59 protein-coding genes (2 of these 59 cut by a window edge) are annotated in these 57,271 nt (G+C 47.8%); 44 read left to right on the top strand and 15 right to left on the bottom strand.

Features of this window, described 5'->3' with window-relative positions; translation table 11 throughout:
* The 5 genes in view from DHU66_RS00585 to DHU66_RS00565 are tightly spaced (at most 27 nt apart) and all read left to right on the top strand, a layout consistent with a single transcriptional unit that may run on beyond the window.
* A protein-coding gene (locus DHU66_RS00585; RefSeq protein ID WP_108773966.1) for a fumarate hydratase crosses the window boundary here: on the top strand, positions 1-63 show its 3' portion. The gene continues 777 nt to the left of window position 1, outside the view; 63 of the gene's 840 nt are visible here — the last part of the coding sequence; its start codon lies beyond the left edge, outside the window; the stop codon is at positions 61-63.
* Positions 63-602, top strand: a complete 540-nt coding sequence (locus tag DHU66_RS00580; RefSeq protein ID WP_209451705.1) for a Fe-S-containing hydro-lyase — start codon at positions 63-65, stop codon at positions 600-602. The genes DHU66_RS00585 and DHU66_RS00580 overlap by 1 nt, the downstream gene beginning before the upstream one ends.
* Positions 599-1,780, top strand: coding sequence for an NAD(P)-dependent malic enzyme (locus DHU66_RS00575; RefSeq protein ID WP_108773964.1), 1,182 nt, complete (start codon positions 599-601; stop codon positions 1,778-1,780). The genes DHU66_RS00580 and DHU66_RS00575 overlap by 4 nt, the downstream gene beginning before the upstream one ends.
* Before the next feature lie 27 nt (positions 1,781-1,807).
* Positions 1,808-2,215 carry a hypothetical protein gene (locus DHU66_RS00570; RefSeq protein ID WP_108773963.1) on the top strand — a complete coding sequence of 136 codons (408 nt, stop codon included), beginning with the start codon at positions 1,808-1,810 and terminating at the stop codon, positions 2,213-2,215.
* Positions 2,199-2,720, top strand: a complete 522-nt coding sequence (locus DHU66_RS00565; RefSeq protein WP_135358277.1) for a hypothetical protein — start codon at positions 2,199-2,201, stop codon at positions 2,718-2,720. The genes DHU66_RS00570 and DHU66_RS00565 overlap by 17 nt, the downstream gene beginning before the upstream one ends.
* A 4-nt stretch (positions 2,721-2,724) precedes the next feature.
* Here DHU66_RS00565 and DHU66_RS00560 read toward each other — a convergent pair whose 3' ends face one another.
* Positions 2,725-3,513, bottom strand: a complete 789-nt coding sequence (locus DHU66_RS00560; RefSeq protein ID WP_108773961.1) for a putative RNA methyltransferase — start codon at positions 3,511-3,513, stop codon at positions 2,725-2,727.
* Between the two features lie 90 nt (positions 3,514-3,603).
* Here DHU66_RS00560 and DHU66_RS00555 point away from each other — a divergent pair, with 90 nt between their 5' ends.
* Entirely contained in the window at positions 3,604-4,182 is a 579-nt protein-coding gene (locus tag DHU66_RS00555) for a TetR/AcrR family transcriptional regulator (RefSeq protein ID WP_167836191.1), read from the top strand.
* Entirely contained in the window at positions 4,175-4,489 is a 315-nt protein-coding gene (locus tag DHU66_RS00550) for a hypothetical protein (RefSeq protein ID WP_108773959.1), read from the top strand. Before DHU66_RS00555 ends, DHU66_RS00550 begins: the two co-directional genes overlap by 8 nt.
* A gap of 27 nt (positions 4,490-4,516) precedes the next feature.
* On the opposite strand, the gene DHU66_RS00545 is transcribed toward DHU66_RS00550, so the two are convergent.
* The 3 genes from DHU66_RS00545 to tgt are packed head-to-tail and all read right to left on the bottom strand — an operon-like array spanning position 4,517 to position 7,375.
* Complete coding sequence (locus tag DHU66_RS00545; RefSeq protein WP_108773958.1) at positions 4,517-5,203, bottom strand: epoxyqueuosine reductase QueH; 687 nt, start codon at positions 5,201-5,203, stop codon at positions 4,517-4,519.
* A complete protein-coding gene (queA, locus tag DHU66_RS00540) occupies positions 5,196-6,227 on the bottom strand; it encodes a tRNA preQ1(34) S-adenosylmethionine ribosyltransferase-isomerase QueA (protein WP_108774468.1) in 1,032 nt (343 codons plus the stop codon). The genes DHU66_RS00545 and queA overlap by 8 nt, the downstream gene beginning before the upstream one ends.
* A 17-nt stretch (positions 6,228-6,244) precedes the next feature.
* Complete coding sequence (gene tgt, locus DHU66_RS00535; protein WP_108773957.1) at positions 6,245-7,375, bottom strand: tRNA guanosine(34) transglycosylase Tgt; 1,131 nt, start codon at positions 7,373-7,375, stop codon at positions 6,245-6,247.
* An 89-nt stretch (positions 7,376-7,464) separates the two neighbouring features.
* Between tgt and DHU66_RS00530 the strand changes: the two genes are divergently transcribed.
* The 5 genes from DHU66_RS00530 to DHU66_RS00510 are packed head-to-tail and all read left to right on the top strand — an operon-like array spanning position 7,465 to position 10,349.
* Complete coding sequence (locus tag DHU66_RS00530) at positions 7,465-7,926, top strand: hypothetical protein (protein WP_135358276.1); 462 nt, start codon at positions 7,465-7,467, stop codon at positions 7,924-7,926.
* A complete protein-coding gene (locus DHU66_RS00525; protein WP_245309300.1) occupies positions 7,923-8,264 on the top strand; it encodes an ArsR/SmtB family transcription factor in 342 nt (113 codons plus the stop codon). The genes DHU66_RS00530 and DHU66_RS00525 overlap by 4 nt, the downstream gene beginning before the upstream one ends.
* Positions 8,261-8,818, top strand: a complete 558-nt coding sequence (locus tag DHU66_RS00520; RefSeq protein WP_108773955.1) for a 3'-5' exonuclease — start codon at positions 8,261-8,263, stop codon at positions 8,816-8,818. Before DHU66_RS00525 ends, DHU66_RS00520 begins: the two co-directional genes overlap by 4 nt.
* Entirely contained in the window at positions 8,808-9,896 is a 1,089-nt protein-coding gene (pdxR, locus tag DHU66_RS00515) for a MocR-like pyridoxine biosynthesis transcription factor PdxR (RefSeq protein WP_108773954.1), read from the top strand. Before DHU66_RS00520 ends, pdxR begins: the two co-directional genes overlap by 11 nt.
* 60 nt (positions 9,897-9,956) lie before the next feature.
* Positions 9,957-10,349: an Inorganic pyrophosphatase gene (locus tag DHU66_RS00510; RefSeq protein ID WP_108773953.1), complete on the top strand. Its 393-nt coding sequence runs from the start codon at positions 9,957-9,959 to the stop codon at positions 10,347-10,349.
* Here DHU66_RS00510 and DHU66_RS00505 read toward each other — a convergent pair.
* Entirely contained in the window at positions 10,346-10,549 is a 204-nt protein-coding gene (locus tag DHU66_RS00505; RefSeq protein WP_108773952.1) for a hypothetical protein, read from the bottom strand. The genes DHU66_RS00510 and DHU66_RS00505 overlap by 4 nt on opposite strands.
* Positions 10,550-10,779: 230 nt before the next feature.
* On the opposite strand from DHU66_RS00505, the gene DHU66_RS00500 reads away from it, so the two are divergent.
* Complete coding sequence (locus DHU66_RS00500; RefSeq protein WP_108773951.1) at positions 10,780-11,085, top strand: hypothetical protein; 306 nt, start codon at positions 10,780-10,782, stop codon at positions 11,083-11,085.
* Positions 11,085-11,261: a hypothetical protein gene (locus DHU66_RS12085; protein WP_167836190.1), complete on the top strand. Its 177-nt coding sequence runs from the start codon at positions 11,085-11,087 to the stop codon at positions 11,259-11,261. The genes DHU66_RS00500 and DHU66_RS12085 overlap by 1 nt, the downstream gene beginning before the upstream one ends.
* Positions 11,262-11,356: 95 nt before the next feature.
* Here DHU66_RS12085 and DHU66_RS00495 read toward each other — a convergent pair whose 3' ends face one another.
* The 4 genes from DHU66_RS00495 to DHU66_RS00480 are packed head-to-tail and all read right to left on the bottom strand — an operon-like array spanning position 11,357 to position 14,765.
* Positions 11,357-12,220, bottom strand: coding sequence for a zinc dependent phospholipase C family protein (locus DHU66_RS00495; protein WP_108773950.1), 864 nt, complete (start codon positions 12,218-12,220; stop codon positions 11,357-11,359).
* 19 nt (positions 12,221-12,239) lie between these two features.
* Positions 12,240-13,475, bottom strand: a complete 1,236-nt coding sequence (locus DHU66_RS00490) for a pyridoxal phosphate-dependent aminotransferase (protein ID WP_108773949.1) — start codon at positions 13,473-13,475, stop codon at positions 12,240-12,242.
* 2 nt (positions 13,476-13,477) lie between these two features.
* On the bottom strand, positions 13,478-14,125 hold the full coding sequence (locus tag DHU66_RS00485) for a YggS family pyridoxal phosphate-dependent enzyme (RefSeq protein ID WP_108773948.1): 648 nt from the start codon (positions 14,123-14,125) through the stop codon (positions 13,478-13,480).
* A 55-nt stretch (positions 14,126-14,180) separates the two neighbouring features.
* Positions 14,181-14,765 (bottom strand): energy coupling factor transporter S component ThiW, encoded by a 585-nt coding sequence (locus DHU66_RS00480; RefSeq protein ID WP_108773947.1) that lies wholly within the window; start codon positions 14,763-14,765, stop codon positions 14,181-14,183.
* Positions 14,766-14,977: 212 nt separating this feature from the next.
* On the opposite strand from DHU66_RS00480, the gene DHU66_RS00475 reads away from it, so the two are divergent.
* The 5 genes from DHU66_RS00475 to DHU66_RS00455 all read left to right on the top strand — a co-directional run bounded on the left by DHU66_RS00475 (position 14,978) and on the right by DHU66_RS00455 (position 20,859).
* Positions 14,978-16,180, top strand: coding sequence for a bifunctional folylpolyglutamate synthase/dihydrofolate synthase (locus DHU66_RS00475; protein WP_108773946.1), 1,203 nt, complete (start codon positions 14,978-14,980; stop codon positions 16,178-16,180).
* Positions 16,181-16,233: 53 nt separating this feature from the next.
* A complete protein-coding gene (locus DHU66_RS00470) occupies positions 16,234-17,136 on the top strand; it encodes a U32 family peptidase (protein WP_108773945.1) in 903 nt (300 codons plus the stop codon).
* Positions 17,099-18,364: a peptidase U32 family protein gene (locus DHU66_RS00465; protein WP_245309299.1), complete on the top strand. Its 1,266-nt coding sequence runs from the start codon at positions 17,099-17,101 to the stop codon at positions 18,362-18,364. Before DHU66_RS00470 ends, DHU66_RS00465 begins: the two co-directional genes overlap by 38 nt.
* On the top strand, positions 18,348-19,070 hold the full coding sequence (locus DHU66_RS00460) for a TrmH family RNA methyltransferase (RefSeq protein ID WP_245309297.1): 723 nt from the start codon (positions 18,348-18,350) through the stop codon (positions 19,068-19,070). The genes DHU66_RS00465 and DHU66_RS00460 overlap by 17 nt, the downstream gene beginning before the upstream one ends.
* Positions 19,071-19,143: 73 nt before the next feature.
* Positions 19,144-20,859 carry a phosphoenolpyruvate carboxykinase (ATP) gene (locus DHU66_RS00455; RefSeq protein ID WP_108773944.1) on the top strand — a complete coding sequence of 572 codons (1,716 nt, stop codon included), beginning with the start codon at positions 19,144-19,146 and terminating at the stop codon, positions 20,857-20,859.
* A gap of 43 nt (positions 20,860-20,902) precedes the next feature.
* Here the strand turns inward: DHU66_RS00455 and DHU66_RS00450 are convergent, their stop codons facing one another.
* Both DHU66_RS00450 and DHU66_RS00445 read right to left on the bottom strand, forming a co-directional pair.
* Positions 20,903-22,591: a sensor histidine kinase gene (locus DHU66_RS00450; RefSeq protein ID WP_108773943.1), complete on the bottom strand. Its 1,689-nt coding sequence runs from the start codon at positions 22,589-22,591 to the stop codon at positions 20,903-20,905.
* Entirely contained in the window at positions 22,588-23,262 is a 675-nt protein-coding gene (locus DHU66_RS00445; RefSeq protein WP_209451703.1) for a winged helix-turn-helix domain-containing protein, read from the bottom strand. Before DHU66_RS00445 ends, DHU66_RS00450 begins: the two co-directional genes overlap by 4 nt.
* Positions 23,263-23,515: 253 nt before the next feature.
* Here DHU66_RS00445 and DHU66_RS00440 point away from each other — a divergent pair, with 253 nt between their 5' ends.
* Positions 23,516-24,241 (top strand): TrmH family RNA methyltransferase, encoded by a 726-nt coding sequence (locus DHU66_RS00440; protein WP_108773942.1) that lies wholly within the window; start codon positions 23,516-23,518, stop codon positions 24,239-24,241.
* Here the strand turns inward: DHU66_RS00440 and DHU66_RS00435 are convergent.
* On the bottom strand, positions 24,238-24,525 hold the full coding sequence (locus DHU66_RS00435; protein ID WP_245309296.1) for an acylphosphatase: 288 nt from the start codon (positions 24,523-24,525) through the stop codon (positions 24,238-24,240). The genes DHU66_RS00440 and DHU66_RS00435 overlap by 4 nt on opposite strands.
* Before the next feature lie 48 nt (positions 24,526-24,573).
* Here DHU66_RS00435 and DHU66_RS00430 point away from each other — a divergent pair, with 48 nt between their 5' ends.
* The 3 genes from DHU66_RS00430 (at position 24,574) to pheT (ending at position 29,036) form a co-directional block, all read left to right on the top strand.
* Entirely contained in the window at positions 24,574-25,308 is a 735-nt protein-coding gene (locus DHU66_RS00430; protein ID WP_108773941.1) for a type 1 glutamine amidotransferase family protein, read from the top strand.
* Positions 25,309-25,589: 281 nt separating this feature from the next.
* A complete protein-coding gene (pheS, locus tag DHU66_RS00425) occupies positions 25,590-26,624 on the top strand; it encodes a phenylalanine--tRNA ligase subunit alpha (protein WP_108773940.1) in 1,035 nt (344 codons plus the stop codon).
* A 15-nt stretch (positions 26,625-26,639) separates the two neighbouring features.
* Positions 26,640-29,036, top strand: a complete 2,397-nt coding sequence (pheT, locus tag DHU66_RS00420; RefSeq protein ID WP_108773939.1) for a phenylalanine--tRNA ligase subunit beta — start codon at positions 26,640-26,642, stop codon at positions 29,034-29,036.
* 116 nt (positions 29,037-29,152) lie between these two features.
* On the opposite strand, the gene DHU66_RS00415 is transcribed toward pheT, so the two are convergent.
* Together DHU66_RS00415 and DHU66_RS00410 are read right to left on the bottom strand one after the other, a co-directional pair.
* Positions 29,153-30,853, bottom strand: coding sequence for a glycosyltransferase family protein (locus DHU66_RS00415; RefSeq protein ID WP_108773938.1), 1,701 nt, complete (start codon positions 30,851-30,853; stop codon positions 29,153-29,155).
* Positions 30,838-32,817 (bottom strand): phospholipid carrier-dependent glycosyltransferase, encoded by a 1,980-nt coding sequence (locus tag DHU66_RS00410; protein ID WP_108773937.1) that lies wholly within the window; start codon positions 32,815-32,817, stop codon positions 30,838-30,840. The genes DHU66_RS00415 and DHU66_RS00410 overlap by 16 nt, the downstream gene beginning before the upstream one ends.
* A 135-nt stretch (positions 32,818-32,952) precedes the next feature.
* Between DHU66_RS00410 and DHU66_RS00405 the strand changes: the two genes are divergently transcribed.
* The 13 genes from DHU66_RS00405 to DHU66_RS00345 all read left to right on the top strand — a co-directional run bounded on the left by DHU66_RS00405 (position 32,953) and on the right by DHU66_RS00345 (position 47,053).
* Complete coding sequence (locus DHU66_RS00405) at positions 32,953-33,753, top strand: helix-turn-helix domain-containing protein (protein ID WP_167836189.1); 801 nt, start codon at positions 32,953-32,955, stop codon at positions 33,751-33,753.
* Positions 33,754-33,841: 88 nt separating this feature from the next.
* Entirely contained in the window at positions 33,842-34,132 is a 291-nt protein-coding gene (locus DHU66_RS00400) for a co-chaperone GroES (RefSeq protein ID WP_108773935.1), read from the top strand.
* A gap of 28 nt (positions 34,133-34,160) precedes the next feature.
* Positions 34,161-35,774 (top strand): chaperonin GroEL, encoded by a 1,614-nt coding sequence (gene groL / locus DHU66_RS00395; RefSeq protein ID WP_108773934.1) that lies wholly within the window; start codon positions 34,161-34,163, stop codon positions 35,772-35,774.
* A gap of 137 nt (positions 35,775-35,911) precedes the next feature.
* The gene (locus DHU66_RS00390; protein ID WP_108773933.1) at positions 35,912-37,507 is read left to right on the top strand and encodes a hypothetical protein; all 1,596 of its coding nucleotides are present in this window, start codon (positions 35,912-35,914) and stop codon (positions 37,505-37,507) included.
* Positions 37,508-37,569: 62 nt separating this feature from the next.
* Positions 37,570-38,574 (top strand): glycosyltransferase family 2 protein, encoded by a 1,005-nt coding sequence (locus DHU66_RS00385; RefSeq protein ID WP_167836188.1) that lies wholly within the window; start codon positions 37,570-37,572, stop codon positions 38,572-38,574.
* A 27-nt stretch (positions 38,575-38,601) separates the two neighbouring features.
* Positions 38,602-39,981: an NAD(P)/FAD-dependent oxidoreductase gene (locus tag DHU66_RS00380; RefSeq protein WP_108773931.1), complete on the top strand. Its 1,380-nt coding sequence runs from the start codon at positions 38,602-38,604 to the stop codon at positions 39,979-39,981.
* Between the two features lie 189 nt (positions 39,982-40,170).
* The gene (locus tag DHU66_RS00375; RefSeq protein ID WP_209451701.1) at positions 40,171-40,383 is read left to right on the top strand and encodes a FeoA family protein; all 213 of its coding nucleotides are present in this window, start codon (positions 40,171-40,173) and stop codon (positions 40,381-40,383) included.
* A 10-nt stretch (positions 40,384-40,393) separates the two neighbouring features.
* Entirely contained in the window at positions 40,394-40,615 is a 222-nt protein-coding gene (locus tag DHU66_RS00370) for a FeoA family protein (protein ID WP_108773930.1), read from the top strand.
* Positions 40,616-40,636: 21 nt separating this feature from the next.
* Positions 40,637-42,799, top strand: coding sequence for a ferrous iron transport protein B (feoB, locus tag DHU66_RS00365; RefSeq protein WP_108773929.1), 2,163 nt, complete (start codon positions 40,637-40,639; stop codon positions 42,797-42,799).
* A gap of 109 nt (positions 42,800-42,908) precedes the next feature.
* Positions 42,909-43,334 (top strand): flavodoxin, encoded by a 426-nt coding sequence (locus DHU66_RS00360; protein ID WP_108773928.1) that lies wholly within the window; start codon positions 42,909-42,911, stop codon positions 43,332-43,334.
* Positions 43,334-44,080, top strand: coding sequence for a 2,3-diphosphoglycerate-dependent phosphoglycerate mutase (gene gpmA, locus DHU66_RS00355; protein ID WP_108774461.1), 747 nt, complete (start codon positions 43,334-43,336; stop codon positions 44,078-44,080). The genes DHU66_RS00360 and gpmA overlap by 1 nt, the downstream gene beginning before the upstream one ends.
* Positions 44,081-44,234: 154 nt before the next feature.
* The gene (locus DHU66_RS00350; protein ID WP_108774460.1) at positions 44,235-45,878 is read left to right on the top strand and encodes an oligosaccharide flippase family protein; all 1,644 of its coding nucleotides are present in this window, start codon (positions 44,235-44,237) and stop codon (positions 45,876-45,878) included.
* A gap of 122 nt (positions 45,879-46,000) precedes the next feature.
* Positions 46,001-47,053: an IS1595 family transposase gene (locus DHU66_RS00345; RefSeq protein ID WP_108773927.1), complete on the top strand. Its 1,053-nt coding sequence runs from the start codon at positions 46,001-46,003 to the stop codon at positions 47,051-47,053.
* Between the two features lie 303 nt (positions 47,054-47,356).
* Here the strand turns inward: DHU66_RS00345 and DHU66_RS00340 are convergent, their stop codons facing one another.
* On the bottom strand, positions 47,357-48,661 hold the full coding sequence (locus DHU66_RS00340; RefSeq protein WP_108773886.1) for an IS4 family transposase: 1,305 nt from the start codon (positions 48,659-48,661) through the stop codon (positions 47,357-47,359).
* A gap of 484 nt (positions 48,662-49,145) precedes the next feature.
* Between DHU66_RS00340 and DHU66_RS00335 the strand changes: the two genes are divergently transcribed.
* From DHU66_RS00335 to pstC, 8 genes are all read left to right on the top strand, one after another.
* Positions 49,146-50,042: an ROK family protein gene (locus DHU66_RS00335; RefSeq protein WP_108773926.1), complete on the top strand. Its 897-nt coding sequence runs from the start codon at positions 49,146-49,148 to the stop codon at positions 50,040-50,042.
* 96 nt (positions 50,043-50,138) lie between these two features.
* Positions 50,139-50,729, top strand: a complete 591-nt coding sequence (locus DHU66_RS00330; protein ID WP_108773925.1) for a TetR-like C-terminal domain-containing protein — start codon at positions 50,139-50,141, stop codon at positions 50,727-50,729.
* A 168-nt stretch (positions 50,730-50,897) separates the two neighbouring features.
* Positions 50,898-52,292: a radical SAM/SPASM domain-containing protein gene (locus DHU66_RS00325; protein WP_108773924.1), complete on the top strand. Its 1,395-nt coding sequence runs from the start codon at positions 50,898-50,900 to the stop codon at positions 52,290-52,292.
* Between the two features lie 79 nt (positions 52,293-52,371).
* A complete protein-coding gene (locus tag DHU66_RS00320) occupies positions 52,372-53,139 on the top strand; it encodes a zinc ribbon domain-containing protein (protein ID WP_108773923.1) in 768 nt (255 codons plus the stop codon).
* Between the two features lie 35 nt (positions 53,140-53,174).
* Positions 53,175-54,212: a 3-deoxy-7-phosphoheptulonate synthase gene (locus DHU66_RS00315; protein WP_108773922.1), complete on the top strand. Its 1,038-nt coding sequence runs from the start codon at positions 53,175-53,177 to the stop codon at positions 54,210-54,212.
* 132 nt (positions 54,213-54,344) lie between these two features.
* Positions 54,345-55,397, top strand: coding sequence for an IS1595 family transposase (locus DHU66_RS00310; protein WP_108773885.1), 1,053 nt, complete (start codon positions 54,345-54,347; stop codon positions 55,395-55,397).
* Positions 55,398-55,568: 171 nt separating this feature from the next.
* Positions 55,569-56,486, top strand: coding sequence for a phosphate ABC transporter substrate-binding protein (locus DHU66_RS00305; RefSeq protein WP_108773921.1), 918 nt, complete (start codon positions 55,569-55,571; stop codon positions 56,484-56,486).
* A gap of 60 nt (positions 56,487-56,546) precedes the next feature.
* Positions 56,547-57,271: the 5' portion of a phosphate ABC transporter permease subunit PstC gene (gene pstC, locus DHU66_RS00300; RefSeq protein ID WP_108773920.1), read on the top strand. It continues 187 nt past the right edge of the window; the window shows 725 of its 912 coding nt (coding positions 1-725); its start codon is at positions 56,547-56,549; its stop codon lies off the right edge, out of view.

The raw sequence follows: 57,271 nt of genomic DNA, 5'->3' as shown, positions 1-57,271 counted from the left end.
GGCCTGCCATGTGCAGTCAATATCTGCTGCCATGCCTGCCGCCATGAAAGGATCGTGCTGTGATGAAAGAAATTCATCTGCCGCTGACGGAAGAAGAAATTGCCAGCCTGCATGCCGGTGATGGCGTATTATTGTCAGGCGTCATTTATACAGCCAGAGATGCTGCCCATAAGCGGATGGCCCAGTTAATCAAAGAGGGTAAGCCGCTGCCATTTGATCTCAATGGCAGTGTCATTTACTACGTTGATCCAACACCCGGTGATGACCGCCATCTGATTGGCTCAGCCGGTCCGACAACTTCTTCCCGCATGGATGTTTACACACCCAAACTGCTGGACCTTGGCCTGAAGGCAACGATTGGCAAAGGACGCCGTTGTGAAGCTGTCAAAGAAGCCATTGTCCGCAACAAAGCCATCTATTTCATCGCGGTCGGGGGAGCAGGTGCTTTGATGTCACACTGCATCACATCGTGTGAAACCATCGCCTTTGACGATCTTCTTTCTGAAGCAGTCAGAAAGCTGACTGTGAAAGATCTGCCGTGTTTTGTCGGCATCGATGCCAGCGGAAATGATATTTATGATACGAAAGGAAGCCAGTTATGAGCGATCTTTATGAAGAATCTTTGCAAATGCATGCACGCTATCATGGCAAGCTGAAAGTGGAGCCAAAGGTTCCCTGTCAGGATGCCCATGATCTTTCTATTGCCTACACGCCAGGTGTTGCCCAGCCATGCCTGGAAATCCAGAAAAACCCTGAAAACAGCTATAAGTATACCGACCGCGGCAATACGGTAGCAGTTGTTTCAGATGGCACGGCCGTACTTGGCTTAGGTGATATCGGTGCCCAGGCCGCATTGCCGGTTATGGAAGGCAAGGCGCTCCTGATGAAGCGGTTTGCCGGCATTGACGGCTGGCCGATCTGTCTGAACACCAAGGATCCTCAGGAAATCATCAACATCGTCAAAGCACTGGAACCAAGCTTTGGTGCCATCTGCCTGGAAGATATCTCGGCACCGCGCTGTGTGACCATTGAGCGCACACTGATCGAGCAGATGCATATCCCGGTCTTCCATGATGACCAGCATGGCACTGCCATTGTGGTTCTTGCGGCATTGATCAATGCACTCAAGCTGCGCCATGAAAAACCGGAGAACATGAAGGTGGTCATCAGCGGCACCGGTGCTGCCGGATCCAGTATCATCCGGATGCTGTACCATTATGGCTTCCATCACATCTATGCCTTTGATATCAACGGCTGCCTGCGTCCTTCACACCGTGAAGAATATGACGGCCTGCGACAGGAACTGCTGCAGTATGTCAACCTCGATGGACGTGATTATCAAAGCCTTGCGGAAGGACTGAAAGATGCGGATATCTTCATTGGTGTTTCTGCACCGCGCCTTGTGACCAAAGAAATGGTCGCGTCCATGCATGAAAAGAATATTGTCTTCCCGATGGCCAATCCGGAACCGGAAATCACATATCAGGAAGCCAAGGATGCCGGGGCATGGATCGTGGGTACAGGCAGAAGCGACAATCCTAATCAGGTGAACAATCTGCTTGCTTTCCCGGGTCTGTTCCGCGGTGCCCTGGATGCCCATGCGACCAGAATCACGGAAGACATGAAGATTGCAGCATCCATGGCCATTGCCTCATTGATTGATGAGAAGGATCTCAGTACAGATCACATTATTGCATCGCCGTTTGATGAGAGGGTTGTACCGGCAGTTGCCAAGGCAGTTGCCAATGAAGCCGTTCGGTCTGGCTTTGTACGTTCATAAATACGCATAACAGGGGTGGGGAAATATATGACACAAGCACAGGACAGCAGCTATCGAAGTTGGCTGACATCAATCCGAATATCCGGACGGCTGTATCTGCATGAAAAAGCGGAAGTACAGCGCATTGAAAAAGAACATCCGGATTTTAAGAATATGCCGTTTTCACCTGATCTGATCAAGATCGGTGTCGCTGATGATACCGGCTATGGAGAGCTGGAACTGTATCAGTATCTGCTGGAAGACATTGCAAGAATCGAGAAGGTCTTTGAAGCCGTGGAGAATCTGTGCGGGACATCTGCCAGGCAGATTCTGTGGCATCACTTTATTGAACTGGATACACAGGAAGATCTCGCCAGCCGTCTGCACATTTCCAGAAGGCAGCTGCAATATGCAATGGATAAGTGGATGAAGAAGGTATATGACGATGGACAGTGAGTGCACAGATCAGTATACATTTGCGTATTTTAAAAAAGCATGTCATGGTTACTTCAATGATCTTGGCAGACTGCAGCAGCTGCAGCTGCACCGCAGGCAGCTGATTCACAATGCCGAGGGGGTACATTCTGTTGATCTTACCAAGGTCATGGGAAAGGACAATCACCAGCCATCGTCTGATCCGCGGTTGGAAATCATGCATCAGAAAGACCTGACAGAACAGGAAATTCAGCAGGTATTGGGCAGGATCCAGTACATTATTACGGTACTGGAGAATATACCTGATCCTGGCTGCCGGGCTCTTCTGTGGCGCGCGTATGTCCAGCGTAAACCAGTCAATCTGTTGGCATCCCATCTTTCTCTGTCAACGGATTATGTCCTGAAACTGCTGAAAGAAGAAGTCAGAGCGAGCCTGAAAAAGATGCAGAACCATGATGCTCTGCAGCAGCGCAATGCTGTTGTTTCCACATGCGAAAATGAAAAACCAGAAGAAAACAGCCTGTGACATTTCACAGGCTTTTTTCTGGCTGCTTCTGATAGGTACGTATGACAAACTGGCCGGTAAGAGGAAATGAGCCTGCCTGTGCCAGTTTTTCTTTTCCTTTGATCCCGGTTTTATAAGCATAGGGCGTCATGGCAAACAAGGCATGCATCAGATCTGCGGCAACACAAAATGTGTCTGTAATGACCTTTTGATCCGTCAGTACCAGGGAGGTATCCAGCAGCTTGATGACATTGCGGTAGGGCTTTTCATAGAGAATCTGCTTCATCTCAATCAGATGATCAGGCCCTGGTGTAACAAAGACAAAATGCCCGCCTGGCACAAGCAGTCTTTCGATTTCATCTTTTGCAAAAGGGGCAAAGCAGGTCAGAATCAGATTGGCACATGCATCAGGAAAGGGCAGATCAAAGATGGATGCCAGCACATACTGTGTGGATGAATCATGTCTGGCAGCGTGCTTCAAAGCATCCTTGGACAGATCAATGCCATATTTCTGATTTGCAGGAATCTTCTGTGTGTAATAGCCTTCCCCACAGGCAAGATCCAGAAATGTATCCGGATGATATGCTTCGATTTCTTTGACAAGTGCATCCCGCAGAAAGCCATAGGCCCCGCTGGCAAGGAATGCACTTCTGGCCTGAATCATTTCCTTATTGTCGCCATGGGCTTTCTTCTGCGAAAGAAACAGGTTCAGATAACCGCTGGAGGCATAGTCAAAGCAATGGCCGTTTGGACAGGCGGCCTGATGGTCCTGATGAGATAAAGGCTGATGACAGATCGGACATAATATTTGCATGGCTCTATTGTAACAAAATCAGCAGTACGCTGACAGAAAGAATATTGACTGGGAGTCAGTCATATGCTATATAACATCCAGGAGGTATCCATGAAAGACAGTAAGAACACAGAAGAGAGAAAACAGGAATTCGTGGATGCGGCGGAGAAGCTGTTCAAGGAGAACGGCATCATGGACACGACAGTGAATAACATCGTGAAGGAACTTGATGTTGCCAAGGGACTGTTCTATTACTACTTCAAGTCAAAGGATGATGTGATTGATGCCATCAGCCAGAAATACAATGATGCATTCAATCAGTCAATGATGAAGGATATGAGCAGCACCGACTGGAAGCAGCAGGTGGATCAGTTCATAGACAACTGCATTCAGTCTTTTGCGGATATGGACGCAAAGCTGAAAGGTAAGCGGGATGATGTGGATCTGTCTGCGCTGAGCAGCCGCAGTGTGCATGAGGCAAAGCAGGCCAGTTCCAGGGCGTTAAGAAAGCTGTTGGAAGAGGGAAACCGTATCAAGAAAACAGCCATCTGTGACGCAGATTATTATGCAGATCTGATTACCGGCGGGATTGCCTACATGGTATCCAAGGGTGACAGAGATGCTGAGAAGATCAAAGAGATTGTATGGGATCTGATCAACAGATCCGGAAAGGATGAAAACAATGAGTGATTTTGACAAGCAGTTTAATGATTTCGCAGATATGGTCGCAAAGTATGTCAACGTTGGCGTACAGAAAGTAAAGGATGTGGCAGACTTCCAGACAAAGAAGATGAAGCTGCAGTCTGAAATCGGTCAGAACCAGCGCGATATTACCAAGGCATATACAAAGCTTGGCCAGGCATACTATGAGGCAAAGGAAAACAATGCCCAGATGTCCGATGTGGAAGATGTCATGGAATTGATCCGCTCGAAGAAGAAGCTTGTGGATATGCTGCAGGAAAAGCTGGATGCCATGAAAGACAGCGAAGAAGAATAACAGATACAAAAAAAGACACTGGCATGATTATTCATCATGCTGGTGTCTTTCATGATAGGAGTAAATGCATCCACAGTAATCCTGGTGATACAGGTTAAACTCTGAAACAATTTCATCCCGGCGGACCTGTCCGCCTTTTTTCTTGAAATCTGATACAAAGTAGTGGATATCCGGATAGTCTTTCGCCAGTTCAAGACCAATCTGATTCAATACCTGGCTGTCTTTCTGGCGGGAGATTGTCATCACTGTCGTAAACCAGCCAAAGCCATGCGCATGGGCATACGCAAAGCCCTCTTTCATTCGTGCCCGATAGCAGCCAAAACACCGCTTCCATCCTTCCGGATCATCCGCCCGTGCACTGAGCACTTCTCTTGTATACGCGGCATTGTCATACGGCGGTACAACAACTTTGACATCATCCATACCTAATAATGGCAGCAGCCGTTCCAGCTCCTGTTCACGCCGCTGATATTCACTGGCAGGGTAGATGTTGGAATTGTTGTAGAGAATCGTGATGTCAAAATAATCATGCAGAAATTCCAGCGGCCATCCTGCACACGGCCCGCAGCAGGCATGCATCAGCAGCTTTGGCTTTGTGCCGGATGCCTTTACCTGCTTCAATTCATCCAGTGATTTCAGATACCAGTTGGTGCGCTGAGATGATTTCCGGCTGGCCAGATAGGTACGATATTCTTCCTTTTCAGACTCATTCATGGGTTAAGAACATGCAGTCTCCAAACGAGAAGAAGCGGTACTTCTCATCTACGGCATGCTTGTAAGCCTTCATGACAAGATCATAGCCAGCCAGTGCACAGATCATCATGATCAATGTGCTCTTGGGAAGATGAAAGTTTGTTAACATGCCATCGATTGTATGGTACTGATAGCCCGGATAGATAAACAGACGCGTCTCCATCGTGCACTCATGGAAACTGCCATACTTGTTCCAGACAGATTCCAGCGTACGGACAGAAGTTGTGCCAATGGCAATGATTCTTCTGCCCTCAGCCTTGGCCTGATTCAGGATGTCCGCTGCTTCTTTGGACATATAGCATACCTCGGCATGCATCTGATGTTCCTTGACATTCTCTGTATCCATTGGGCGGAATGTACCAAGACCCACATGGAGCGTCACATCTACGACTGTGACACCTTTCTCACGCAGCTTTGCAAAGATTTCCGGCGTGAAGTGCAGGCCTGCAGTCGGGGCAGCCGCACTGCCTTCCACTTTGGAATATACCGTCTGATAACGCTCCGGATCATTCAGCTTTTCATGAATATACGGCGGCAGGGGAACCTCACCAAGCTGATCCAGAATCTCATTGAAGATGCCATCATAGATCATCTTGAACTTGCGCAGGCCCTTGTCTTCCACTTCCACACACTTTGCCTTCAGTCTGCCATCATGGAAGGAAACAACCGTACCAAGCTTGATGACATGGGCATTGCCAACCAGACACTCCCACACATCATCTTCCATCTGCCTTAACAGCAGCAGTTCCACATGGGCACCCGTGCCTTCCTTAGTACCATACAGACGGGCAGGAATGACACGCGTGTTATTGCGCACCAGCACATCTCCCTTATGGAAATATGACACGATATCATAGAAATGCTTGTCTTCCAGTTCACCGCTGTTCATATGCACAACCATCATGCGGCTGCCTGTGCGATCCTTTAACGGTGTCTGGGCAATCAGCTCCTTAGGCAGATCATAATCAAAATCACTTGTTTTCAGATTGTTGATATCCATTGTTAAAACCCTCTTTCATCAAACTTCATACTGGCCAGTGTCTGCCGCTTGAAATCATCATAGCGGTCTTCTTTGATCGCCTGGCGTACCTCTTCCATCAGTTTCAGCAGGAAGCGCGTGTTATGGATCGACAGCAGGCGGGTGCCGAAGCCTTCCTTCGCCCGGGTCAGATGATGCAGATATGCACGGGAATAATTCCGGCATGTATAGCAGTCACACTGGGGGTCCAGCGGTCCAAAATCATCACGGTACTGCGGCCGGCTGATATTGATGCGGCCCTCACTTGTCATCAAAGTGCCATGGCGGGCAATACGGGTCGGCAGCACACAGTCACACATATCAATGTTCAGGGAAACAGCTTCCAGCAGATCATTGACGGCACCAACCCCCATCAGATAGCGCGGCTTGTCAAAGGGAAGCTTCTCCTGGGACCATTTCACCATCCGGTACATTGTCGGCTTATCTTCACCAACGGAAGTGCCGCCGATGGCATAGCCGTCAAAGTCCATCTCCACAAGCTTTTCGGCACAATAGTCTCGCAGATCTTCATAGTCACCGCCCTGCACAATGCCAAACAAAGCCTGCTCATCAGGACGCTGGTTGGCATCCTTGCCGCGCTTGGCCCAGCGCAGAGTCCGCTCCATTGATTTCTTTGCATAGTCATACGTGGCAGGATAGGGGATGCACTCATCAAAAGACATCATGATATCCGCTCCGATGCAGTTCTGGATATGAATAGACTTCTCTGGCGACAGAAACAGCTTGTCGCCATTGCGGGGATTGCGGAAGGAGACGCCTTCCTCCTCAATTTTGCGCAGCTTTGCAAGAGAGAATACCTGAAAGCCGCCGGAGTCTGTTAACATCGGGCCATGATAGTTCATGAACTTCTGCACACCGCCTGCTTTTACAAGGATATCCTCGCCTGGCTGCAGCCACAGATGATACGTATTGGCCAGCACAACACCGGCTCCCATATCATACAATTCTTCCGGAGAGATGAATTTTACCGTTGCCTGCGTGCCTACCGGCATGAACATCGGTGTTTCCACATCCCCATGCGGTGTATGAAGAATACCGGTGCGGGCCCCTGACTGCCGGCATATATGTGTAATCTCAAATTCAACTGGTCTCATAATTCCTCATTTCTGCCTGTCTAGTATAGCAGATACATCAGAAAAATCAGTGCATGGGAGTGCACAGCACGGTGTATAATCAGGGAAGTATGAAGTCGCAGTATATTAAAATCAGAAACGTTCCAGATGAAGTACGCCGCAATGCGGCATCAATCCGGGTCAAGCCATGGTGGCTGCTGTTTATCTGTCTTGTCATTGGCATTGCATTGCTGATATGGAAGCCATACATGTTTGGCATTGCGCTGCCGATGGTCATTCTGACCGTATTTGCACTGACCGTCATGCCGGATCGGATTCTTGTGCAATTCGGCAGTCAGTATATGCTGATGTACAACCGCAGCGACCGCAGTGAATGCACGATGATTTACTATGATGAAATCGTCTCCTGGCACTATGAGTATCACCGCTCCTGTGATCAGGTGATTGTGGAACTGGTTGATGGCAGCAGTGAGAGTGTTGAAATGTATTCCCGGATGCGGATCCGCAACATGATGAATCTGTATGCACCGGGCAAGGAGATGAAGCGGTCATCAGGAAGGAGAAAAGCATGAAGAAAGAGATGGCAGCAGTGGATCCCGAGGCAATGGAAGCCTGCCGGAAGCAGATGCTGAAAGAGAAAGAATATGATGAACTGTCCATGATCTTTGAGATGTTTTCAGACAGTACGCGTTTGAAGATCATGAGTGTCCTGTTTACAAAGGAACTGTGTGTTTCCGATCTTTCAGCACTTCTGGAAATGAGCCAGAGTGCTGTGTCCCATCAGCTTGGATCCCTCAAGAAGACAAAACTTGTTACTTCCCGCAAAGCCGGCAAGAATGTGTATTACCGCATGGCAGATGAACACATCCAGAATATTTACAAGATGGCACTGGATCATATCCGCGAATGAAGATCGCTGCAATTGACTTTGAAACAGCCAACCAGGCAAGTGCATCGGTATGTTCGGTTGGCATCTCCACCATGGAAGATGGTGCCTGCGAAGAAAGCTACTATACATTGATTCATCCGGAAAGCAATGTCTCTTACTTTTCAAAATGGAATGTCAGAATCCATGGCATTCATCCCCAGGATGTCAAAGATGCCCCGACGTTTGATGTGATTTATCCGGATCTGATGAAGCAGCTCGATGGTGCACTGGTCACTGCCCACAATGCCCGCTTCGATATGAAATGCCTCAAGGACACATGTCTCAATACCGGCAAACCCATTCCCGTGCTTTCTTATTTTGATACGGTTGAACTCAGCCGCCATGTCTTTCCACAGCTGCCGCATCATGGCCTTGGCGACATGTGTGACTATCTTCATATCGAACTCAATCACCACAATGCATTATCTGACAGCTACGGCTGCCTGATGATTGTCGCCTCAGTCATGAATATGACCGGTATCTTTGACATTGAAGAACTGCTCAGGGTCTGCCATACAAGAATCTATGAACTCTAAGAAAAAAGATGCATCGTATCTGGCAGTTTACCAGGATCTGCGAGACAAGATCATCAATGGTGCCTATCCATTGCATCGTTTTCTGCCATCCAAAAGAACCTGTGCCAGCCAGTATGGTGTCTCTTTGATTACGATCGAGCATGCCATGCGGCTGCTGGATGAAGAAGGCTATATCACAGCCAGACAAAGACGCGGCTATGAAGTGGTTTATCAATCCGGAGACCTGTTTGCCACACCCAGAACGATCACAGAACCTGTACTGGAGAGAAAGCGGGCAGACTATACAAAGCTGTTTCCGTATCCCCAGCTTGCCTCCACGATGCGCCATGTGCTCAGTGAATATCAGGAAGAAATCATGGAGCGCAGTGAAGGCTGCGGCTGCCTGGTACTGCGCCAGGCCATTGCGGCTTACCTGTCCCGCAGCCGTGATATGCATGCAGCACCTGATCAGATCATCATTGCCGCCGGCAGTGAATCTGCCTATTCGCTGATCGTTCAGATGCTTTCCAGAAACGATATCTATGGCATCGAGGATCCCAGCTATGCCAGAATCAGACGTATTTATGAAAATGAAGGCGTACAGATAGACAGACTGCAAATGGGCCCCAATGGCATCAAGTCCAGTGAACTGCAGCGCACCCATGCCCGCATCCTGCATGTCACGCCGGTTTCTTCCTATCCAACTGGTGTCAGTGCCGATGCCGGCAAACGCCAGGAATATCTGCAATGGGCTCGTCAGCGTCACGGCATTCTGATCGAAGATGATTATGCCAGTGAATTCGGCGCATCTTCTCCCATCCAGAAAACACTGTTTGCCCTGGAACCAGAAAGAAGCGTGATCTATCTCAACAGCTTTACGCGTACCATCGCACCATCTTTCAGGATTTCATATATGATTCTGCCCGCGGAAAGAAAAGAGCAGCTGCTTGCAGAGATTGCAGATCTGTCCTGCAATGTCTCTACCTTTGACCAGCTTACCGTTGCCGAACTGCTGAATAATGGCAGTTTTGAACGTCATCTGAACAGAGTAAAACGCCAGCAGAGAATGCACAAACAATTGAAAAGTTTTCAAAAATAATGAATGTGTTTACACCGTGAAAGAAATTAGTATAATTAACATATATGTGAGGTAGCAGTAATGGCAGATTATGAAAATAATGCTTTCTTCTGGCAGAAAGTAGATACACTCTTTTTGTCAGGAAAATTAGCATTGACAAAGAAAAAAGGGGAAGCACATGATACTTTCCGCAATCTTGTTTATCCAACAGACTATGGACATCTGGGGGATACGAAAAGTACAACTGAGGAAGGTGTCTCCGTCTATGCCGGCAGCGGTGACCGCAGCCAGATCACAGCGCTTGTAGTCGCTGCTGACATTCTGACCAAGGAACTGGATGTCAAGATGCTGATTGGATGCACGGAAGAGGAAGTCATGGCCGTGCTCCGCTTCCTGAACCAGACCGATTTCCAGAAGACAGTTCTGATTCGCCGGTCCAATGTGATTCCTTCCTGGGGCATCTCAGATAATTAAGCAGAGCAGATAACAGGCTGTGAAGAACAATATTCCTTCACAGCTTTTTTTGTGGCATCATAATTACCCATGCCAGAGAATCTGATGGGGATGGATGGCAGAGCGATATGGTTCTTGAACCAGAGAAACACGGCTAAGGGCACAATCATCTGAATCAGAATCATGACCGGTGTATACAGCGGCCTGCAGATCTTCCCCATTGGCTGATATGGAACTTCTAAGAAAAAAGTAACTGCATAACACAAAAGGATAATTATATAGGAAGCATTATTAATATAGAAGCCTTCTTTTTAAATATTAATAATTTACAATTTAGCCAATAGGATAGAAAGGAATCATCATCAGGAAGATTGCAATTGATCAAACAGGAATATATATGATCTGATCATTTTATTTGACCTGAAATTCTTTTTATCAGAAGGAGGAAGAAATGATTCTTAAAAAGGTAATTCCAAGTCTGCTTGCCTTAGCAATGATCTTTTCTCTATGCACCACAAAGATTGAAGCGAAAGAACTGCCACAACAGGATACTCCCATCACAGAAGTTGAAGAATCCGAAGTGGCAATGAGTGCAGTAGTTGCCACTGCACTGATCTGGGTTCTTACATACTATCCACAAATATATCATGTCGTTGTTCATTACGTTAATAGAGCTGCCTGTGTACCTGGCGTATCGCCAATAAAACTGGCGAATGCGATTTACCGATATGCCAAAACTGGTGTCTGGAGCCTCTGATGGTAGAACAGATTTTGAATTTTATCAGCTTTTTCATCATCTTTAAAGCAGACGAAAATCTTTCAGAAGGGAAAAAGAAAAAGGCCATGCTTTTGATCATATTATTCGTTGTTTTTTTTCTTGCTGTGATAGGATTATTCTGGTCGCTTGATACACTGAATCTTCAGGAATTTTAACTTAGGCTAAGGATTGAAAATGTTATCCTGCACATGTATTTTGACAGGCGAAAAGAAAATGACTGCGGCAAGATCCACAGTCATATCTCATCAACTTATTTGATTGGCGCACCGACAAAGTCCCGGCAGAAATCATCTTTTGTATGATGGATGATCCACTTCACAGCATCTCTTTCTGCCTTCTCATATAGATCCAGAAAAGATTCTGTATGACTTTCTGCAGGTGCATAGACAGGATGCCAGACTTCATGTGCTTCATTCAGTGCGGTTGGCTTCTTATCATCAGAAAGCATCATGCCGCTGACCATCTTTGGCGCCTTGATCAAAGATTCCACATAGGATGCCAGATGATACTTGAACTTTGACGGCTTGAGATAGCGGGTCATCCGGTGCACATCACGGATATCATCCATCAGCTGCTTCACAGTCAGATCAATGCCAAATACATTCTTGATCATGGCCTGATACATCAGGGCAAGTTTTTCTGTATCTTCCGCTGAAAGCTGAAGATACTTGTAAACATCATAGTCTTTCCAGCTTCTGCCTCGCTGTCCCAGAATATAGACATCAAATTCACCTTCAATGCGGAAATGTATTTCACTCTCGGTACGGCCTGTACGCACACTTTCATGATGCGCATAGGCATTGATCAAAGGATGTTCATTCTGATCCAGCGCATAATGGCAGAGATACCCATCAAAGTAGGACCGCAGGGCAGGATCCCGGTGGGCATAGTCTTCCAGGAAAGCTAGTACTTCCCGGATCTTTTCCTCATGCATGCGGCTGCCAATTGGAGCAAGCGTGCCGGGAAGGATCGAAAAGTGTGAAAAGAACAGCATATCCGGTCCCTGGGATCCCATATAAAACATGGGCAGATCCGTAATTTCCTTCTGCTGTGCTTCCGGCAGGAAACGATATACATCTTTGGCAAATTCTACATGCGTTGTTGCTGCTGGCATGATTCAAACCTTCCTTCAGTTATTTTGTCTTTTCAGCGATATCCTTGATCTTTGCGGCAAGACCATGCACCTTGGCAAGAGGCAGGGAACAGATCGCAATCCGGATGCCATGATTGACACTGACCGTATAAATATGATTGTCCATCAGTGCCTGGTGCAGACGATTGCGATACGCATTGTCAGGAATACGCAGAGTCACAAAGAATCCTTCATCATATGGATAGCAGTCCAGTGCTGCATCCTTAGCCTCCTTGATAAACAGGGAAGAACGCTGCCGCATCAGATCAATATACTTCTGCTTTTCTTTCAGGAATGCTTCCCGGTTCTCCGTCACTGTCCAGACAAAGTTTGCCATGGCCGCATTTGGAATATTGGACCAGGTTGCACGTGCCTTCTTTTCCATGATGATCTCCGCATCCCGGACATCCTCTTTCTTTTTGGCAAGCACAATGGCAGCACCGCAGCGCAGACCATAGGAGGTCAATGTCTTGGAGCAGGAGAAGCAGATTTCCACCATGACATTGTCAGACAGATCATTGAAATAGGACATATAATGTCTGGCTTCTTCCATGGAACGGTAGGAATAGTCAATGTAGGCAATATCATTGATCAGAATGATATCGCAGTCTTTGGAAGCTTCGTTCAGATAGCTGACAAGATCCTTCCATTCCTGTTCTTTCAGACAATAGCCGGTCGGATTCTGGCAGGGATCATTGAGCACAATCACAACTCTGTCCTGCTTTGCCTTGACTGTGCTGACACATTCCTTCAGGCTTTCCAGATTGAAGCTGTCACCATCAAAATTCTTGTATGTGATGTAATTCAGATTGTTTTCATGTGCCATCAATGCATAAGAACCCCAGGCAATCTCTGGCAGAATGACCGTTTCACCCTCATCCAGGAAGGTTGTAAAGCCAATGGAAACAGCACCAGATCCACCCGGTGTGGCAATCACGGTATGGGCAAGATCGAGCTTCTGGCCATACGTCACCCACTGATACACCTGATCCCGGTAATCCGGATTGCCAGTAAAGCTTGCTGCATAAGAAGCCTTGACGCGGTGGTCAATTGCATCATAGTGGTTGAAGACAGTATCGTAAGCAACCAGATGATTGTCTTCATCATACAGAGAACCAATGGTCGCATTCACAACGGCATCACCATTGACCGCAGCATCTTTCTTCGCTTTGGCAATCACGGCAAAGACCGTATCGACAATCGGGGTTAAATCAGCACTTTTTCTGACAAATGACATATTCAGTCCTCCTTAAACAGATATGTTCCCACCCGGACCATATTTGATCCACAGGCGAGTGCTATTTCATAATCACTGCTCATACCCATGGAAAGGGTATGAATCTGGCTGGCACCATACAGACTCTGCAGATGCACATACAAAGCATGTGTTTTCATAAACACATCCCGGATTCGTTCTGTATCATTCGTATGCGGTCCCATAGCCATGATGCCGCACACATTCAGATGCGCAAACTGCATGCATGATCTGACAAAGGCATCCGCATCAGCCGGATCATGACCAGACTTGTTCTCATCTTCATCTGCCATGTGAAACTCACACAGCACATCCATCGTCTTGTTCAGCTTTGCACACTGTTTGTCAATTTCCTTTGCCAGTTCCAGAGAATCCAGAGACTGGATGCAGGAAACATACGGAACGATACTTTTGACTTTGTTGCGCTGCAGATGACCGATAAACTGCCACTGGATATCGGCAGGCAGGTCAATCTTGCCAAGCAGCTCCTGGGCGTGGTTTTCACCAAAGATCCGCTCACCAGCATCGTAATAGGACATAATTTCTTCTTTGGAGCGTTTCTTACTCACCACACACAGCCGTGCCTGTTCACCACAGGCTTTCTTCACTTTTTCATAATGTGCCTGAATCATACGGCTATTATACTCCTGCAGATGAGCACCTGTTCAGCGCAAGCGCAAAAATACATCAGGCGATGAATGACATCGGTGATTTCTGTGCCTTGATAAAATGATGGCGGGAAAGATAGGGAATCAGCAGATTCACAAGCAGGACAATGGCCAGTACCTGGAAAGGATACAATACGGCATTCTTGAACAGACTCTTGCCGGCATAGTACAGATATGCCTTACTGCCGCCGGTCAGAACATATGTCCAGTAGGATCCCAGCATGACATTGATGCCAAAGGAAGAAACCGCTTTGGCAATGGCAATCTTGAGCACGGACTGTTTCTGATCATACATGCATACTGCATAGCACAGAATGCCAAGTGCTGCGGTCAGGGTATAGCCGGCAAAGAAGCCATAGCCATCTGGAAACAGCATATAGGACATGATGTCCTCCACTACCGCAAAGACAATGCCTGCTGTTGGTCCCAGCACCATGCCGCAGATCGCATTGATCAGAAAGTCAAACGAGAAATACAGGTTGACGCCGACCGGAATGGAAAAGCGGGAAACAACAATGCGCAGGGCAAGAAAGATGGCCATGACAGCCAGCCAGCGCACCGATTTCAGCTTTTCTGCAGATGACTTCCACATTTCTTTTTTCATATAAAAAACCTCCTTTCACCAACCCGTGAAGGAGGTCATATTCACGTTTTGGGAATCATACAGCTCACCGCAAGAATTTGGTTCTTTTCGTCCATGTACTTCCCGGTACACAGCACTTGACGCGGACTGTTGACGGGCATACTGTAACGCATACACAATGATCAGGCAAGAAAAAAGCAATGTGATACCATGGACACGAAAGGAGAAGAATCATGGCAGTATATGATGAAAACTGGGTAATGGAAAGAAAAAGCAGGCACCATGGCCTGCAGCCGCTGCGCAATGCCCTGCATGAAACAGGTGATGTCCAGAACCGGATCCGGTGTATTCATGTGGCCGGCACCAATGGCAAGGGTTCCACCTGTGCCTTTCTGCAGGAAATCCTGATGGCAAATGGAATCAAAACAGGCATGTTTACTTCTCCCCATCTTGTCTGCCACAATGACCGCATCCGCATCAACAGCACATGGATTCCCCATGATGCCTTTGTCAATCTGCTGAACAGTCTGCTGCCAGTCATATTGAAATATGATCTTGGCATGTTTGAAATTGATTTTCTGATTGCCATGCACTGGTTTGCAACAGAAGGCGTCGATATTGCCATCATTGAAGCCGGCATCGGCGGCCGGGATGACAGCACGAATGTGATCCCGGTGCCCTCACTTGCCATCATCACAACCATCAGCTATGATCACATGCAGATCCTGGGATCCAGGCTGTCACAGATTGCCTTTGCCAAAGCCGGCATTCTCAAGCCATACGGCCATGGTTTATGCGGCACACACGATCCTCATGCCAGATCCGTCATATCCTCATGGGCATACCGGCAGCACTGTGCTTTGACATATGCAGGACCATGGTATGACCGGGGCCCACAGGCATTTTCCTTAGATCATGACATATACCATCTGTCTATGCCTGCCCACTACCAGAAAGCCAATGCCGCACTGGCATTACAGGCAGCTTTTCTGCTTGGCATCAATATCCATACACCCGCCATTCATCAGGCCATTGAACAGACCAGATGGCCGGGACGCTTTGAAATGATTTGCAAACATCCATGTGTCATTGTAGATGGGGCACATAACAAAGAAGGTATGGAAGCTTTGTGCAGGACGCTTGCGGAAATGCCCGGACACAAGACGGCTGTATTCAGTGCTTTGCGGGATAAGCCGGGACACGAAATGGCATTGATGCTGAAAAAGGTATGCGATGAAGTCATCATCACATCATTTCAGGATGCCAGAGCAGATTCCCTGCAGGATCTTTGTATACCAGGCGCTATCCTGATCGCGGATCCTGTTAAAGCAATTGCATATGCCAAAGAACAAAGAAAAGACAATGGCTTTGTGATCGCAGCAGGATCCCTGCACTTTATTTCATTTGTCAGAAACATGCTTCATCCTGTGCCTTAAAGCAGAAAACAGTGCATTTCCAGCAGTATTGGATATCATAGAACAGCAAAGCAATGCAGAAAGGAACTATCAAAATGCAGTATACATTGACAGCATTGATCGAACAAAAGCGGGATCTTCCAGCTCTGGCCAATGCTGGTGCCACCGAAATTCTGATTCCGCTGTCCGGATACAGTTTTACATCTGCCCACAAAATGAATCTTCAGGATGCGCTTGATCTGGCCGCATCGGCACATGCCTTTGGCATGCAGGCAGCACTTCTTGTCAACAAGATCTTTGCCCAGGAAGAAGTGAATATGCTGGATGATCTGTTTGCATATCTCAGTCAGGACATCACACATCTTTACTTTGCAGATCTCGCCGTGCTGGAAACCGCCAGGGCTCACCATATGGAAAACAGGCTCATCTATGATCCGGATACCCTGTTGACAAGCGCTGAAGATATTGCCTTCTGGTACAGCTGCCACCTGGCCGGGGCTGTTGTATCTCCACTGCTGACAATCGAAGAAACAATCGATGCCGCAAAGACAAATCCGGATGCCATCCTGTTCATCCATGGACATCCTGTGCTTTCCCGCTCACGGCGGCCATTGCTTTCTTCCTGGAAACAGGCATTCTCCTGTATGAAAGAATTAAAAGAACGGAATGATCTTTTTCTGCAGGAAGCCAAACGGAAGGGAAAAATGCCTGTGTTTGAGGATGAAAACGGCACGATCATCTATAGTGATGACAGGCTGGAATCCTGGCTGGAGATGAACCGGTTCATGCAGGCCGGCATATGCCGCTATCTGCTTTCGGGTCTGTATGAAGACCGTCTGGCCTATTTTGAAAGTATCAAAGGATACAGCCGCATTCTGCACGGAGAAGATGCAGAAACTGTGCGCAATGAAGTGATGACAGGAACAGGAGAGAAGACGTATGACAGTGGATACTATCATGAAAAAACCGTCCGGTAAGCTGAAGAAACCGGAGCTTCTTGCCCCGGCTGGAGATCTTGCCAGAGCGCGTACTGCCATCTTATATGGCGCCGATGCCGTATATATTGGCGGCATGAATTTCTCTCTGCGCTCAAGAGCTTCCAACTTTACGATGACAGATATCAAGGCAGCATGTGATTTTGCCCATGCCCATCATGCCAGAGTGCATGTTACCGTGAATGTAATTCCGCATGCAGAAGATTTCATTGGCCTGAAGGAATATGTGCAGGCGTTGGAAGATGCCGGCGTGGATGCGGCAATTGTCGCATCTCCAGCGATCATGAAACTGATCAAAGAAAATACCAGTCACATTGAAGTGCATGGCAGCACCCAGATGTCCATTACCAATGTGAGGGCCGCAAAGTTTCTGCATGAAACACTCGGCATTGACAGGGTCGTGCTGGGCAGAGAATGCACGATGGCGGAAGTACAGGCAATTACAAAAGAATGTCCGGTGGAAACAGAGGCCTTCATCCATGGCGGCATGTGTGTGAACTACTCGGGCAGATGTACACTGTCCAACCGGATGACGCTTCGCGATGCCAACCGGGGCGGCTGTGCCCAGAGCTGCCGCTGGCAGTACCGTCTGTTTGCAGGTGACACACAGATCAATGATGAAAACAGCTGGTTTACGATGGGGTCCCGCGACCTGATGGCAGGCCGATGGATCAAAGACCTGATGGCAGCCGGTGTATCTTCCCTGAAGATCGAAGGAAGAATGAAGACGGAATACTATGTTGCCAATGTTGTGTCGGGATACCGCCGGCTGATCGATGATCTGTATGAACATGATGGCAGTATCTCTGATGAGAGTCTGGAAAAACACATTGCCCTGATTATGAGAGGGGAAAACAGGGAAGTGTGCGATGGCTTCTATGGCGGTATTGCCGCAAAAGATTCCATCATTTATCACGAAAACAGCAACAATCATGTCAATCATGATTTTCTGGGTACGATTATGCGCTATGACCGTGATTCACATACAGCCTGGATGCAGGTGCGCAATGCCTTTGACAATGGTGAAAAAGCAGAAGTACTTTCTCCTGGCAGAGAAATCAGGGAGATCACGCTTTCATCGGTTCAGAATGATCAGGAAGAGTATCTGGAGACTGTGCGCAAGCCGATGTCCATCATTCACTTTGTGACAAAGGAAGAGTTAGCAGCAGGAGATATTATCAGAAAGGCAGCAGATGATGATACAGATTGAAGGAGGCCTCAGCGTCAAGGCCGCAATGCTGGCAGGCAGCAGACAGATTGAGGCAGTTTATCTGGATGAGGCACGCCATGATAAAGATGCACACTTCATTGTCAGAAAAGCACAGGAAAAAAACATTCCGGTCATTTTGAAATCCCGCTCATGGATTGATGCACATGCCCAGGGAAGAACCCATGGCGGTCTGATTGCACAGGTGCAGCCGCGCCGGTTTCAGCAATTGTCTGATGTGATGACGGAAAATCCCTATGTTTTTGTCGTAGAAGGGGTGGAAGATCCCTTTAACCTTGGCTATATCATGCGCTCTTTATACAGTGCCGGGGCAAGCGGCTTACTGCTGCCAAAGCGCAGCTGGGAGAAGGTGGAATCCACGATCCTGAAATCCAGTGCCGGTGCAAGTGAATATCTCAATGTCATCATGAGTGAAGATCTTCCTGATGATATTGCCGCCTTGAAGAAACAGGGCCTGAAGGCGTATGCGGCCATGCGCAGAGATGCCATTGCCTATTGGGATGCAAGTTATACAGGACCATGCCTGATTGCCATCGGCGGAGAGATGCGCGGTTTGTCTTCCAAAGTACTGGCGCAGATGGACCAGAACATCTATATTCCGTATGCAAACGATTTCAGAGCCGCATTGAACGCAGCCGGGGCAGCAGCAGCGATTGCTTTTGAAGGATTCCGGCAGAGAAATGCCTGATTCTCCGCGAATTTTCATTCCGGATGATCTGTTTTCTGATAAAATTTTCAAGTAGTCTGAGAAGGAGGCACCAATGAAAGAAGCTTACTATTATCACAACAACACCGTGATTATCAACTATTCCAAGGTTTATGTGCGCAGTATGCATGAACTTGTGGAAAGTGACTGCTTCAATTCCTTTCTGCACCATTATCTGGAATATCTTGCCCAGCAGCATACGGACCTGCATGACTTCCTGTGCAGTGGACATGATTGTGAAGAGTCTGTCCGTCAGGAAATCAAGAAGGTTCTCAATCTGCTGATTGTATTGGAAATGAAGGATATTGATCACCCGTATACAAAGGCACCGCATCTGCTGCTGGAAACCATTGAGGAAGGGTATCATTACTGGCGTTCTCTGCAGCGCTATTCCGTGCTGTATACGCACAATGAAGTCGGCTACCAGCTGCAGTCTTTCATCCAGGCTGACTCTGAATTCAACGCAACAGCCCTGAAGTTCTACCGTACCGTACAGCAGAAGGTGCAGGGCTCCCGCAATAAGGTATACCGTCAGCTGCAGGCCGGCACCAATGCCGCACTGCTGCTGCAGTACTATAACTGGAAGGCACCCCATGGCTATGAAGTCCTGGAAGGCATTCCGTTCATTCATGAAATCATGCTGCGGACACCGCTCATCCTGCATCCGCATTCCAACAAGCGCACCAACGTCTTCAAGGACGATGACCACAATCCGATCAAGGATTTCATCAAGGGTGATGAAGAGTGGGTATGCTTCCCTGCCAAGGTTGGCAGCCTGCTGATCTACTGCTACTTCCACCGTGATTTCCTGACCAGTGCTGTGGCAACGGCAAACCTGTTTGAACTTGCCAGCATGCAGGATACCATCAACCGTAAGCCGGATGCCATCATGCTGTTCGGCAATCCGGACGGCCGCGATGATACGGTCTTCTACCATGATGAAGAAAATGATATCTGGGTCGGCAAGGATTCCGCATCTGAGAAGATTGACTACTTCGGCTATACCAAGAAGACAATCCTGACCCTGCACAACCTGGCCATGATCAACCGTGGCTGGCTGCCAATCCATGGCGCCATGGTTAACATCTATCTCAAGGATGGCACCAAGAAGGGACTCATGTTCATGGGTGACTCCGGTGCCGGCAAGAGTGAGACCATTGAGGCACTCAGCGCCCTTGCTTCTGATCTGATCGACCATCAGGAAACTGTGTTTGATGATATGGGTACGATTCATCTGGACAAGGATGGCAACCTGCGTGCACAGGGTACAGAAATCGGTGCCTTTGTCCGTCTGGATGACCTGGATAAGGGAACTGCCTATAAGGATATGGACCGCTCTATCTTCTTCAATCCGGAGAAGCCAAATGCCCGTGTCGTTCTGCCGGCAGCACCATATGATGTCGTCACATCCGACCATAAGATTGACTGCTTCCTGTATGCCAACAACTACACCGACAAGCGCGGTCTCCACTGGTTCTCAGACCGGGATGGTGCGGAGAATGTCTTTGTACAGGGCAAGCGTTTCGCTCTTGGCACAACCCAGGAAAAGGGTCTTTCCACAACATTCTTCGCCAATCCGTTTGGACCGATGCAGCGTCAGGAACAGTGCGGCAAGCTGATTAACAAGATGTTTGATGCACTGTTTGAGCAGAACATTCCGGTTGGTGAGATTTACACCTGCCTTGGTCTGCCAAACAAGGGCGACCATGGTATTGATCAGGCTGCCCAGGCGCTGCTTGACTTTGTCAAAAACGGCAAGAATCATAAATAATCACAAAAAGGGGAAGCTCATGCGAGCTTCCCTTTCATGTGCTTCAGGCTTTGTCATTGCCGGGATCTTCCGGGAATTTCACCGTGAAGACAGAGCCTTTGCCAAGCTCTGATGTCACCGTGATCCGGGCACCGCAGATTGCTGCCGCATGTTTGACAATCGACAGGCCAAGACCGGTACCGCCGGTTGCCCGTGAATGCGACTTATCAACCCGGTAGAACCGTTCAAAGATGCGGCTTTGTGCTTCATGCGGAATACCAATACCGGTATCCGCAACAGACAGGATCGAGAGATGATGTTCTGCATCATGCCATGTCTTGACTGTCACACTGCCATTTTCATGATTATAGCGGATGGCATTGTCCAGCAGGTTATAGGCAATCTCATAGACAAGCCTGTTATTGGCTTTGATCGGGGCATCATGAAGATCCATGCTGATGGTGATATTTCTCTTCTTTGCACTTGCCGCAACAGCCTCATGTGCTTCTCTGGCCAGATCCTTCAGCTCCAGGCGGCTCACTTCCACAGATGCATTCTCATCGAGTTGAGACAGCCGGATAATATCGTCGATCAGGATAAGCATCCGGGCACTTTCAAAGCGGATCTTGTGTATGAATTTGTCGGTGTCTTCCGGCTTAACCAGATGATTTTCCAGCAGTTCGGCACTGCCCATGATGGACTGAAGCGGTGTTTTCAGTTCGTGGGAAACATTGGCAGTGAATTCACGGCGGGCCTGTTCTGCTTCATAGACAGAAGTAATGTCACAGGCAAGAATGCTGGCACCTGTCAAGACACCATGAGAAGTGATCGGATGTCCGGTGAGCCGGATATCCGCATCATGGAATTGAATGATCTCTTCACTGCTGCCTCCGGCAAGTGTTGTTTTGGCAAGCCGGTGCATTTGTTCACTGCCGCAAAGATCATCCAGCGTATGCACATCCATATCATCCGTCTTGTCAAACAGACTGCGGGCCGCATCATTGATCGAGACAATCTCTTCATTGCGGTTCAGCAGAATAATTCCTTCTGAGATGGAAGACGTGACCGTCTCAAACTCTTTCTTTTTCTGATGCAGTTCATTGAGCTGCTCATCAATCTGCTCATTCTGTTTGTCGATCCGTACAAGAAGAGGCTGGATTTCATCATAGGTATTCTGCTGCAGGGGATGATCAAGATCCAGTGTATTGATCGGTTCCGCAATCTCATCTGCCAATCTTCGCGCCAGCAGAGAAGCCACCGTAATTGCCGCAATCAGAATGATCAGAATCGGTGAGATCATCCGCATCGTCAGGATACCGGCCGTATCATAGTTTTCCGCAACACGGATCACGGAGCCATCCGCACATTTGCGGGCTGCATAGATTGTCCGTATCGCCATAGTATGCGAATATCTTGTGGCAACACCGCTGCCTTGGGACAGCGCTTCCCTGAATTCTGCACGATCACTGTGATTTTCCATCTGGCTGGCATCTGCTTTGGAATCATAGAGCACATCACCATTGGCTGCAATCCAGGTGATGCGGTAATTGGCATCATCGGACGCATCCAGACTCTTGAGATACGCATCTGAGCCGGCATCAATACCAGCCTGCACGAGCATAGCTTCACTTTCCAGACGCGATGTTTCCAAAGAAATGAAGTGATTATTCAGAATCAGGATCATCACCGCCATCGCTGCTGCTAAGACAACAGCCATGGAGATGGACACATAGCGGAAAATCTTGCTTTTCATGCGTCCTCCTTATAGCGGTATCCAACGCCGCGTACCGTATCAATATGCCTTCCTGCATTTCCCAGTTTCTGACGCAGTGTACGCACATGCACATCCACCGTTCTTGTTTCACCATCATATTCTGTACCCCAGATGTGATTCAGCAGCTGATCACGGGTATACACAATGCCCGGGTGGCTTAACAGCAGATACAGCAGATCATATTCCTTCAGCGTCAGCACAACCGGTTCTCCATCCACGAGCACTTCATGGCGGGAAGCATCCATGCGGATGCCGCTGTTTTCAACAACCTGCTCACTGGAACTGTTCACTCTTCTTAACACCGCTCTGATGCGGGAAACCATCTCCATCATGCCAAACGGCTTGGCAAGATAGTCATCCGCACCGGTATCAAGTCCCTGCACCTTGTCATATTCCGTGCCCTTGGCACTGGCCATGATCACCGGGATATCTCTGGTTACCGGATCCTTCTTCAGCTTCTTCAATACCTGTGTGCCATCTTCATCCGGCAGCATGATATCCAGCAGAATCAGATCCGGCTTCTCATTGCGCAGTGCCGCAAAAAAATCCGCGGCTGTCTCGAACCCCTTTGCCGCAAAGCCAGTTGATTTCAGCGTATAAATTTCAATTTCGCGGATGCTTGCATCATCCTCAACACAATAGATCATCATATCCGGCAGTACCGTTCCTTCCGTAAGACATATTATAAAATGCAGGTAAAATACATGGCAGGCAGAATGTAATAATTATGTAAAGCAGTGCAAAAATTGTTAAATTCAGTCTCAGCTTCACACGATAGGAACATGAAAAACAGGCAGAACAGGCAGGATGGCATCGCATTGGAACACTTTGTTATGTAAAATGTTGTTCTGGACGAAGAAAGGAAGGTGAGCCCTGCCGCCGGAATGTGCGGCGGACATATGTATGGAATCCATTACTTCACTGCAGAATGCCAAAATCAAAGAATGGACAAAGCTGCATACAAAAAAAGGCCGTGATACCAGCAGTCGTTTCCTGGTGGAAGGGGAGCACCTGATTGAAGAAGCACTGAAGGAAAACTGTGTGGACACGATCCTTACAGACCAGGACAGCCCGTTTGCTTTCCCGCATACAGTCCTGGTGACGCCGGCCATCATGAAAAAGCTTAGTGTGAATGTTTCACCGGTGCATCTGATTGCTGTCTGCCGCAAAAAGAAGTGGGAAAGGAAAGCAATGAAACGGGTGGTTCTGCTGGATGGCGTACAGGATCCCGGCAACCTTGGCACACTCGTGCGGACCGCGCAGTCATTCTGCTTTGATGCCGTGATCTGCAGCCATGCCTGTGCCGATCTCTATAATGAAAAAACAGTGCGCAGCACCCAGGGCGCACTCTTCCATCAGCCTGTCTTTTATGCAGATCTCAAAGATGCCATTGCCACACTGAAAGAAGATCAATTTGCCATCATCGGCACAAGCCTGCAGTCATCTGTACCAATGGCATCCATTTCTCTGCAGGATCAAATGGCCTTTGTGCTCGGCAATGAAGGAAATGGCGTTTCACAGGAAATCCTTGCCATGTGTGATCAGAACCTGCGTATTGAAATGTCTGGCTTTGAATCATTGAATGTTGCCGTTGCCGGCGGCATCATCATGTATCATTTCCGTCCTTAAAAATACTGGCCCATCCCGTAGCCAAACCGTTTCTCACCCGGGACAGCCGGCACTTCCTTGATGCTCATATCATCCACCCGGATAAACTGATTGCCAGCCTGCACCGCTTCCAGGAAGCTGTCAATTCTGTCCTGCTCACCCTGGACAAAGATTTCCACCAGGCCGTTGGGCAGGTTGGTGACGCTGCCAGTCAGACCGCGCTGCTGTGCCTGCATCATGCAGAAGCCACGGAAGCCGACGCCCTGAACGCGTCCTTCCACAAACACATGAAATCGTTTGATCATATGATTTACCTCTTGCTTACATTATAGATAAAAGGAGTGATGCATAACATGACCAACATTCTTTTAAATACAGAAAATTTTGATGAAGACTGGGCTTCACCAACATTAACCAGCTATATCAATCCACAAAGCAGGGTGCTGCTGATGCCGCTGTCCTATCAGGAAGGCTGGGCCAGTGATGAAGATGCCTGGCGTGAAAGATATCAGGAGCCCGGTGAAGAGATCAATGCCTATTACCGCCTGGCAAGACCATTCCATGCCTATGGGATTCCGGATGAGCAGATTCACTTCTTTGATTACTATGAAGAAGACCGGGACCGTGCCCACGAGAAACTGCAGGATGTGGACATTGTGTATCTGGCTGGACGCCATCCGGAACTGATGATGAACAGCCTGGTGGATTTAGGCCTGGATGATGCTTTGCGACAGTTTCCTGGTGTGATCATGGGAAGCCAGGCAGGAGCACTGATTCAGCTGGAACGCTATCCGATCATCCCGGATCTGGATCATGAATTCGGCTATGGCGATGGTCTTGGCCTTGTTCATGGCTTTATGGCAGATATGGACTATGATCAGGATTCAAGACATCTCTATGCCATTATCAGAGGTCTGGAAGACTATGGCCAGCCGGTTGTCTGTGTGCCAAGAAAGGGCGGCATTGTGGTGGACCATGGTACAGTCGATATGCTTGGCGATGCAGCGGCGGCTGCCCAGGATGATCTGGATGCTCTGTATCAGGCTCTGGATGATGCCAGAGTGAATGAATACCGCAACCAGTGGTAAGTTCTCTTTGTGACATTGCAGGCATGATGCTATAATTGCATCCGTAAAGCGATAAAGAAAAGACCAGTAGCTGATGCAGAAGGAAAACAAAAGAGAGGGGTCCCGCGGCTGTAAAGATCCTGCTTTCCTGATCAGTGAATTCACTTTTCCAGCGGGATTAATCCTCCCCGGCTGTCTCCGTTACAGGCAAATTGAGGTGCGCACGCAAGTGCGAATCAGGATGGTACCGCGTGATCAGCGTTCCTGTAACAGGAACGCTTTTTTATTGTTCAGGAGGAAGTATGGAAGAGATTCAAAGCGTCAAAGAAGAAGCCCTGCAGAAGATTGCAGAGGCCGGTGATCTTGATACCCTGCAGCAGCTGAGAGTCAGCTATCTTGGCAAAAAGGGATCTGTGCAGCAGCTGATGGCGGTCATGAAGACACTGCCAAGAGAAGAAAAACCGGCATTTGGCCAGCAGGTCAACCAGGTCAAGAAAGAAATTACCGATGCCCTGGGTGCCCGCATGGAACAAGTGCAGAAAGAAGCTGTGGCGAAACGTCTGAAAGCCGAAAAGATTGATATCACGCTGGCTGGCGAAGACATGGAACGCGGCACGGTTCATCCGCTGATGATGATCCAGCAGGAACTGGAAGATCTGTTCATTGGCATGGGCTATAAGGTTGCGGAAGGTCCGGAAGTAGAGCAGGACTACTACAATTTTGAGCTTGCCAACCTGCCGAAGGACCATCCGGCCAGAGACATGCAGGATACGTTCTACATTGATCCTAATACACTGCTGCGCACACATACGACGGCCATTCAGATGCGTGAGCTGGAAAAAGCCCATGGCCAGCTTCCCATCAAACTGATCTGCCCGGGCAAGGTATACCGCCGCGACGATGACGATGCGACCCATTCCCACCAGTTCATGCAGTGTGAAGGACTTGTTGTCGGTGACCATATCACTCTGGCAGACCTCAAGGGCACACTGGAATACATGGCCAATGCCATGTTCGGCAATGGCCGCAAGGTCCGTTTCCGTCCGTCTTACTTCCCATTCACAGAGCCATCTGTAGAAGTCGATGTTTCCTGCCCGTTCTGCAACGGCAAGGGATGCTCGGTATGCAAAGGCTCCGGCTGGATTGAAATTCTTGGCGCTGGCATGGTTCATCCGCATGTATTGGAAATGAACGGCTTTGATCCAAAGAAGTGCTCCGGCTTTGCCTTTGGCGTCGGCCTGGAGCGTGTTGCCATGCTCAAATATGGCATTGATGATATCCGCAACTTCTACACCAACGATGTCCGCTTCCTGAAGAATTTTGACCGGTTTGACTAAAGGAGAGAAAAGATCATGAGATTAAGTTATAAATGGCTGCAGGAATATGTAGATCTGGATGGCATTTCACCAGAAGAACTTGCGACACGTCTGACATCAGCCGGTCTGGAAGTAGAAGGCATTGAACCCATGGCCCAGGCAACAAATCTGGTCATTGGCGAGGTCGTTTCCTGCCAGGATATTCCCGGCACCCACCTGCATGATACTGTCACAAAGGTAGGCGAAGGGGAAGACAAGCTTGTCCATATTGTCTGCGGTGCTCCAAACTGCCGCAAGGGACTTAAGGTCATTGCAGCACTGCCTGGGGCAAAACTGCCCGGCGGCACGATTGAAGCTAAGCCTCTGCATGGCTATCCATCCAACGGCATGCTGTGTGCACTGTATGAACTCGGTGTCAGTAAGAAACTGCTGAATGAAAAGCAGCTCTCCGGCATCGAAGAACTTCCAGCCGATGCACCGGTTGGTGAAACCAATGTACTTGGCTATCTTGGCCTGGACGATACGATTCTGGATGTCTCCCTGACACCAAACAGAGCTGACTGCTCGGCCATGTGGAACATGGCCAAGGAAGCCGCTGCCATTCTTGGCAGAAAGGCAAAGTGGCCGGATGTCAGAGGCATGGCCGATGGCGGCGCAGACAGCAGCTTTGTTGTCCGCAGTGAAACAAAGAAATGCCCGGTTTACTATGGCAAGGTTGTCAACCATGTCAAGGTAGGACCAAGCCCTGCCTGGATGAAGCAGTATCTGCAGGCCTATGGCATGAATTCCATTAACAACGTCGTTGATATCTCCAACTTCGTCATGCTGGAAACCGGCCAGCCGCTGCACTTCTACAATCTGTCCCGTCTGCCGGCAAGAGAGATCACGGTCAAAGACGGCATGACCATGGATATGACGGCTCTGGATGGCAACATATTCCATATTGAAGACAGTGATGTTCTGATTACAACCAATGGGGAACCTACCGGTATTGCCGGTATCATGGGCGGTGAAGAAAGCATGATCGATGATGATACAGATGCGATCTTTATTGAAGCTGCTCACTTTGATCCCGTTGCGATCCGCCATACAAGCATCCGCCTGAATCTGCTGACAGAGGCAGCCCAGCGCTTCACCAAGGAAATTGACCCCCTGGCTGCCGGCAAGGCAATGGATCGCTGCGTCGACCTGTTGACAAGATATGCCGATGCGTCCGGCTTTGAAAAGACTGTTGTGTGCGGCGATGATCATTACAAGGAAAAGGTCATTACGGAAACGCTGGAACACTGCAACGGTCTGCTTGGTACATCCTACACAATGAATCAGGTGACAGATGTTCTGGAACGCCTGGATTTCAAGCCGGAAGTCAATGGCACCTCTGTTGTCTGCCACATTCCTTCCTACAGAACAGACATGGAGGGGCAGGCAGATGTGGATGAAGAAGTCATCCGTCTGCTTGGCTATGATGATCTGCCAAGCACACTGCCGCAGATGGCACCGACCGTAGGCATGCTATCACCAGTACAGAAGGCAAGAAGACAGATCCGTGATATTCTCAGCGGCTTCAACCTGCATGAGATTGTCACCTATACGCTAGTTTCCAAAGCATATACAGATGATACGTTCTTTGCGGCAGGTGAGCCGATTGCACTTTCCATGCCGATGAGTGAAGCACGCACCCACATCCGTACCGGTCTGATGAATTCCGTGCTGGAATGCGTGCAGTACAATGAAGCACATGGTTCCAAAGACAACAACTTCTATGAGCTTTCCAAAGTCTATGCCAAAGACAAAGAGCAGGAACGACTTGCGATTGTGCTGGATGGCATGCTGCGGAATGACAAGCTGCACAGGCAGGAACAGCCGGTATCCTTTTATACACTAAAGGGTATTCTGATGACATGGCTGGAGCGCAATGGCTTCGCAGCTGCCAGAGTGCGCATCAGTGAGAACAAGTATGATACGGTTCACTTCCATCCATACCGCTCTGCTGAAATTGCCCTGGATGGCAAATTCCTCGGTGTCTTTGGTGAAGTGCATCCGGAATATGCCGGTAAGTTTGACCTTGGCCGTGTCTACTACGCAGAACTTGATCTGAATCCGATCCTGACCTGCAAGCCGGGCCGTCTGCGTTTCAATCCGATCCAGCGCTATCCGGGTGTCACCAGAGATATCGCTCTGATTGTTGACAAGGATATCACTGCCCGCGATATTCTGAACATCGTTTCCCGCAACTCTCATAAGATTGCAAAGAGTGCAGAAATCTTCGATGTTTATGAAGGGGAACATGTCGAGGCAGGCAAGAAGAGCGTTGCCCTGCATATTGTCTACCAGGCAGATGATCGAACATTGAGAGAAGAAGATATCGCACCGGTGCATGCGCGCATTCTGCAGCAGTTTGCTGAAAAGCTCGGTGCCCAGTTAAGATCCTGATCTCATTCAGCTGATCACAATGAGGATGTTTCCAAGCGGAGGCATCCTTTTTTTGCACCAATCAAAAAAGACAGGTTTTCCTGTCTCTTTCATATGACTGCTGATTGTCAATCGTGTTATGCCTTCTGTATCTTTCTGTCTTTCCACCAGCAAATGATCACAGCAGCCAATGCAGCCAGTGAAAACCCAATGCAGATATTCCGCAGCGTTGTGCTTTGATAGACACAAACATAACTGCCTGTCTGATCTGCCTTGAAACTGACCAGCCCGTTGTCGGTGGGCGTAATCTTGATTTCAGTTCTGATGCCATTGTCAATGCGATACAGATGATAGCCAAGATACCAAGTCAATGGCAGCACAATTGTCTGGTTTGCATTGCTGTCAGTCAGCGTGAAGGAAAGAGTACTGTAATCTTTCTCAAATGAAATATCCAGCGGCTGCAGACTTTCATCCATGATGGCCTGCTTTAATGTCCGATAATCAGGCGATGGCAGGGGAAGATAGTCACCGCCGGCAAGCTCCACCCGTTTGTATGTTGCCGAATAGTATGGATCGCACAGCTTTCCATCCGAGATATCCTGCCAGGTCGTTTCGCTGGTCAGACCGAAGGTGCGCGTAAACACAGGCGTGACATGATAGATACCCTCCAGGCAAAGCACCACAACCGCGATTGCCTGTATTGTTTTTCTTTGAAGCAGTGACGCAAATCCGATGCCTGCCGGCACACTCAGACACACAAGGCCGATCTCAAGCAGACGCCATGGAAACTGCATGATGCGCAATGCATCCAGATCATCCCATGGAATCAGAGAACATGGCAGCACAATCGCAATATAGCCAATCACTAGCAGCGAGGTGACAAAGCGGCTGGTATTGTTTTTCTCCTTTTTAACGGCAAGCCAGAGCAATGGTGCAAAGGTCAGGAAATACCCGACGTTGAGAACCATCTGCTGACTGCGGGGCAGACTGTTGTCAGAATAGCCAAAGACCGTCTTTTCAGCGAAGTATTTCCATAAGCCAAGTGAACCTGTACCAAGATCACTGCTGCTGCCATAATAATCAAGATAGAATGTATTGCTGTGCAATTGCTGCAGCATCGGCAGGGAAAAGAACACGGTCATCAGGAAGGCTGCCAATACACTTTTGACCAAAGCAATGATCTGTTCTTTTGTCAGTGTTTTGACATAGATCAGACACAGGATCACAAGCAGGATACAGCCCATCAGGAATGTCAGGTTGTGGCTCAGCAGTAAACAGGCAAGTCCTGCCGCCAGCATGTACCATCTTCTGCTGTGTTCCACCAGGATGATATACACACCTTCAATCATGATGGGCAGAAAAATCAGAGCCTGTACTTCACCTAAAGCACCACGCACATAGACATCCGTCACATGATAGTTGGCAAAGACATAGGCACATCCTGCCAGTATGGCAGCGCTCTGTTTTTGACTGATGCGGTATACAAGCACCATCATGGCATAGCAGGCCAGTACTGTCTCCACCAGAATCAGCAGCTTATAGCTGTTGGCAACAGGCATGCCAATCCGTACCAGCAGGGCAGAAGGGATCAGAAACAGATTGTTGTAGAACAAGGGACTGGCATAGCCATAGCCATTGTTCTGCAAGGAAAAGACAGCGGGCAGGAAATCCTTGTGGCCGATGGCATCTGCCATTGCCTGAATTCTTGCCACATGAAAGAAGGTATCATGCTCGATTGGCAGAAGATCCTTGCCAAGATAGGGAATGCAGAACAGCAGGGCGAAAAGAATGGATGCGCCCAGAAACGCACATTTTGGATGTTTTACCCGAAATACCATGTCGGGAACCACTCCAGCAGCTTGACGTATGTCTGCGTTGTGCCAAAGCCAGCCGTCGCCGGCAGGAACATCAGGAACAGGAAGATATAGACACCTTCAAAGACATAGATCCATTTCAGATACTTTTCATCCTTCTTCAACAGTGCCTGGGCTGCATAAACAATGGCAAGCATCGTAAAGAAACTGGTTGGATAGAAGTGATAGGCAAAGACACATCTTTTGACTAACAGCACCCATGGACCAAGCGCAGTCAGATAGCCAGCCAGGATGATGCCGGCATGTCTGTCTCTATGACGGATGAAGTCAACGGCTGTATAGATGATGGCCGGCAGGCCGGCCCAGGTTAACAGCGGATTGGAGAAGCAGGAAATCGAATGGGAGATGCCTTCTGCTTTGACACCTGAGAAGTACCAGATCGGTCTTGCATCAACCAGCCACATATACCATGTTGATTGATACGGATGGGTTGCCTTGAGATTTGTGTGGTAGTTGTACATGTACATGTTCTGTTTCCATACATTGGCAATGGACCACCCATCCCGCCAGACATGGTCCGGCAGATAGACAAGCCAGTAGATGATAACCGGAATAAAGATATAGAAAGGGAAACAGCAAAGGAATGTTGTCCGCATCGCCTTTGGAAAGGTGGAAACAACCTTCTTTGCAAACTGATTCTGTTCATCTGTTCCCTGTCCTTCATTCAGAAATTGTTTTGCCTTCTTATATTCACGATAGCGGCAAAAGAAGCTGGCAAACAGAATGATGGCAAGGCCGACGGCGGAATAGCATGCTGTCCACTTGGTCGCAATGGCAACACCCATAAAGATGCCGCCCCACAGCAGCAGTTTCAAAGAACCAGAGAATTTTGTATCGTACCAGCTTGTCTGACACCAGCGGATCATCCAGTAGAACATCAGTAGAATGAAGAATACGCTGAATGGTTCCAGGGTGGCAATTCTCGATGTCGTCAGGTGCATAAAGTCTGCTGCACAAAGAATGGTGCCGAGCGTGCACAGCCGGATATCACCGAACAGCATCTTCAGAATGGCATAGAACATCGGAATGATCAGCACGCCGAAGATGGCACCTGGCAGCCGCCATGCCAGCGGATTCATGCCAAACAGCTTGATCGAAAGAGCGATCAGATTGGTGCCGAACAGTGGATGTACTGTCGCATACATATACTCACCATTGGCAATCTCCCAGGCATTGCGCGGATGATAGATTTCATCAAAGTATGCCTGCTGCATATAGGTTGGATGAATCGAGACAAGATCCTGCTCATCAATGACAAGAGAAGCCGGATATTTGGAAGAAAAGTTGTCATCTTCCTGTACCGTCACTGGCAGAAGGCTGTCTTCACCTGCTTTCTTGAAGGCAATCTCTGTCAGAGTCTGATTCTTACTGGCTGCTGTAATGCGGATATAGCGGTAATTCCAGCTGCCTTCGATGGTCAAATATTCATAGATGGACCCTTTTTCCAGCGTTGTAATCATTGTCCAGCTGTTCAGGTCATTGGATCCTTCAATCGTCATTCCCTCCACGCCAAGCTGCAGAGAACTCAGATTGGCATTGTTGTCACCTTCGCCATAGATCACATTGATCTGATCAAACGAAGTATCCTCACTCAGCTTGAGAATGAATGACTGATTGGGCTGATCTGCCTGGGGTTGCCAGGTTGTATGGGGAAACTTTGCGCTGCCCAGCTCCCAGAAAGAAAACAGCGCATACAGGGCACAGGCTGTGACAAGAATCACTCTGTCTTTGCGGGTATAGCGAACACGATGGCTGGCACGCACAAACGGCAGGGGAAGAGCCCGGTCATTCTCTTCTTCTTTTTCGTTCTTCTCTGGTTTCCGGTGCCTGTCATAATAAAATTTGATCACCAGCAGGATCAGCGCTGCACACAGCAGCAGGGGAAGCAGTTCCGTATCCTGAAACAGCAGTAAACTTAAATTTTTCATAGCGCGTTCATTATACCAGTACTGCTGCCATGAAAGTGTCAGGGAATTGATGATCTTGAAATAATGTTTCCAAAGTTGTGCAAGGGCTTGCAGAGTTACGGGATTTTGTTAAGATTTTCAGTAAATTTTAGGCATATGGAAAAGCAGTATTCAAGTGACGGTCGCAGACAACTGAACAACATCAGAAAAAATCTCACGGATCTGGAAAATGGAAAAACATTCTACATGGTGATGCAGGCTGACACAGATCAGCTTTCTGCTCTGTCATCTACTTCACTCTGGATTGTTCACAATATTGCATTTAAAAATAGCAGTTCCCTGCATTCACTGCTTGATGAGATTCATGACATTTCACCAGGATGTGCTGCTGCATTATGCGGTAATGACCTTCTGGTCTATCCCATCGGCGGTATCAATGAAAAGGAAATCAAAAAGAAGTCTCAGGAACTATCACAATATCTCAAAGTAAAGAATCATGATGCAATACTGCTGGAGTGTCCGGATCTGCAGGGTACCAAAGCACCATCCTATTTATATGAGATTTCCATAGGCTGCATCCATGATGCACAGATCATTTATCCGCATGCACCATATCTCACCATGCAGAAAATCCGTTTCGCCCGCATGGTGCGTCTGATCATGCAGAATGAGCATCTGCTTGCAATTTATACAGGTGTGATACAGTTTCTGGAAAAAATGGATCCGCATGGCAGACCATGCATATTCCTTTGTGCATACTATCTGGACTGCTGCTGCGATATCATGCGCACCGCCTCCATGCTGTATCTGCACCGTAATACCGTCAAATACCGCATTCACAAGATTTCCACTCTGCTTGGCTATGACATTTCAGACAGCAACGAGAGCATGAACCTCACTGTTGCCTGTGCTGTAAGCCGCCTGCACGATGCGGAAAAAATGTCTAAAAAGTTTTAGCACTCATATTGACAGAGTGACAGTCGTGCTTATAATAACAGGTGTTAGCAATCAAAAAGTATGAGTGCTAAAGCACAGGAGGTAACGTATGATTAGACCTTTACATGATTATGTCTTGCTTGAAAAAGTGAAAGAAGAAGAGAAGACAGAAAGTGGTATCATTCTGACAACAAAGGAAGCAAAGGATGAACCGAGCCATGGCATTGTTGTTGCGGTTGGACCTGGCAAGGTTGAAGATGGCAAGCTGACACCGATTGATCTCAAGGCTGGCCAGCAGGTTATTTATAAGAAGTATTCCGGCACGGAAGTGAAGGAAAAGGATAACAAGAAGGATTATCTGCTGATCAGTGCAGATGATATTCTTGCTGTAGTTGAGTAAAGCGTAAATCAGGAGGACGAATAATAATATGGCAAAGGAAATTCTGTATTCCAAGGACGCCAGACAGAAGATGCTGGACGGCGTCAATACACTGGCTGATGCAGTTAAGGTTACACTGGGCCCGAAGGGCAGAAACGTTGTTCTGGAGAAGAGCTACGGTTCACCGGTCATCACCAATGATGGTGTGACAATCGCCAAGGAGATTGAGCTGGAAGACAAGTTTGCAAACATGGGCGCAAAGCTTGTGTATGAAGCCGCCAACAATACAAATGATGTTGCCGGTGATGGTACAACAACCGCCACACTGCTGACCCAGGCCATGATTACAAGCGGTTTGAAGGCAGTTGACAAGGGTGCCAATCCTGTTCTGATGAGAGAAGGCATGGACAAGGCTGCCAAGGCTGTCTCTGCTGAGCTGCTGAAGGAATCCAAGCAGGTTGAGACAAACAGCGATGTCAAGAACATTGCGACTGTTTCTTCCGGCAATGAAGAGATTGGTTCCATCATCGCCCAGGCTATGGAGAAGGTCGGCAAGGATGGCGTCATCAATGTTGATGAGTCCAAGTCTTTCGAGACAACCCTTGAAATGACCGAAGGCATGCAGTACGACAAGGGCTATGTATCCCCGTATATGGCAACTGACCGTGAGAAGATGACAGCTGAGCTGGACAACCCGCTGATCATGGTTACGGATCAGAAGATCAACACGATTCAGGATATTCTGCCGGTACTGGAAGAAGTCGTGAAGTCCAACCGTGCACTGCTGATCATTGCAGATGATTTTGACAATGAAGTGATGAGCACTCTGATCCTGAACAAGCTCAGAGGTACATTCAACGTTGTTGCTACAAAGGCTCCGGGCTTTGGTGACAATGCCAAGAACCAGCTTGGTGATATCGCTGCGATGACTGGTGCAGTTGTCTGCGCAAAGGATCTGTCGATGAACCTAGCTGATGTCAAGATTTCTGATCTTGGTTCTGCCAAGAAGGTTGTTGTCACAAAGGACAAGACCACAATCATCGATGGTGCCGGCGACAAGAATGTCGTTGCTGAAAGAGTTGCTGAAATCAAGGCTGCCATTGAAGAGACAAAGAGCGACTATGACAAGAAGAAGCTGCAGGAGCGTCTTGGCAAGCTGACCAATGGTGTTGCTCTGATCAAGGTTGGTGCGACAACCGAGACAGAACTCAAGGACAAGAAGCTGCGTATTGAGGATGCTCTGAATGCTACAAAGGCTGCTGTTGAAGAGGGCGTTGTGACCGGCGGTGGTCTGGCTCTGGTCAATGCCTACAAGGCAGTCAAGGGCAATCTCAAGGATGATGTTGTCGATGTACAGAGAGGTATCAATGTAGTACTGGATTCTCTGCGCGAGCCGATCATGCAGATTGCTGAAAATGCTGGCTTTGATGGCAATGAAATCTTTGAGAGACAGCTCAAGGAAGAAGCGAATGTCGGCTTCAATGCCAAGACCGGTGAATGGGTAGATATGTTCAAGGCTGGCATCATTGATCCAACCAAGGTAACAAGAACTGCTCTGCTCAATGCTGCAAGCATCTCTGGTCTGTTCATCACAACCGAAGCTGCTGTTGCTGAGATTCCTGCCAAGGAAGCACCGGCTCCCCAGCAGGTACCGCAGTATTAATGCAGCATTGAATCGATAGGGTCAGAAGAAGGAACTCATGCATTGGGTTCCTTTTTTTGATGCCTGATGTAAAATAGTACTGTTTGGACGGCAGAAGAATCCATGTTTTTCTGCCGCTGAGGAGCTGTTTGATTGCTATGAAAGATCTGCTGCTGTCTGCAATGGTCGGCCTTTTGGCTGCCATTCTTTGTGAAGGCCTTGGCACAGGCGTTCTGAAACTGCTGAAAACAGAAAAGCGCGGCTTTGCAGCACCAGCCGGGGCTGCTGTGCTTTTTACTGTGCTGGAAGTATTCTATATGCCATGCACAGTCTTTCATGCACCCGTTCTTTATGCCTGTATCATTACCATCATTGCTCTTGCAGCAGCTGCTGCAGTCACAATATGGCAGTGGAAAGATACGTTACATACGTTCTGGCAGCGTGATACAATCGCAATTCTTGCATCTGCACTTCTGTTTGTGATCCTGATTGCAAAAGCAGCCAACCTGGATGCTGCGATCAGCGCTCTGAAATCGATTCATGCAAATTCTTTTTCTGTCCGCTACTATGATTCGCTGTATCCTCTGCAGGGATACCGGGTACTGCAGGCAGTGCTGCTGCGCTGCATGGACCCGGCTGAAAATATCATGTTCTCAGGTGTGTTCTATCACCTGATCTTTGCAGCGGTATGCCTGAATATCATGCGGACATTCCGTCTCAAGAACCCATGGTTCTCCTTTACACTGGTTGTCTATGCACTGTTCTATTCAGCATTTGGCGGCTGGCAGCTTGCCATGGCAGGATCCGGTGCCAACTGGCGCATGGTTTTCATTGCTCTGCTGTTATGGAACCTGTACTGCTGGATCAAGGATGGCAATGAGCAGGAAAAGTATATTTCCATGTTCTATATGGCCGGCGGCATGTTTGTCTCGCCCGGCTTTGGCGTCATCAGTTTTCAGGTTCTGTACTGCCTGGCCGCATGGCTGTTCAAACAGCATAAAATACGTTCTCTGTTTGATATCACCACGTTGATCGTGCCGCATATCATCTATGCATGCTTCCAGCTGTGCTCCGTACATCCATTTGCAGGGTTTGGCCTGATCATCCTCTGCATGCTGTTTCTGCGCCTGCGCTATCAGAAGAAACTGCGCAGGCTGTTATGGCGGGCAGAGGACTGGATGTTTGACCATGGCAGTCTCATTCTGTATGTCATTGTCCCGGTATCCTTAATGGCCCTCAATCTGTTTCTGACCATATTCTTTCCATCCATCCCGGTTTCACTTGCCAGCTACAAACAGTTTCTGCGTGAAGAGCCCGTACGCAGCTATCTGTTCCTGGATCACCGTATCACCACATATGTACTGGACGTATTCCGCTGGGGAGGACTGCTGCTGTTTCTGCTGCATGCCAAAACGCAACCGCACCAGCAGCTTCGCAGCATGATGCTGCTGATGCTGATCATCTTCCTGAACCCTCTGACCATGGGCGTCATTGCCCGCCTGGTCGGTACAGATGTCTACGGAGACAGCTTTGAGATTCTCTTTAATCCTTTTACAGACCTGATTTTCTTTATTGCGATCTACCATACATTCGAATGGCAGCCGTTAGGCCAGTGGATTCTGGAACTGTGCCTGATTGCTTCTGTACTGATCGGACACGGTGTCTCCTGGCTGGATCATCCTCAGGGCCTGTATACCGATTACATCAAAGATGATGTCAAGATCATCGTCCACGACAGTCATGTACACAGCTGACATGCATGCCTCATTCACAAAGCCAGGCATGCTATAATACGAATAGATCGGAGGATATAAATATGCAGGAAGCTACCATCATCGTGCCTGTTTATAATGCAGAAAACTATCTTGGCCAGTGCTTTGAATCTCTGCGCCGCCAGTCCATTCAGAATTTTCAGGTTCTGCTGATTAATGACGGCTCTACGGATACCTCCCAGGAGCGCATTGATGCATTTGTTGCTGAAAACCCATCCCGGTATCATGCTATTGTCAAGCCCAATGGCGGCTATGGTTCCAGCATCAAGACGGGTATCCGCAATTGTGAGACACCATATTTCATGATTCTGGATCCTGATGACACACTCAAGGAAACAGCTGTGGAAAAGCTGTGCCGCATGGCAGATGTCTCCGGTGCAGATCTTGTCATTGGAGCACGCATCGATCAGTATTCCTATAGCAAGCGTCCTGTATATGACTGCTGCTATCAGAGTGAGCGGACAACCTTGCAGAAGGATACGGTATACAACCGCAATACGGAACAGTTCAGAAATCTCTTCATGGTGGATCCGCGCTCGCAGGCAAAGCTGTATAAGCGCAGCTGTGCAGAAGGAATCCGCTTTGCCTCGAAAATCAGCTATGCCGATCATATGCTGTTCTGGCTGACACTGCTGCGCGCATCCAAAGTCATCTATACCGATGAACCGCTGGCAGTTTACCGCAAGCGCAGACTGGAACGGGAAGAGGATATTGCTGCCCAGCTGAAAGGTGAGATTTTCTCTTACCGCATGATTCTTTCCCAGTCTCAGCATATTTCCAACATTCCAGAACTTTTCTACTGGCGGTTGTTCAGTGTCTATCTGGATATCATGTCCCGCCTGGATGATCTGCATGTTTCCATGGAGAGGAAGCTGCAGCTGGTGGATGATCTTGATGTATTCCGGCAGGAGCTTGCACCATTTGCCGCAAAGATCCGGGAGGGTTCCCGCCAGGCAGGCGTGCCATTCCAGGAAAGAGTCCGCTATGAGGTCATGCTGTCAAAGGCAGGAGAGCGCATGATGGCGCTGAAAAAGAAAAAAATCAAATAACGAGAGTAACAGGAGAACATATTGAAGATGAAAGATATTTATGATGTTGTCATTGTCGGCGGCGGTATCGGCGGCCTGATGTGCGCCTACCGTCTGATGGAGAAAAGTCCGCAGCTGAGCGTGCTGATTCTGGAAAGAGGCAGAAAGCTTGAAAACAGAAGCTGCCCGATTCTGGCCGGTAAGGTTGAAAAGTGCATCAAGTGCAATCCGTGTGCCATCATGGAAGGTATGGCAGGTGCTGGTGCATTCTCGGATGGCAAGTACAACATCACGACCGAATACGGCGGCTGGCTGCCGGATGTCATGAAGGCTGAGGATGTCATGAAATACATCCGTCAGGCAGATGAGATTCTGGTGCGCTATGGCGCAGACAAGGAAGTCTACCATCCTGACAATCAGCTGAAGGCACTGTGTCTCCAGCATGACCTGCATATGCAGCAGGCAGAAGTCAAGCATCTTGGCACTGATGCCAACTATGGCACGATGCTCAAACTGATTCATTCCATGGATGGCCATGTGGATATTGAAACCGAGGCTGTGGTCAGTGACGTGGATAAAGAAAGCCATGATGTCATCTTTACCCAGAGGGGGAAGGAAAAACACGTCAAAGGAAAGACGGTTGTCTTTGCCGTAGGCAGAATCGGCAACCGCATGTTCCAGAAGTGGTGTGAAGACAATCATGTTGCCTGCACAAACAACCAGGTGGATATCGGTGTACGTGTCGAGCTGCCATATGAAATCTGGGAAGCATTCTCCAAGCGGATCTATGAGCCGAAGATCCTGTACAAATCCGGCCACTATGGAGATACAACCCGCATGTTCTGCTTCAATGAAAGAGGCTATGTGGTCACTGAAAACAGTGATGGTGTTCTGACTGTCAATGGCCACAGCTACAAAGACAAGGCGAAGCAGAGCAATAACTCCAACTTTGCACTGCTTTCCAGCACGTATTTCACGGAACCGTTCAATGAGCCGGTTGCCTATGCCCGTGATATTGCTGCACTGGCAAATAAGATCTCCGGCGGCTATGTTCTGGTACAGCGCCTGGGCGATCTGGAGAAGGGACAGCGCACAACTGCTGTCCGCCTTTCCAAGAGCAGCGTCAAGCCAACCCTTGATGCCGTGCCTGGTGATCTGTCACTGTGCATGCCGAAACGGCAGCTGGATAATATCGTGGAAACCCTGCATGCCCTGGATAAAGTGGCACCAGGTACAGCTAACTACGATACTCTGCTGTATGGCGTGGAATGCAAATACTACAGTGCCCGTCCGCATGCCAAAGACTTCATGCTGGAAGGAACAGACGAAATCTATGCATTAGGCGATGGTGCCGGCTTTACAAGAAGCCTTGCACAGGCTGCTGCCAATGGCCTGGCTGTTGCAGATATCATAGGTGCAAAGCACTGAAGTGCAGAATGAGAATTGATTGACCTCCTCTTGCAGGAGGTTTTTTTCTGCCTAGCAGATTACAAAATCAAAAGCAAGTCAGATGCCTGAAATTCAGATATAAAGTTTGACATCATATGTTAGTTAGCGTAAACTACATGTGTGTTAGATGTTTCTAACTGGTGATATCAGCTTTGGAAAGGGGTGTATATGATGCCTTTGGCATTTGCGGATCCTGGCATGGATCACACGGTAAAGAAAGTGAATGGCAACGCCCAGATGCGTCAGCATCTTGCTGATATGGGCTTTGTGGAGGGCACACCGGTGACGGTGGTGTCACGGCTGAATGGCAGTCTGATTGTGAATGTAAAGAATGCACGGATTGCCATTGGTGAGAGCATGGCTCTGAAAATCATGGTATAGAAAGGGAAATATGATGACATTAAAAGAGGCAAAGATTGGATCTACGGTTACGGTTGTAAAGCTTCATGGTGAAGGGGCTGTGAAGCGCCGGATTATGGATATGGGCATTACCAAGGGCGTACAGGTGTTTATCCGCAAGGTAGCACCGCTTGGCGATCCGATTGAAGTGACGGTGCGCGGCTATGAGCTTTCCATCCGCAAAGAGGATGCCAAACAGATCGAAGTTGCATAAAGAACAGGGGAGACAGAAAAAATGGCAGAAGAGAAAATCAGGATTGCACTGGCTGGCAACCCGAACTGCGGCAAGACAACGTTGTTCAATGCCCTGACAGGTTCCAACCAGTATGTCGGCAACTGGCCAGGTGTCACGGTTGAAAAAAAGGAAGGCAGACTGAAGAAACATGAAGATGTTATCATTCAGGACCTTCCGGGTATTTATTCACTGTCACCATATACATTGGAAGAGGTGGTATCCAGAAACTACCTGGTCAAGGATAAGCCGGATGTCATTCTGAATATCATCGATGGCATAAACCTGGAGAGAAACCTGTATCTGACAACCCAGCTTGCGGAAACAGGCATTCCGATGGTGATCGCCGTAAACATGATGGATCTTGTCCGCAAGAACGGTGATGATATTGACTTCAAGGGACTGAGCAGAAAGCTTGGCTGCAGAGTGATTGAAATTTCCGCTCTGCACCAGGAGGGCATCATGGATGCCGCCCAGCTTGCCATCAAGGCGGCCAGAGAACATACACTGCCGCTCAAGATGACATACAGCAGTGATGTGGAGCAGGCTCTGCATACGATTGAAACAAAGGTGCTTTCCAATACAGATGAATCCCAGCGCCGCTGGTATGCAGTCAAAGTATTTGAGCGTGATGAAAAGGTCATGGCCCAGCTTACCCTGACTGGTGCAGAAAAGAAGACAGCTGAGGAAACAACCAGAGCCGTGGAGACATCTCTGGATGATGATGCGGAATCCATCATTACAAATGAGAAGTACGAATATATTGCTTCTTTGCTGAAAGGCATCTACAGAAAGAAACATGCCGGACAGATGTCTGTGTCTGACCGCATCGATCAGGTTGTGACAAACCGCTGGCTGGCTCTGCCGATCTTTGCTGTGATCATGACACTGACATATCTGATTGCTGTATCCGGTATTGGCCAGTGGATGACAGACTGGGTCAACGATACATTATTTGGCGGCATCATTCAGCCAGGCGTACAGACCCTGATGCAGAATGCAGGCTGCTCTGACTGGCTGGTATCACTGGTTGTTGATGGCATCATCGGCGGCCTGGCAGCACCGATCGGTTTCCTGCCGCAGATGATGTGTGTCTTCTTCTTCCTGTCTGTTCTGGAAGACTGTGGATATATGTCCCGTGTTGCCTTCATCATGGACCGTATCTTCAGAAGATTCGGCCTGTCTGGCAAGAGCTTCATTCCATTCCTGATTTCCTCTGGCTGCGGCGTGCCTGGCATCATGGCTACCCGTACCATTGAAAACGAGAAAGACCGCCGCATGACGATGATCACAACTACTTCTATCCCATGCGGTGCTAAGCTTCCGGTCATTGCCATGATCGCCGGCTATCTGATGGGAGGCACATGGTGGTTTGCTCCGGTGATGTACTTCGCCGGCATTGGCGTTGTTGTCATCATGTGCATCATCATGAAGAAGTCAAAGATGTTTGCAGGTGATCCGGCACCGTTTGTCATGGAGCTGCCGGCTTACCATATCCCGAGTCTCAAAGGTGTTCTGATGCATGTCTGGGAAAGATCCTGGGCATTCCTCAAGAAAGCCGGCACCATCCTGTTCCTTTGCTGTGCAGTGATGTGGTTCCTTGCTTCCTTCGGCATCCAGAACGGTGTCTTCGGACTTGTTGATACCGAAGCTTCCTTCCTTGCCTATATCGGCCGTGCCATTGCATGGATCTTCGTCCCTCTGGGATTTGGTACATGGCAGGCAGTTGCTTCCTCCATCTCCGGATTCGTTGCCAAGGAAGGCATCGTCTCCACAATGGGCGTGCTGGCAGGCCTTGGCGATGTAGAAGAATATACCGTATCCATGCATCAGGCATTTGCGGCATTCTTCCCGACAGGAATTGCAGCTGTATCCTTCCTGGTATTCAACTGCTTTGACTCTCCATGTCTGGCAGCCATCTCTACAATGGCAAAGGAAATGAACAACAAACGCTGGTTCTGGTTTGCCATCCTGGTACAGAATCTGAATGCATACTGCATTTCCCTGATGGTTTACCAACTTGGCGGCCTGATGGTTGGCGAAGTTGCCTTCGGTGCCGGAACCATTGCCGCAGTGATTGTACTCTGCATCTATCTGTATCTGCTTCTCAGACCAGATTATGAGCACCGTGCAAGAACCAAGACAGTTGCTGAAGAAGCAGCGTAAAATCAAAAATTTTGAAAAGCAGCTGAGCATGCTGCTTTTCAATTCCATATAAGTTAGTATATACTAACCTTACATCCTGAAAAGGAAAATGAAAGTAGAGGAAATTGAAATGTCTAAAATTGCAGTTGTATATTGGTCCGGAACGGGCAATACCCAGAAGATGGCAGAGGCTGTTGCCGAAGGTGTCAAGGCAGCAGGTTCAGAAGCAGATGTCATCTTCAGTGACAGCTTCTCTGCAAATGATGTCAGCAATTATGATGCATTTGCCTTCGGATGCCCGGCAATGGGTTCTGAAAACCTGGAGGAAGGCAGCTTTGATCCGATGTTTGCCAGCGTAGAAGGAAGTCTCTCTGGCAAGAAGGTCGGTCTGTTTGGCTCCTATGGCTGGGGTGATCAGACCTGGATGCATGACTGGGAGTCACGTGTACAGGGAGATGGTGCCCAGCTTGTGGAAGCTGGCATTACATGCCTGAATGAGCCGGATGATGCCGCACTTGAGGCATGCAAAGAACTTGGCGGAAAGCTGGCCGCATGATGTACCGCCTTGTACTTGTCAGACATGGTGAGAGTGAATGGAATAAGCTGAACCTGTTTACCGGATGGACAGATGTTGACCTGAGTGAAAACGGCCATAAAGAAGCGATCAAGGCAGGACAGCTGCTGAAAGATGCCGGCTATGACTTCGATCTTGCCTATACTTCTTATTTAAAAAGAGCAATTCATACACTCCACCACATTCTGGATGAAATGGATCTGAACTGGATTGAGGAACACAAGTCGTGGCGGCTGAATGAGCGCCATTATGGTGCTCTGCAGGGGCTGAATAAAGCAGAAACTGCTGAAAAGTATGGCGAACAGCAGGTCAAGATCTGGCGGCGCTCCTTTGCCGTATGCCCGCCGGCTCTGGAAAAGGATGATCCCCGCAGTCCTGCACTGCAGAAGATGTATGCCGGCATTGATCCTTCACTGCTTCCCCAGACTGAGTCTCTGGCCATTACGATCCAGCGCGTTGTGCCGTACTTTGAATCTGAAATCAAACCGCAGATTCTGGCTGGCAGAAAGGTATTGATTGCAGCCCATGGCAATTCGCTGCGGGCATTGGTCAAATACTTCGATCAGATCTCAGACGATGATATCGCTGGTGTGAACATTCCAACCGGTGTTCCGCTTGTCTATGAATTTGATGATCATTTCCATGTTCAAAAGCATTTCTATCTTGGTGATCAAAGCGAAGTCGAAGCCAAGATGAACGCAGTTGCCCAGCAGGGCAAAGCAAAGTGATCTGAAAGTCTTCTCTGCAAAGAGAAGATTTTTTGTGGAAGAAAATCAGGCAGGAAATGTGGGATGGTTTTGGAAAATCTGCTTTCATTTATAGAAAATTCCCACTGCGGCGGGAATCAGAGTACAATAACGTGGCATGAAAGGTAATGTGAAGATGAATAAGGCAAAAAATGCGGATCGTGTCAAAAACAGTATCGTTCTGAGCGGCATGGTCGGGACGCTTGGCTTGTTTATTGCCAAGATGCTTGGTCTGTTTTACTCGATTCCGCTGTCCAGTATATTAGGCTCTGATGCATATATGAGCTACTATGGCACCTCATTCAGAATATACAGCTATATTCTGAATGTCTTTACAGCCGGCTTTCCGTTTGCCATTGCCACTATAGTTGCCAAGTATTCGGTACGCCAGGATGCCAGAGCACTGCGCAAGATCAAGAAGGTAGAACTTGTTCTGCTTGGCATGACCGGTTTTCTGGGAATGTTGCTGCTGCTCGTGCTGTCATGGCCGCTCTCGCATATCATTGCCAGCGGCTCAGATGCTCCCATCATGGGCAGATGCCTGCGCATCCTGTCTCTGGCGATCTTCTTTGTCCCGATTCTGTCCGGCTTCCGGGGCTTCTATCAGGGACGCAAGGAAATGAGCCAGTATGCGGTATCACAGGTCTTTGAACAGATCTTCCGGGTCGGCTTTCTGCTGACGGCAGCCTATATCATTGTCTATGTTCTGCATATGGACAGACGCTATGCATTGTATGTCGCTGTCATGTCCACCAGCATCGCTGCTGTGGCAGGCATTCTGCAGTTTGTCTACTTTGACCAGCATCACTTCCCGGCGATTGAAGAAGCTGCCCGCCGCCAGACCACGAAGACTGTCCGCAAGAAGAAGCTGTTCCAGGAACTCATTGCCCTGGCAATTCCGTATCTGCTGGTCGCAGTGCTTGGCTATTGCGATGATATCTTCAACTCTGTGCTTCTGCCGGTCGGCCTCAAGGTACATGGCTATACATCCTCACAGCAGAGCATCATTCTTTCCGCCTTCAACTATGTCGGCACCAAGATGACGGCAATTCCAATGATTCTCTCACCAGGATTTGCTGCTGCATTGATTCCGCATATCACGGCTGCCCGCACGCAGGGGAACAAGAAACTTGTTTCCCGCAATGTTGTAGACTGCCTGAATATCATTGTGTATCTTGGTATTCCGGTGTCATTCTGCATCTTTCTGTATGCCCGGGATGTCTTCCATATTCTGTTCTATACAAGTGATGAAGTCACTGCGGCCAACTGCCTGCGCTGGCTTGCTCTGGAAGGCTTCCTTGCCACAATCACACCAGTGATCACCAATATCCTGATGGCGCTTGGCATGAAGCATGAAGCCCTGAAAAACCTTGGTGTCAATCTGATCATCAAAGGTGCTTCCATGGTGCCGCTGATCTGGATGTTCGGCTATGCCGGCGCCGTTCTTTCAACGGTTCCTGGCAATCTGTATATTGTCTTTGCCAGCTTCAAGGCAATGCATCAGGAACATGAGATTTCGTTCCGCTCGGTTGGCTCGATTTTCATTAAGAGTATTGCCTGCATCGTGCTGATGTTTGCCGTCTCTACCGTTCTTGCCAAAGTGGGCATTACCGGTGCCTATGGACGCAAGGTCATCGCTCTGGGCAAGACATGCATCAATGCCCTGATTACACTAGGCGTCTACTTCGGCGTCAGTGCGGCATTGAAGATGCCGGAGCAGGTATTCCACCGTAGGCTGTCTGCCGTTGTCAAAGCACGTCTGCAGAAGAAGAACGCATAAGCAGGATGCATTGTCATCCTGTTTTTTTCGCATCGCTATTTTCAAATAAATAGTTGATGTACCCGAACAAGTACATCAAGTTAATATCTATAACTTATCATGACTTCAGTTGAGGTGATGATATGCTCGTTAATCAGAATTTCCTGAATTCTTTATCTCCTGTCGAAATTGAATTCATTCGTGTTGGTTTAGAAAAGCTATTCAGAGAGAAAGTAAACTGTACGACAACAAATTACGAGAATCTCTCTTTGCATGTTGAGAAATGTCCTCATTGTGGTTCAACTCACTTTGTTAAGAATGGCTTTAACCCACATAATCGTCAGAAATACAGATGTAAAAAATGCAAATCTGTTTTTATGGCAACAACAGGTACGATGTTTACTCATTCCAGAACAAGCTTTGATATCTGGACTACTTTTATCTCTGGCGAGCTTAACGGAATGACTCTGACTCAGCAGAGTGTAGCTACAGGCTTATCAGTTACTACCTGCTTCAACATGCGTCACAAGTTATATCAGGCTGCAGCAAAGATTCAGAATAATGTGGTCTTAAGTGGAAATGTTGAATTGGATCCTACTTATACCAAAATCAACCTGAAAGGGACCAGGAAGGATAAAATGCCAAGATTCAGCAAACAGCGTGGAAAGCATCGCCGTCATTCAACCAAGCGTGCTTTACCTGGCACCAGCCATCACAAGATCTGCCTGGTAACAGCTATTGATGAGCATGACAATATTCTCTTTAAAATTGGAGGATTAGGCAGAGAGAGTGCAGAAATTCTGAATCAATGCAGCTCTCACTACGCAGCGAATTCAACAATTATCAGTGATGACAGCCATAGCATTCAAACTTTCGTGGGCGATAATCACTTCAACAGTGACATAATGCCATCTAACGGTTATTTAACACCAAAGTGCAAGACAGTATCTGAAGTAAACGAGCTTCACTCTGAGCTAAAAAACATGATCAGGCAGAAACATGGTATCAGCACAAGACATCTCCAGGGTTATTTGAATTGGATCGTCATGAAGAAATATTTAAAGTACAGGCTGGACATGCGCAAATGGAAATCAGAAGCATACATGGAAACAATGTTTGAACAGATTCCATTTACCTGTGCGGAGATCCCAAAGCTTAAAATGCCAATTAACCTCTATGAGGCATATAGCTCATGATATTTTGGTGTTTACAGCCTCATCAACTAAATCTTTGAAAATAGCGTTGCATGAAAAAAGACTTCCTGTCTGGACAATGTCATTAAGATAAGCTCATGAAAGTGATATTGAGATTTTGACCCGTTAAGTTAAGAAGCTGGATGAAGAATAATAATGTTATTCTTCAGGACTCAGCTTCTTTTTTGATCAGCTCTTAGAGGACAATCCAGAGGTTCTCAAAAAGAAGGCATGACGAAAACATCTTTTGAGCAATCTGTCACTTTATCATTGAATCCAAAGGCTGACCTCGTATAATGAAGTTGCTTAGGCAGCTCTATAGAGTGACAGTCTTGCTGGTTGTGACTTTATATTGCGCTTGAACTTTCTTCCTGGTCGTACGGGACTCAGGAAGTTTTTTATTCTGTCTATGAATGCTTTTGTCGTAATAAGCTTCTTCAGGAATAATCGCGCATTCGTAACGGCAGGCTTAAAAGCAATCTGATACGTCCATTTTCTGCCATCCTTTTCTACCGGCACAGCATTGATCAGAAGCTGGGTGTAGTTGTACATGATGAGAGCGGCATAGATTTCCTGTCTTGCGTTTTTCTGCTTGATTGAATTGAAGTAAACCATGTTTGTATCGTATTTCAAGTGGCGGAATGCACCTTCAATCTCCCAGCGCATATGGTAAAGTTCCTTAAGCTCAGTGATGGAAAATTCATCTTTGGGCAGATTCGTAACCAGGCACTCATAAGTACCGTCCGTGATTTTGAAACGGGCGACACGGAAAGTCATATTGTAGAACGGATGATCAAAATCCAGATAACTGAAATTTACGTTTGATGGCAGGAATACGTATTTCTGCTTGTTTTGCTTGATCTCTTTCGTCTGGCTTCTTGTCAATATACGAGTGATATCTCGATCGAATTCTTCATCTGGCAGATCAATGGCAGATAAGATCCCGCTGCTGAATATATCCTTTATACGAATGGCGAAGTGAATGCTGTTTTCAAGCATATAGGCAAGCAGCTCATAGCTTTCGTAGCCGCGGTCAGCAGTAATAATCGTTTTGGCTGGCAGATCATGGGCTTTAAGCATATCAAGCAGAGCGCCTTTCTCATGAGACTTCTGTTTCGTATCTATCATAGCGTCTGTATATACGCGATTCAGAACGTCATACAGAGCATTGAGATGAAGCTGATTGTAGCCCTGGCTGTTCTCATCATTCTTCAGAAATGTCTCTGGATCATCAGGGTTATAAGGGATACGTACATCTGATCCATCACAAGCGAATACACGATAGCCTTTGAAGAATCTGGTTCCAGGAATGTTTTCAGTCATTAAGTGCATTACTCTTTCAAGAGCTTCGGGATCGAGCTTTGAACGCTGCTGGCAGAAAGCCGAAGCAGACGGCGGGACTTTGGAAACAAAGAAATCAGAGAGTTCCTGGTTTAATGCCTTGGCCTGTTTCTGGATAAGGAAGCGAATCAGAATACCAGCGGGCAGTGCACGTATCCGAGTGAAGTCAACACCTGGCTGCGTACAATAGCAGCTTATATTTTGCTCGACCATATCAATGGCCTTGGCTAAAATGTCATCTACGCACTTAACAGAATCAATGGAAATCATAATGAATTTTTCCTCCTACAATTTCCTTCGGATTGTGTAAAAAAGGCTGATTTTTGGCTGTCAAGTGTTTTTTAGAAAATCATCCAAAAAAATACGGACCTTTTGGCCATCAAAAAAAACGCCTTGTATTCTTACAAAATACAAAGCGTTTCAATCATCAAGCCCTAACTTAATGACATTGCAGTTTTGCCCGGGATTTTTCTTGGATAAGGTACATCGACACATCTGCCAGTTACAGATTGATTTCGCATACAATATGTTAGGAGAACATATTTTGAATGGATTGATTGAATTTGAAGGATTGAGGTTGTATGCTCACCGTCAATGTAAGTTAGCATTAACTAACTAACATTAATATACAGTATGATGACTTTGCTGTCAACATATATATCAAAAAAATCTGTAAAAAGCTGAAACAGTTCTATTTCACTGCTTTCAGGACATGGAAGTATAATAGGAATAACAAGAATGGTGGAGGAAAATCATGAGTGAATATCTGACAATTGATGTTGGCGGTACAGCCGTCAAGTATGCATTGATGAATGAGGAAGCTGAGATTGCAGAAAAGGGTGAAGTGGCTACACCGCATGACAGTCAGGAAGAGTTTATCAATCTTGTTGTTGGACTGTATCAGAAATACCAGGACAGAGTGGAAGGCATTGCCATGAGTGCACCGGGCAGAATTGATGCATCCCGCGGTTATTTCTATACAAGCGGTGCGCTGGGCTATCTTGACCATACGGATTTTGCGGCATTGCTTGCGGACAAGGTGAAAGTTCCGTTCAGGCTGGAAAATGATGCCAAGAGTGCAGCTCTTGCGGAACTTTGGAAAGGCAGTATGCAGGGTGTTGCCAACGGCACTGTGATTACCCTTGGTACGGGCATTGGCGGTGCCATCATCATCAACGGAAAACTGTACCGCGGCTCTACTTTTGCCGCAGGTGAATATTCGCCGATCTCAACACGGCTTGATCTGCCGTTTGATACAAAATATATGTGGGCAAACCAAAACAGCGTCGGATCACTGATCAGAAAGTATGCAGAGCTTTCCGGACAGGATGCATCCCAGCTCAATGGACGTATTCTTTTTGAAAGAGCCAATCATGGCGATCAGCAGGCACTGGATGCACTGCAGTGGTACTGCCAGGGCCTTGCCACCGGGCTGCTGACGATTCAGACCATCCTGGATGTAGAAAGAGTTGCGATCGGCGGCGGTATTTCCAAACAGCCTTTGCTGCTGAAAACACTGCAGGATACAATCGAGAAGATGGCAGCACCTTATCTTGCCTTTATGCCATTCTCACTGCCGGAAATCGTTGCCTGCACCTTTGGCAATGATGCCAACATGATTGGTGCTCTCTATCATTTCCTCAACGAATAATTCCGCAGAAATGTGTGAATTGCAGTCAATGAATGATAGCGCTTTAAGATCTTCTTTCCGCTATGTTACAATGCGGTCAACTATGGGGGAAAATCTATGCACTATCATACAAAAGAACAGTTAATGCACACATATCATGCCATGGTTACAGAGAATGGTTCTGCCAATATTTCCGTCATTCAGCTGTGCACAAAATGTGGGATCCACAGACAGACGTTCTATCGCTGCTATGACGATATTCCTGATTTGATCGTAAAGTACTGCTGGGGGCAGATTAATCAGGGAGCAGAACATATCCAGAAAGATGCGCCGTGGCAGAAACTTCTGCTGTCAGCACTTGAGTACTGTCAGATGGACAGCAGCTTTCTGCTTGCCGTACTGCAGTCTCATGCAAAAGAGAGAATGGTCCAGTTTGGCGGCATGAAGATGCATCAGATTCTTGCGGAATGCATTGAAGCACTTGCGGCACAAACACATGTCAGTCCTCTGCAGAAGCAGTTTCTGTGCCATTATCACCGGCATGCACTGACCGGCATGATTCTGAACTGGTTTCATTCAGGAATGAAAGAAGATCCGGATGCACTGCTTGATATGATCACAGATATCGTCAAAGACAGCCTGCACAATGCCATCAACAATTTTGCGATCAGAAATGATCTGTATGGCATGCCGGATCCGGTCTTTTGATGGTTTCTGAAAGGAAAAATCAAAAGTAAAGCATTCGAGCGTTAAATTCTGTATACGTTTTCACCGTTTTGTCTTTCACTTTTTGGGCAAAATCATTGCATACTAGAGATAGCACCGGGATATGCATGAATGTATTCTGATGAAATTGATTGAAAAGAGGGATTGAGTATGGATTATGATATTGCACATGCGGCAGAACGCAAGGCATTTCAGGCAGCTCTGAACCTTGCCTTCAAGAAAATTGATAAGAATGATGAGACAGGCTACGTTGACATGGTCAATCTGGGCCAGAAGGTTCTGGGGGATACATGGCCGGATGAAGCATGGGATCATCTGCGTACAGCCTTTGGAAAAGATGGCAAGTACAATCATTTTCTCAACCGCATCCATCGTGATGTCGATGAAGAGTATCTGAAGAAGCTGCTGATGGCATTTGGCTTTGAAGCTGGTTTCACAGGTTTCAAGAGAACGCAGAAGGTAGGCAAGAAGGAGGGAATCCGCATTCCGTGGGTGATCCTGTTTGATCCGACCAGTGCCTGCAACCTGCACTGCACAGGATGCTGGGCAAGTGAGTACAGCCACCAGCTGAATCTGTCCTATGAAGATATGGACAGAATTGTTACCGAAGGCAAGCAGCTTGGTATTCATGGCTATGTCATGACCGGCGGCGAGCCGATGGTCCGCAAGAATGATATTCTGAAGCTTGCCAAGAAACATTATGACTGCGGCTTCATGATCTTCACAAATGGCACCCTGGTTGATCAGGCTTTCTGTGATGGCATGAGAGAAGCAGGCAACATTGTTCTTTCGATGAGTATCGAGGGCGATGAGAAGGCAACCGATGCCCGCCGCGGTCAGGGAACCTTCGCAAAGGTCATGGCTACCATGGATCTGCTGCATAAGAACCGTCTTGCCTATGGCACATCCATCTGCTACACAAGAGCAAACTGCGAAGCCGTTACTTCTGATGAATTCTATGACTTCCTGATTTCCAAGGGCGTACTGTTCAGCTGGTACTTCCACTTCATGCCGGTTGGCAATGATACAGATATGTCTCTGGTGCCGACTGTCGAGCAGAGAGAGTATATGTATCACCGCATCCGTGAGGTCAGAAACTATACAGGCGGCAAGGAAATCTTCTGCATGGACTTCCAGAACGATGGCCAGTTTGTCGGCGGCTGCATCGCCGGCGGCAAGTACTACTGCCATATCAATCCGAATGGTGATATGGAGCCTTGTGTCTTCATTCATTATTCCAATGCCAACATCCATGACAAGAGCCTGCTGGAGTGCCTGAAGCAGCCTCTGTTCAGAGATTATCAGGCCAACCAGCCGTTCAACCAGGATCATCTGAGACCGTGCCCGATGCTCGAGAATCCGCAGTTCATCAAGAAACTCGTGCATGAATCCGGCGCTCACAGCACCGATATGGTTGATCCGGAGGATGTTGATGAACTGTCTGCCAAGACAACTGAGTATGCCAAGGAGTGGGCTCCGGTAGCAGAAAAACTCTGGGCTGAAGATCAGGCAAAACGTGCAGAGCGCAAAGCTGCAAACAAGTAAACAATTATTTCAGATAAGATGACTGTACCGACAGAGATGTCTGGAAACAGTCATCTTTTTTGTGTGGTATTATTGCAGCATGGCAAAAACAAAAGAAACCCTGCAGCTGGAAGATGCACTTCGCCAGCGCAGCCGGAAGAAACGAGAATACGGCTGTGAAGAAGTCACCATCGGCTTTACATATGAAAACAAAGGCAATGAAATCGTTGACTTCATGTCCATGGATGCGCACGAAGTCTTCCGCTGCTATGAAATCAAAATCTCTCTGTCAGATCTGAAGAGCAATAATGCTCTGTCATGGTATGGCGACTACAACTATCTTGTCATTTCAGAAGATCTTTGGATGCGTGACATTGATTTTGACAACTATATTCCACCGTATGCCGGCATTCTTGTTTCCCATGATCTGCAGACAATGCGCAATGCAAAGAAGAAGGCCGTTTCAGATACGGACAGAAAGATGCTCAAGGACAGTCTGCTGCGCAGCCTGTACTGGCGCATGGTGCAGTATCAGGATGCTGGCAGCGATGTAATTCTGAAACAGCTGCAGAAGGATCAGGACGCATTGAAAAAAGAATATGAGCAGTACAGGAGGCAGGTAGACCGCACGATGTTTACGGAAGAAGACTATGTACGCTACTATGGCATGAATCATCAGTGCAGTCCGGATCTGGAACAAATGGCAAAAGGGGAGCGTGAACAGTACTTCCTGCGCAAGGAAGGAAAGATGGCATGGCAGAAGGAAGACGATCATTTGTGCTGTCCGGTCTGCGGTTATCGGACAAAGCTGAAAAGTGCCTTTTGTCCTGCCTGTGGTGTGGATCTCAGGCAGCTGATACGGAAATGAGGTACAATACACACCGTTGAAGAGGAATACGATTTATGGAAATGCAGATGGAACACATACAGGAGCTGCCGACACCGGAAGAGTTGAAAAAACAGTTTCCGCTCAGCTCTGAAATCAAGGAAAGAAAAGCGGTGCGTGATCAGGAAATTGCGCGCATCATGACGGGTGAAAGTGATAAATTCCTGCTGTTGATCGGTCCATGCAGTGCTGACCGCGAAGATGCGGTGCTGGACTATATGACACGTCTTGCCAAAGTGCAGGAAAATGTAAAGGATAAGATCCTGATTGTGCCGCGTGTCTATACAAACAAGCCGCGTACAAAGGGACTTGGCTACAAGGGAATGCTGCATCAGCCGGATCCGCATAAAGGTGAGGATCTGCTGGCTGGCATCATTGCCATCCGTGAGATGCATACCCGGGTTGCAAAGGAGACAGGTTTCTCCTGTGCTGAGGAAATGCTGTATCCGGAGAATCATGCCTATCTGGATGATCTGCTGTCCTATGTTGCGATTGGAGCAAGAAGTGTTGAGGATCAGCAGCACCGTATGGTGGCAAGCGGTATCGGTATTCCAGCTGGCATGAAGAATCCGACATCGGGTGATCTGAGTGTGATGATGAATGCCATCGTGGCAGCCCAGAATCCGCAGACCTTCATTTACCGCGGCTGGGAGGTGCAGACCCAGGGCAATATGCTTGCCCATGTCATTCTGCGCGGCTATCAGGACCGCTATGGCAATTTGCAGCCAAACTATCACTATGAGGATCTGATTCATGTCTACAACATGTACCAGTCACTCAAACTCAACAATCCGGCTGTGATTGTTGACTGCAACCATGCCAATTCCGGCAAGAACTATATGGAGCAGATCCGCATTGCCAAGGATGTTCTGCACAGCCGGCATTGCAATCCGGAAATTCACGGGCTGGTCAAGGGATTGATGATTGAAAGCTATCTGCTGGATGGCAATCAGCCATCCATCGGTGATGTATATGGACTTTCCATTACGGATGCATGCCTTGGCTGGGAAAAGAGTGAAAAGCTGATTCTGGATATTGCAGAAGAACTGGATTAATCAGAGATTTAACAGGCGAAAGCCTGTTTTTTCTTTTGTAAAACGCTATTTTCAAATAAATAGTTGATGTACCCGAACAAGTACATCAAGTTAATATCTATAACTTATCATGACTTCAGTTGAGGTGATGATATGCTCGTTAATCAGAATTTCCTGAATTCTTTATCTCCTGTCGAAATTGAATTCATTCGTGTTGGTTTAGAAAAGCTATTCAGAGAGAAAGTAAACTGTACGACAACAAATTACGAGAATCTCTCTTTGCATGTTGAGAAATGTCCTCATTGTGGTTCAACTCACTTTGTTAAGAATGGCTTTAACCCACATAATCGTCAGAAATACAGATGTAAAAAATGCAAATCTGTTTTTATGGCAACAACAGGTACGATGTTTACTCATTCCAGAACAAGCTTTGATATCTGGACTACTTTTATCTCTGGCGAGCTTAACGGAATGACTCTGACTCAGCAGAGTGTAGCTACAGGCTTATCAGTTACTACCTGCTTCAACATGCGTCACAAGTTATATCAGGCTGCAGCAAAGATTCAGAATAATGTGGTCTTAAGTGGAAATGTTGAATTGGATCCTACTTATACCAAAATCAACCTGAAAGGGACCAGGAAGGATAAAATGCCAAGATTCAGCAAACAGCGTGGAAAGCATCGCCGTCATTCAACCAAGCGTGCTTTACCTGGCACCAGCCATCACAAGATCTGCCTGGTAACAGCTATTGATGAGCATGACAATATTCTCTTTAAAATTGGAGGATTAGGCAGAGAGAGTGCAGAAATTCTGAATCAATATAGCTCTCACTTCGCAGCGCATTCAACAATTATCAGTGATGACAGCCATAGCATTCAAACTTTCGTGGGCGATAATCACTTCAACAGTGACATTATTCCATCTAACGGTTATTTAACACCAAAGGGCAATACAGTATCTGAAGTAAACGAGCTTCACTCTGAGCTAAAAAACATGATCAGGCAGAAACATGGTATCAGCACAAGACATCTCCAGGGTTATTTGAATTGGATCGTCATGAAGAAATATTTAAAGTACAGGCTGGACATGCGCAAATGGAAATCAGAAGCATACATGGAAACAATGTTTGAACAGATTCCATTTACCTGTGCGGAGATCCCAAAGCTTAAAATGCCAATTAACCTCTATGAGGCATATAGCTCATGATATTTTGGTGTTTACAGCCTCATCAACTAAATCTTTGAAAATAGCGTTGTAAAACATTAAAAGTGCTTAATAACAGCATCATTTTACACAAACTTTTCATTTGCCTTTCTGTGGACTTTACACAGCCTGTATATCCTTTAATACGTACCAAGGAGGAAAAGAAAGACAGGTATGAATAGAACAAAGGGTATCATTGCTGGTTTACTGACAGCTGCCATGCTGGCAGGATGTGGATCTTCCACAACCGCAGCATCAACAAGCGCAGCGTCTACAGCTGCTGCTAAGGAAAGCACATTTGCTGCTGTTTCCGGAACAGTTACAGCTGCTGGTTCCAGTGCACTGCTGCCGCTGGCACAGGAAGCTGCTACTGAGTTCATGAAGAACAATCCGGACTGCGTCGTTACTGTAAACGGCGGCGGTTCTGGTGAAGGCCTGAAGCAGGTTGCTGACGGCAGTGTCGATATCGGCAACTCAGATGTTGCAGCAGAAGAAAAGCTTGATGCAAGTGCTGCCAGTGGCCTGATGGATCATGAGGTTGCTCTTGTTGCCATGGCTCCGGTTGTCTCCAAGGATCTTGACATTGACAACCTGACAACGGATCAGCTGATCCAGGTGTTCACCGGCAAGGTAACCAACTGGAAGGATGTCGGCGGTCCGGATGAGGACATTGTCCTTGTCACAAGACCTTCTTCTTCCGGCACAAGAGCTACCTTCAAGAAGTATGCACTGAATGGTGAAGAAGAGGCATCAAACCAGGCTCTGGAAACAGATGACTCCGGCACACTGACACAGACAGTAGCTACTACAGAAGGTGCAATTGGTTATGTTGCTCTGTCTTATCTGACTGACAATACAGACCTGAAGGCAGTTTCCGTTGATGGTGTTGAGCCGACTCTGGAGAACGTATACAGCGGTGATTATAAGGTTTGGTCTTACGAGCACATGTATACAAAGGGTGATGGCAGTGAAGTTGCACAGGCATTCCTGAAGTACATGGTCAGCGATGAATTCGCATCCAACGTCGAAAAGATGGGATACGGTGTCGTTGCCAGCCTCACTGATGCAGCTGTTGCTACACACAAGAACTAAACAGGTGCTTAATGATGCCGGCCTTATGCCGGCATCTTCCATGAAGGAGTGATATGCAGCATGATTGATCAATATACTCTGAAAATGGTAAAGAAAGACCGCAGATGGAAAGGCATTTATACCTTCTGCGGTTTCTTTATCATCATTCTTACCGTTGCCATCGGTGTCTTCCTGATCCTCAAAGGAAGCGATACCTTTGTCAAAGCCCACCATTCTGTCTTTGAATTTCTGTTCTCCTCCGACTGGAGTCCATCTGATTCCGTCGGTGATGATTCCGGCAGTATAGGCTCACTTGTTTACATCTGCGGATCTTTGATGACATGCGGCCTGGCATTACTGTTCTGCATTCCGCTGGCTGTATGTTCCGCCGTCTTTCTGAGTGAAATTGCACCGAAGTTCGGCGAAAAGTTTTTCCGCCCGGCCATTGAAATCTATGTTGGCATTCCATCCGTCGTCTATGGCTGGATCGGCCTGACTGTACTGGTTCCGTTTATTGCCAACGTGTTTCATGCAAAAATGGGCGGCTTCTCCGTGCTGGCTGCTGCCATCGTACTGACTGTGATGATCTTCCCGACCATCACAACCGTTGCGGCAGATGCCATCAAGAATGTCCCGCAGGGATACCGTGAAGCCGCATATGGCATGGGTTCCACCCGCTGGCAGGTAATCCGCCACGTCGTACTGCCGGCTGCTTTCCCTGGCATTGCGACCGGTGTCATTCTCGGCCTGGCCAGAGCAATCGGTGAAGCACTCGCGGTTGCCATGGTCATTGGCAAAACAAGAAG

The organism is Lactimicrobium massiliense (assembly GCF_900343155.1).
In the GTDB taxonomy this organism is placed as follows: domain Bacteria; phylum Bacillota_I; class Bacilli_A; order Erysipelotrichales; family Erysipelotrichaceae; genus Bulleidia; species Bulleidia massiliensis.
Note: the sequence above shows the minus strand (reverse complement) of the source record. Positions and strands in the feature narration are given on the sequence as shown.

Coding starts and splice junctions, on each gene's coding strand:
- DHU66_RS00580 (WP_209451705.1), top strand. CDS start 63: ATGAAAGAAATTCATCTGCCGCTGACGGAAGAAGAAATTGCCAGCCTG.
- DHU66_RS00575 (WP_108773964.1), top strand. CDS start 599: ATGAGCGATCTTTATGAAGAATCTTTGCAAATGCATGCACGCTATCAT.
- DHU66_RS00570 (WP_108773963.1), top strand. CDS start 1,808: ATGACACAAGCACAGGACAGCAGCTATCGAAGTTGGCTGACATCAATC.
- DHU66_RS00565 (WP_135358277.1), top strand. CDS start 2,199: ATGACGATGGACAGTGAGTGCACAGATCAGTATACATTTGCGTATTTT.
- DHU66_RS00560 (WP_108773961.1), bottom strand. CDS start 3,513: ATGCAAATATTATGTCCGATCTGTCATCAGCCTTTATCTCATCAGGAC.
- DHU66_RS00555 (WP_167836191.1), top strand. CDS start 3,604: ATGAAAGACAGTAAGAACACAGAAGAGAGAAAACAGGAATTCGTGGAT.
- DHU66_RS00550 (WP_108773959.1), top strand. CDS start 4,175: ATGAGTGATTTTGACAAGCAGTTTAATGATTTCGCAGATATGGTCGCA.
- DHU66_RS00545 (WP_108773958.1), bottom strand. CDS start 5,203: ATGAATGAGTCTGAAAAGGAAGAATATCGTACCTATCTGGCCAGCCGG.
- tgt (WP_108773957.1), bottom strand. CDS start 7,375: ATGAGACCAGTTGAATTTGAGATTACACATATATGCCGGCAGTCAGGG.
- DHU66_RS00530 (WP_135358276.1), top strand. CDS start 7,465: ATGAAGTCGCAGTATATTAAAATCAGAAACGTTCCAGATGAAGTACGC.
- DHU66_RS00525 (WP_245309300.1), top strand. CDS start 7,923: ATGAAGAAAGAGATGGCAGCAGTGGATCCCGAGGCAATGGAAGCCTGC.
- DHU66_RS00520 (WP_108773955.1), top strand. CDS start 8,261: ATGAAGATCGCTGCAATTGACTTTGAAACAGCCAACCAGGCAAGTGCA.
- pdxR (WP_108773954.1), top strand. CDS start 8,808: ATGAACTCTAAGAAAAAAGATGCATCGTATCTGGCAGTTTACCAGGAT.
- DHU66_RS00510 (WP_108773953.1), top strand. CDS start 9,957: ATGGCAGATTATGAAAATAATGCTTTCTTCTGGCAGAAAGTAGATACA.
- DHU66_RS00505 (WP_108773952.1), bottom strand. CDS start 10,549: ATGGGGAAGATCTGCAGGCCGCTGTATACACCGGTCATGATTCTGATT.
- DHU66_RS00500 (WP_108773951.1), top strand. CDS start 10,780: ATGATTCTTAAAAAGGTAATTCCAAGTCTGCTTGCCTTAGCAATGATC.
- DHU66_RS12085 (WP_167836190.1), top strand. CDS start 11,085: ATGGTAGAACAGATTTTGAATTTTATCAGCTTTTTCATCATCTTTAAA.
- DHU66_RS00495 (WP_108773950.1), bottom strand. CDS start 12,220: ATGCCAGCAGCAACAACGCATGTAGAATTTGCCAAAGATGTATATCGT.
- DHU66_RS00490 (WP_108773949.1), bottom strand. CDS start 13,475: ATGTCATTTGTCAGAAAAAGTGCTGATTTAACCCCGATTGTCGATACG.
- DHU66_RS00485 (WP_108773948.1), bottom strand. CDS start 14,125: ATGATTCAGGCACATTATGAAAAAGTGAAGAAAGCCTGTGGTGAACAG.
- DHU66_RS00480 (WP_108773947.1), bottom strand. CDS start 14,765: ATGAAAAAAGAAATGTGGAAGTCATCTGCAGAAAAGCTGAAATCGGTG.
- DHU66_RS00475 (WP_108773946.1), top strand. CDS start 14,978: ATGGCAGTATATGATGAAAACTGGGTAATGGAAAGAAAAAGCAGGCAC.
- DHU66_RS00470 (WP_108773945.1), top strand. CDS start 16,234: ATGCAGAAAGGAACTATCAAAATGCAGTATACATTGACAGCATTGATC.
- DHU66_RS00465 (WP_245309299.1), top strand. CDS start 17,099: ATGACAGTGGATACTATCATGAAAAAACCGTCCGGTAAGCTGAAGAAA.
- DHU66_RS00460 (WP_245309297.1), top strand. CDS start 18,348: ATGATGATACAGATTGAAGGAGGCCTCAGCGTCAAGGCCGCAATGCTG.
- DHU66_RS00455 (WP_108773944.1), top strand. CDS start 19,144: ATGAAAGAAGCTTACTATTATCACAACAACACCGTGATTATCAACTAT.
- DHU66_RS00450 (WP_108773943.1), bottom strand. CDS start 22,591: ATGAAAAGCAAGATTTTCCGCTATGTGTCCATCTCCATGGCTGTTGTC.
- DHU66_RS00445 (WP_209451703.1), bottom strand. CDS start 23,262: ATGATGATCTATTGTGTTGAGGATGATGCAAGCATCCGCGAAATTGAA.
- DHU66_RS00440 (WP_108773942.1), top strand. CDS start 23,516: ATGGAATCCATTACTTCACTGCAGAATGCCAAAATCAAAGAATGGACA.
- DHU66_RS00435 (WP_245309296.1), bottom strand. CDS start 24,525: ATGATCAAACGATTTCATGTGTTTGTGGAAGGACGCGTTCAGGGCGTC.
- DHU66_RS00430 (WP_108773941.1), top strand. CDS start 24,574: ATGACCAACATTCTTTTAAATACAGAAAATTTTGATGAAGACTGGGCT.
- pheS (WP_108773940.1), top strand. CDS start 25,590: ATGGAAGAGATTCAAAGCGTCAAAGAAGAAGCCCTGCAGAAGATTGCA.
- pheT (WP_108773939.1), top strand. CDS start 26,640: ATGAGATTAAGTTATAAATGGCTGCAGGAATATGTAGATCTGGATGGC.
- DHU66_RS00415 (WP_108773938.1), bottom strand. CDS start 30,853: ATGGTATTTCGGGTAAAACATCCAAAATGTGCGTTTCTGGGCGCATCC.
- DHU66_RS00410 (WP_108773937.1), bottom strand. CDS start 32,817: ATGAAAAATTTAAGTTTACTGCTGTTTCAGGATACGGAACTGCTTCCC.
- DHU66_RS00405 (WP_167836189.1), top strand. CDS start 32,953: ATGGAAAAGCAGTATTCAAGTGACGGTCGCAGACAACTGAACAACATC.
- DHU66_RS00400 (WP_108773935.1), top strand. CDS start 33,842: ATGATTAGACCTTTACATGATTATGTCTTGCTTGAAAAAGTGAAAGAA.
- groL (WP_108773934.1), top strand. CDS start 34,161: ATGGCAAAGGAAATTCTGTATTCCAAGGACGCCAGACAGAAGATGCTG.
- DHU66_RS00390 (WP_108773933.1), top strand. CDS start 35,912: ATGAAAGATCTGCTGCTGTCTGCAATGGTCGGCCTTTTGGCTGCCATT.
- DHU66_RS00385 (WP_167836188.1), top strand. CDS start 37,570: ATGCAGGAAGCTACCATCATCGTGCCTGTTTATAATGCAGAAAACTAT.
- DHU66_RS00380 (WP_108773931.1), top strand. CDS start 38,602: ATGAAAGATATTTATGATGTTGTCATTGTCGGCGGCGGTATCGGCGGC.
- DHU66_RS00375 (WP_209451701.1), top strand. CDS start 40,171: ATGATGCCTTTGGCATTTGCGGATCCTGGCATGGATCACACGGTAAAG.
- DHU66_RS00370 (WP_108773930.1), top strand. CDS start 40,394: ATGATGACATTAAAAGAGGCAAAGATTGGATCTACGGTTACGGTTGTA.
- feoB (WP_108773929.1), top strand. CDS start 40,637: ATGGCAGAAGAGAAAATCAGGATTGCACTGGCTGGCAACCCGAACTGC.
- DHU66_RS00360 (WP_108773928.1), top strand. CDS start 42,909: ATGTCTAAAATTGCAGTTGTATATTGGTCCGGAACGGGCAATACCCAG.
- gpmA (WP_108774461.1), top strand. CDS start 43,334: ATGTACCGCCTTGTACTTGTCAGACATGGTGAGAGTGAATGGAATAAG.
- DHU66_RS00350 (WP_108774460.1), top strand. CDS start 44,235: ATGAATAAGGCAAAAAATGCGGATCGTGTCAAAAACAGTATCGTTCTG.
- DHU66_RS00345 (WP_108773927.1), top strand. CDS start 46,001: ATGCTCGTTAATCAGAATTTCCTGAATTCTTTATCTCCTGTCGAAATT.
- DHU66_RS00340 (WP_108773886.1), bottom strand. CDS start 48,661: ATGATTTCCATTGATTCTGTTAAGTGCGTAGATGACATTTTAGCCAAG.
- DHU66_RS00335 (WP_108773926.1), top strand. CDS start 49,146: ATGAGTGAATATCTGACAATTGATGTTGGCGGTACAGCCGTCAAGTAT.
- DHU66_RS00330 (WP_108773925.1), top strand. CDS start 50,139: ATGCACTATCATACAAAAGAACAGTTAATGCACACATATCATGCCATG.
- DHU66_RS00325 (WP_108773924.1), top strand. CDS start 50,898: ATGGATTATGATATTGCACATGCGGCAGAACGCAAGGCATTTCAGGCA.
- DHU66_RS00320 (WP_108773923.1), top strand. CDS start 52,372: ATGGCAAAAACAAAAGAAACCCTGCAGCTGGAAGATGCACTTCGCCAG.
- DHU66_RS00315 (WP_108773922.1), top strand. CDS start 53,175: ATGGAAATGCAGATGGAACACATACAGGAGCTGCCGACACCGGAAGAG.
- DHU66_RS00310 (WP_108773885.1), top strand. CDS start 54,345: ATGCTCGTTAATCAGAATTTCCTGAATTCTTTATCTCCTGTCGAAATT.
- DHU66_RS00305 (WP_108773921.1), top strand. CDS start 55,569: ATGAATAGAACAAAGGGTATCATTGCTGGTTTACTGACAGCTGCCATG.